The 57,671-nt window shown below is 68.1% G+C and carries 40 protein-coding genes and 2 riboswitches (2 of these 42 running past the window's edge); of the genes, 23 read left to right on the forward strand and 17 right to left on the reverse strand.

Features of this window, described 5'->3' with window-relative positions; genetic code table 11:
- Positions 1–690, forward strand: partial view of a protein-glutamate methylesterase/protein-glutamine glutaminase gene (locus tag V5F61_RS00930; RefSeq protein WP_393987124.1) — the 3' portion only. The gene continues 453 nt to the left of window position 1, outside the view; only the last 690 of its 1,143 coding nucleotides appear in the window; its start codon lies beyond the left edge, outside the window; the stop codon is at positions 688–690.
- Positions 687–1,550 (forward strand): CheR family methyltransferase, encoded by an 864-nt coding sequence (locus tag V5F61_RS00935; RefSeq protein ID WP_393986999.1) that lies wholly within the window; start codon positions 687–689, stop codon positions 1,548–1,550. The genes V5F61_RS00930 and V5F61_RS00935 overlap by 4 nt, the downstream gene beginning before the upstream one ends.
- A gap of 215 nt (positions 1,551–1,765) precedes the next feature.
- Here the strand turns inward: V5F61_RS00935 and V5F61_RS00940 are convergent, their stop codons facing one another.
- Positions 1,766–2,470: a protein phosphatase CheZ gene (locus V5F61_RS00940; protein WP_393987000.1), complete on the reverse strand. Its 705-nt coding sequence runs from the start codon at positions 2,468–2,470 to the stop codon at positions 1,766–1,768.
- Between the two features lie 181 nt (positions 2,471–2,651).
- Between V5F61_RS00940 and V5F61_RS00945 the strand changes: the two genes are divergently transcribed.
- Both V5F61_RS00945 and V5F61_RS00950 read left to right on the forward strand, forming a co-directional pair.
- Positions 2,652–3,038 (forward strand): response regulator, encoded by a 387-nt coding sequence (locus tag V5F61_RS00945; RefSeq protein ID WP_393987001.1) that lies wholly within the window; start codon positions 2,652–2,654, stop codon positions 3,036–3,038.
- Positions 3,039–3,680: 642 nt separating this feature from the next.
- Positions 3,681–4,352, forward strand: a complete 672-nt coding sequence (locus V5F61_RS00950; protein ID WP_393987002.1) for a response regulator transcription factor — start codon at positions 3,681–3,683, stop codon at positions 4,350–4,352.
- Positions 4,353–4,816: 464 nt separating this feature from the next.
- On the opposite strand, the gene V5F61_RS00955 is transcribed toward V5F61_RS00950, so the two are convergent.
- A complete protein-coding gene (locus V5F61_RS00955; RefSeq protein WP_393987003.1) occupies positions 4,817–6,892 on the reverse strand; it encodes an ATP-binding protein in 2,076 nt (691 codons plus the stop codon).
- Between the two features lie 675 nt (positions 6,893–7,567).
- On the opposite strand from V5F61_RS00955, the gene V5F61_RS00960 reads away from it, so the two are divergent.
- The 3 genes from V5F61_RS00960 (at position 7,568) to V5F61_RS00970 (ending at position 13,256) form a co-directional block, all read left to right on the forward strand.
- On the forward strand, positions 7,568–8,356 hold the full coding sequence (locus tag V5F61_RS00960) for a response regulator (RefSeq protein WP_393987004.1): 789 nt from the start codon (positions 7,568–7,570) through the stop codon (positions 8,354–8,356).
- A 156-nt stretch (positions 8,357–8,512) separates the two neighbouring features.
- Complete coding sequence (locus tag V5F61_RS00965; RefSeq protein WP_393987005.1) at positions 8,513–9,325, forward strand: DUF1217 domain-containing protein; 813 nt, start codon at positions 8,513–8,515, stop codon at positions 9,323–9,325.
- Positions 9,326–10,646: 1,321 nt separating this feature from the next.
- Positions 10,647–13,256: an arylsulfatase gene (locus V5F61_RS00970; RefSeq protein WP_393987006.1), complete on the forward strand. Its 2,610-nt coding sequence runs from the start codon at positions 10,647–10,649 to the stop codon at positions 13,254–13,256.
- Positions 13,257–13,514: 258 nt separating this feature from the next.
- On the opposite strand, the gene scpB is transcribed toward V5F61_RS00970, so the two are convergent.
- Together scpB and V5F61_RS00980 are read right to left on the reverse strand one after the other, a co-directional pair.
- Entirely contained in the window at positions 13,515–14,327 is an 813-nt protein-coding gene (gene scpB / locus V5F61_RS00975; protein WP_393987007.1) for a methylmalonyl-CoA decarboxylase, read from the reverse strand.
- 118 nt (positions 14,328–14,445) lie between these two features.
- Positions 14,446–15,618 carry a helix-turn-helix transcriptional regulator gene (locus V5F61_RS00980; protein WP_393987008.1) on the reverse strand — a complete coding sequence of 391 codons (1,173 nt, stop codon included), beginning with the start codon at positions 15,616–15,618 and terminating at the stop codon, positions 14,446–14,448.
- 670 nt (positions 15,619–16,288) lie between these two features.
- On the opposite strand from V5F61_RS00980, the gene V5F61_RS00985 reads away from it, so the two are divergent.
- The 7 genes from V5F61_RS00985 (at position 16,289) to V5F61_RS01015 (ending at position 29,332) form a co-directional block, all read left to right on the forward strand.
- Positions 16,289–18,637: a DUF3141 domain-containing protein gene (locus tag V5F61_RS00985; protein ID WP_393987009.1), complete on the forward strand. Its 2,349-nt coding sequence runs from the start codon at positions 16,289–16,291 to the stop codon at positions 18,635–18,637.
- 200 nt (positions 18,638–18,837) lie between these two features.
- Positions 18,838–20,199 (forward strand): bifunctional enoyl-CoA hydratase/phosphate acetyltransferase, encoded by a 1,362-nt coding sequence (locus tag V5F61_RS00990; RefSeq protein ID WP_393987010.1) that lies wholly within the window; start codon positions 18,838–18,840, stop codon positions 20,197–20,199.
- A 61-nt stretch (positions 20,200–20,260) separates the two neighbouring features.
- Positions 20,261–21,436, forward strand: coding sequence for an acetate/propionate family kinase (locus V5F61_RS00995; protein WP_393987011.1), 1,176 nt, complete (start codon positions 20,261–20,263; stop codon positions 21,434–21,436).
- A gap of 69 nt (positions 21,437–21,505) precedes the next feature.
- A complete protein-coding gene (locus V5F61_RS01000; RefSeq protein ID WP_393987012.1) occupies positions 21,506–24,094 on the forward strand; it encodes a plasma-membrane proton-efflux P-type ATPase in 2,589 nt (862 codons plus the stop codon).
- A gap of 170 nt (positions 24,095–24,264) precedes the next feature.
- A complete protein-coding gene (locus V5F61_RS01005; protein ID WP_393987013.1) occupies positions 24,265–25,110 on the forward strand; it encodes a polyphosphate kinase 2 family protein in 846 nt (281 codons plus the stop codon).
- 182 nt (positions 25,111–25,292) lie between these two features.
- Positions 25,293–26,543, forward strand: a complete 1,251-nt coding sequence (locus V5F61_RS01010; protein WP_393987014.1) for an ArsB/NhaD family transporter — start codon at positions 25,293–25,295, stop codon at positions 26,541–26,543.
- A 182-nt stretch (positions 26,544–26,725) separates the two neighbouring features.
- On the forward strand, positions 26,726–29,332 hold the full coding sequence (locus V5F61_RS01015; protein ID WP_393987015.1) for a plasma-membrane proton-efflux P-type ATPase: 2,607 nt from the start codon (positions 26,726–26,728) through the stop codon (positions 29,330–29,332).
- A gap of 120 nt (positions 29,333–29,452) precedes the next feature.
- Here V5F61_RS01015 and V5F61_RS01020 read toward each other — a convergent pair whose 3' ends face one another.
- A complete protein-coding gene (locus V5F61_RS01020) occupies positions 29,453–31,678 on the reverse strand; it encodes a heavy metal translocating P-type ATPase (RefSeq protein WP_393987016.1) in 2,226 nt (741 codons plus the stop codon).
- Positions 31,679–31,755: 77 nt separating this feature from the next.
- Here V5F61_RS01020 and V5F61_RS01025 point away from each other — a divergent pair, with 77 nt between their 5' ends.
- On the forward strand, positions 31,756–32,241 hold the full coding sequence (locus tag V5F61_RS01025) for a MerR family transcriptional regulator (protein WP_393987017.1): 486 nt from the start codon (positions 31,756–31,758) through the stop codon (positions 32,239–32,241).
- A 129-nt stretch (positions 32,242–32,370) separates the two neighbouring features.
- Positions 32,371–33,579 (forward strand): chromate efflux transporter, encoded by a 1,209-nt coding sequence (gene chrA / locus V5F61_RS01030; RefSeq protein WP_393987018.1) that lies wholly within the window; start codon positions 32,371–32,373, stop codon positions 33,577–33,579.
- Positions 33,580–33,693: 114 nt separating this feature from the next.
- Here chrA and V5F61_RS01035 read toward each other — a convergent pair whose 3' ends face one another.
- From V5F61_RS01035 to V5F61_RS01070, 8 genes are all read right to left on the reverse strand, one after another.
- Positions 33,694–34,398 (reverse strand): nitroreductase, encoded by a 705-nt coding sequence (locus V5F61_RS01035; protein WP_393987019.1) that lies wholly within the window; start codon positions 34,396–34,398, stop codon positions 33,694–33,696.
- A gap of 172 nt (positions 34,399–34,570) precedes the next feature.
- Positions 34,571–35,395 (reverse strand): TrmB family transcriptional regulator, encoded by an 825-nt coding sequence (locus V5F61_RS01040; protein ID WP_393987020.1) that lies wholly within the window; start codon positions 35,393–35,395, stop codon positions 34,571–34,573.
- A gap of 110 nt (positions 35,396–35,505) precedes the next feature.
- Positions 35,506–36,432: a carbon-nitrogen hydrolase family protein gene (locus V5F61_RS01045; protein ID WP_393987021.1), complete on the reverse strand. Its 927-nt coding sequence runs from the start codon at positions 36,430–36,432 to the stop codon at positions 35,506–35,508.
- A 34-nt stretch (positions 36,433–36,466) separates the two neighbouring features.
- Positions 36,467–37,171, reverse strand: coding sequence for an ABC transporter ATP-binding protein (locus tag V5F61_RS01050; RefSeq protein ID WP_393987022.1), 705 nt, complete (start codon positions 37,169–37,171; stop codon positions 36,467–36,469).
- Positions 37,164–37,904, reverse strand: a complete 741-nt coding sequence (locus V5F61_RS01055) for an ABC transporter ATP-binding protein (RefSeq protein ID WP_393987023.1) — start codon at positions 37,902–37,904, stop codon at positions 37,164–37,166. Before V5F61_RS01055 ends, V5F61_RS01050 begins: the two co-directional genes overlap by 8 nt.
- Positions 37,905–37,907: 3 nt before the next feature.
- Entirely contained in the window at positions 37,908–38,888 is a 981-nt protein-coding gene (locus tag V5F61_RS01060) for a branched-chain amino acid ABC transporter permease (protein WP_393987024.1), read from the reverse strand.
- A gap of 2 nt (positions 38,889–38,890) precedes the next feature.
- Positions 38,891–39,742, reverse strand: coding sequence for a branched-chain amino acid ABC transporter permease (locus V5F61_RS01065; RefSeq protein WP_393987025.1), 852 nt, complete (start codon positions 39,740–39,742; stop codon positions 38,891–38,893).
- A 170-nt stretch (positions 39,743–39,912) separates the two neighbouring features.
- On the reverse strand, positions 39,913–41,130 hold the full coding sequence (locus V5F61_RS01070; RefSeq protein WP_393987026.1) for an ABC transporter substrate-binding protein: 1,218 nt from the start codon (positions 41,128–41,130) through the stop codon (positions 39,913–39,915).
- Positions 41,131–41,630: 500 nt separating this feature from the next.
- Here V5F61_RS01070 and zigA point away from each other — a divergent pair, with 500 nt between their 5' ends.
- On the forward strand, positions 41,631–42,851 hold the full coding sequence (gene zigA / locus V5F61_RS01075) for a zinc metallochaperone GTPase ZigA (protein ID WP_393987027.1): 1,221 nt from the start codon (positions 41,631–41,633) through the stop codon (positions 42,849–42,851).
- Between the two features lie 70 nt (positions 42,852–42,921).
- Here zigA and V5F61_RS01080 read toward each other — a convergent pair whose 3' ends face one another.
- The 4 genes from V5F61_RS01080 to V5F61_RS01095 all read right to left on the reverse strand — a co-directional run bounded on the left by V5F61_RS01080 (position 42,922) and on the right by V5F61_RS01095 (position 51,494).
- A complete protein-coding gene (locus V5F61_RS01080) occupies positions 42,922–44,064 on the reverse strand; it encodes a ribonucleotide-diphosphate reductase subunit beta (RefSeq protein ID WP_393987028.1) in 1,143 nt (380 codons plus the stop codon).
- Between the two features lie 20 nt (positions 44,065–44,084).
- A complete protein-coding gene (locus tag V5F61_RS01085) occupies positions 44,085–46,937 on the reverse strand; it encodes a ribonucleoside-diphosphate reductase subunit alpha (protein ID WP_393987029.1) in 2,853 nt (950 codons plus the stop codon).
- Between the two features lie 106 nt (positions 46,938–47,043).
- Positions 47,044–47,238, reverse strand: a riboswitch (cobalamin riboswitch).
- Between the two features lie 120 nt (positions 47,239–47,358).
- Positions 47,359–49,707, reverse strand: a complete 2,349-nt coding sequence (gene metE / locus V5F61_RS01090; RefSeq protein WP_393987030.1) for a 5-methyltetrahydropteroyltriglutamate--homocysteine S-methyltransferase — start codon at positions 49,705–49,707, stop codon at positions 47,359–47,361.
- A gap of 106 nt (positions 49,708–49,813) precedes the next feature.
- Positions 49,814–50,014, reverse strand: a riboswitch (cobalamin riboswitch).
- 70 nt (positions 50,015–50,084) lie between these two features.
- Positions 50,085–51,494, reverse strand: a complete 1,410-nt coding sequence (locus V5F61_RS01095) for a short-chain fatty acyl-CoA regulator family protein (RefSeq protein WP_393987031.1) — start codon at positions 51,492–51,494, stop codon at positions 50,085–50,087.
- A 171-nt stretch (positions 51,495–51,665) separates the two neighbouring features.
- On the opposite strand from V5F61_RS01095, the gene V5F61_RS01100 reads away from it, so the two are divergent.
- The 6 genes from V5F61_RS01100 to prpB form a co-directional block, all read left to right on the forward strand.
- Positions 51,666–53,285 carry an isocitrate lyase gene (locus V5F61_RS01100; protein ID WP_393987032.1) on the forward strand — a complete coding sequence of 540 codons (1,620 nt, stop codon included), beginning with the start codon at positions 51,666–51,668 and terminating at the stop codon, positions 53,283–53,285.
- A gap of 197 nt (positions 53,286–53,482) precedes the next feature.
- On the forward strand, positions 53,483–53,713 hold the full coding sequence (locus V5F61_RS01105; RefSeq protein ID WP_393987033.1) for a hypothetical protein: 231 nt from the start codon (positions 53,483–53,485) through the stop codon (positions 53,711–53,713).
- A gap of 115 nt (positions 53,714–53,828) precedes the next feature.
- Positions 53,829–54,197 (forward strand): acyl-CoA thioesterase, encoded by a 369-nt coding sequence (locus V5F61_RS01110; RefSeq protein ID WP_393987125.1) that lies wholly within the window; start codon positions 53,829–53,831, stop codon positions 54,195–54,197.
- On the forward strand, positions 54,194–55,753 hold the full coding sequence (locus V5F61_RS01115) for an MmgE/PrpD family protein (protein WP_393987034.1): 1,560 nt from the start codon (positions 54,194–54,196) through the stop codon (positions 55,751–55,753). The genes V5F61_RS01110 and V5F61_RS01115 overlap by 4 nt, the downstream gene beginning before the upstream one ends.
- 249 nt (positions 55,754–56,002) lie before the next feature.
- Positions 56,003–57,184 carry a bifunctional 2-methylcitrate synthase/citrate synthase gene (gene prpC, locus V5F61_RS01120; RefSeq protein WP_393987035.1) on the forward strand — a complete coding sequence of 394 codons (1,182 nt, stop codon included), beginning with the start codon at positions 56,003–56,005 and terminating at the stop codon, positions 57,182–57,184.
- Between the two features lie 11 nt (positions 57,185–57,195).
- Positions 57,196–57,671, forward strand: the 5' portion of a protein-coding gene (prpB, locus tag V5F61_RS01125) for a methylisocitrate lyase (protein WP_393987036.1). Its footprint extends 442 nt past the window's final position; 476 of the gene's 918 nt are visible here — the first part of the coding sequence; its start codon is at positions 57,196–57,198; its stop codon lies off the right edge, out of view.

The following is a 57,671-nucleotide window of genomic DNA, read 5'->3' on the forward strand; positions in this document are numbered from 1 at the left end:
GCGCGCCCCGCACGCGCCACGTCCGGTGATGCGCCGGCACCGGCCGTTGCGTCTTCCACCTCTTCGACGGCGGCGCCCACGCGCCTTAGGCCTTATTCCATGGCGCCGGTGACGGTGCTGGCGGTGGGCAGCTCCACTGGGGGGCCGCAGGCGCTCACCCGGCTGTTCACGGAAATCGGTCCCCATCTCAAGCACATTCCGGTGTTCATCACCCAGCACATGCCGCCCACCTTCACGGCGATTCTCGCGGAGCATGTCGGCCGCGCCTCGGGCTTGCCGGCGGCGGAAGGAACGGATGGCGCGCAAGTGCTGCCCGGTCACATCTATGTGGCGCCGGGCGGGCTGCACATGCTGGTCGAGAAAGCGGCAGGCGGGCCGGTTATCCGGCTTTCGGACGCGCCTCCCGTTAATTTCTGTAAGCCGGCGGTGGACCCGATGTTCGGCGCCATTTCGGCAGTCTACCGGCAGAGCGTGCTCGCGGTGGTGCTGACGGGAATGGGGAGCGACGGGGCGAAAGGCTCCGGCGTGGTGGCGGATGCCGGTGGCAGCGTGATCGTTCAGGACGAGGAAACCAGCGTGGTGTGGGGCATGCCCGGCGCCACCGCCGCGGCCGGAAACGCCTGCGAGGTCTTGCCCCTGGATGGCATCGGCCGCAAGGTGATCCGCTTGGTGGAGGGGGGACGGCGGTGATCAGCGCATCGGACTATGAGTTTTTCGCGCGCTTCCTGAAGCAGAAATCGGGCCTGCTGCTCACCGACGACAAGCATTACCTGCTCGAAAGTCGCCTGATGCCGCTGCTGCGGAAGTTCGATCTTCCGGATTTCGCGCGCCTTGCGGCTGTGCTGAAGGATGGCTCCGCTTCCCTCATCGCTTCGGCGGTGGTGGAGGCGATGACCACCAACGAGACCCTTTTCTTCCGAGACAAGGCACCGTTCGAGGATTTTACACGCACCATGCTGCCGACGCTCTGCGCCGCGCGTCCGGCCGGGCACCGCCTGCGAATCTGGTGCGCGGCCGCCTCCAGCGGACAGGAGCCTTATTCCCTCGCCATCCTGCTGTTGGAAAATCCTGGCATTGTCGGTCGTCGCGAGGTGGAGATCATCGGCACCGATCTGTCGAACGACGTGCTCGAACGGGCTCGCGCGGGGCGCTACAACCAGTTCGAGGTGCAGCGCGGCATGAGTGTGCAGATGTTGATGAAGTATTTCACCAAGGCGGGCGACCTGTGGGAGGTAAAAGAAAACGTCCGCAAGATGGTGCAGTACCGCAAGTTCAACCTGCTCGATTCCTACGCCAGCATGGGCACCTTTGACATCGTCTTTTGCCGGAACGTTCTGATCTATTTCGATCCACCGACAAAGGCGGACATTCTCTCGCGCCTTTCGCGCGCACTCGCGCCGGATGGCTATCTCGTGCTCGGCGCGGCAGAGACGGTGATCGGCGTCGGCGATGCCTTTAAGCCTCTGCCGCAGCACCGCTGCACCTATGTGCCGAACGTGTCGACGTCGGAGAAGGCGTCGAAGACACCTTCGTTCGGGGCGCGGATCTGAATTGCGGATTTAGAGATCTTTCCGCCTAAATGGGCTTGCGGAAAGATCTCTAGGCCTCTGAATGAGGGCACTTTTTCGCAGCTTGGGGCCGGTTTTCTGCAACGTGCTTTAGAAGCAGGCCGCAGGGATAGGGGCGCGCCTGTATCAGTGTCTCCGCCGCCTATTACATTCGCAGCCGTGGCGCGCGCCTTAGCCTGCTGGTGGAAAGAGGCGCGTTAACTGAAGAGGCTGTCGATGTCGTCCTGAGAGACGACATTGGTGTCGTGGGAGAGGGCCGGGCCGTTCAGCAGTGCGGTGTCGCCTTCGCGCTGCTCCATCTGCTTGGCGCGCTCCACCAGTTCGGAGCCGCCCCAGATCTCCGTCATGCGTGTCACGCGCTCCTCAATGAAGACGAGGAGCTTGACCACCTTGCGGATGCGCTGGCCGGTGATGTCCTGGAAATTGCAGGCCTCGAACAGGCGCACCACCTCGTTCTGGATATTGCTCGCGAGTTCCAGGTCGCCCGCGGACAGGCGATCCACCAGCTTTTGCGACAGGTTGTCGATGGTTTCAGCAGCGGAAAGGATGGTCTCCGTAGCGCTTTCCGTGTCGTTCACCACGGCTTCAAGCTCGCTCGTCGCGTTGACGAGGCGCTCGCCGCGGGGGCCCTCCGCATGGATCGTCGCGATCTCGTGCCGGGTACTGCGAATGGCGTCCTGGATCGTCTCGATGCCGGACCACAGAACGCTGCGATCGCGCTCGCGGGCGAGGGCAGGATCGCGCTCCTGGAACTTGCGAATCTCTTCCCGGACCTCACCGAGCTGCGTCAGGATGCTATTGATCTGACTGTCGAATGTCGTCAGGGCATTCATCCCGTCGGCGTCGCCGCTGCCGTTACTTGTGGCGGTTTCGATGCGGAATGGACGACGCGCACCCGACATGCGACTCTCCCGGAACGCTGCACTAAGGACCGCCCGCTTCTATAAGGCGAATGCCGTCGCCCCGGAAGCCCCCGGCGCGGTGGACTGCAAGCTTCGTGCAAGCTCCTGATTGCACAAGGACTTTGGAGAGGGCAAAGTCGGCCCCTGGCGAAGAGTTGCCTGTCCGTTTGCGGAGTGTGAGATGGCGATTGATCTTTCGATGCCGGTCCTCGTGGTTGACGATTACAAAACGATGGTACGCATCATCCGCAATCTCCTGAAGCAGATTGGATTCGAGGACGTGGACGAGGCGGCCGACGGCACCGAGGCCCTGACCAAGCTGCGGGAACGCAAGTATGGCCTCGTGATTTCCGACTGGAACATGGAGCCGATGACGGGATACGAGCTGCTCAAGCAGGTGCGCGGCGACGACGCTCTGAGCGAGATCCCCTTCATTATGATCACCGCCGAGGCGAAGTCAGAAAATGTGATCGCGGCCAAGAAGGCCGGCGTGAACAACTATATCGTGAAGCCTTTCAATGCCCAGACCTTGAAGGGCAAGATCGATACGGTGTTCGAGGGCGCCTGATCCTGCGTGGGCTATTCTGGAGGCGGCGCGAAGCGCGCTTTCCCCTGAGGGAATTGCCGCGGCCGCGTCGCATTTTGTCGTGCGGATGCCTTCGATCATGTGCGCGCCGTGCTTCGGCGATGGCGGCTCAGGAATAAGGCGCTCGGGACATGCGGGCAGCAGACGCTAAGGACCCCGGGCCTGTGCCGGCTGGGCGTGGGTAAGCCTGCAAAAGGCGCCGTTTAGCGTCCTTGGAGCGCCATGGCGGAGGAGGCCGTGTCATGCGATGGGTGCCGTGGCGCGTTCAGCTTAGTGGCTGGGCATGTCGTCTGCGAGGGCGCCTGAGATGCGAGCCTTCCAGCACGGAATCGAAGTCTTGTCGAGTTGGTAAATCGGCGGCTTTTAAAGCCACAGATGCGCCACCCCATTGACTCAGATCAACAATATGGCCCTGCTTTTCGGTCGTTCGATCCATTTCCTGAGCAGTTTTGTGCAATGCACTCCAGTATGGATTTATTAATATCAGGTTAACGTATATGTGCGGATTGCCGCTGCGGGAATCGCGAATATGCTACCTTTATCGTTGACGCCTCTGGGGAACCGCCCTCTGCGCACAGCGCCGGGAGCGGGCAGAGCGCGTCGTACGTGAGTATGGAGGGTGGCATGTACGTGGTGGTGGACGAGCGAGCGTCCGTCGTCGAAAGCTATGTTGGGGCGTTTTCGCGCGAGGGGGTTGCTTCTCAGGGGTTTACGCACAACGAGTTTCGTGACTGGATTCTGACGACTTGCGAGGAAGATCTTTGCGCGGTCGAGAGTTTTGTGGTGGGGGATGTGCACGATTGGGTCGGCTATCCGGACCTCATTCGCAGCTATTCCAGCGCGCCCATTATCGCGCTTGAAGATGTCAAGTCGTTGACGCACACCCTGGAGTTGTTCACCGCGGGCATTGATGACGTGGTGCGCAAGCCAGTGCACGTGAAAGAGATCATGGCGCGCGCGGATGCGGTGTGGCGCCGGGTGCGTGCCGGCGAGCCTCAGGCTGTGGAATGCGAGCGGCTGAAGGTGTTCTTCGATGGGCGGGACCCGGAGATCGATGGCGATCCGCTGGCTTTGCCGCGGCGCGAGCGCCACATTCTCGAATACCTCGTCAAGAACAGCAAACGCCGCGTAACGAAGACCCAGATCTTCAACACCATCTATGGCATCTTTAATGACGACGTGGACGAGAGCGTGATCGAAGGCCACATGAGCAAGCTGCGCAAGAAGCTGCGGCTGAAGCTCGGCTATGATGTGATCGACGCGAAGCGCTATCTCGGATACCAGTTCGTCGGCTGAGTTCAGCCCCCTTTCCCTGCCAAGGTTCCCGCGGCCGGCCCTGTGTCTGGCCGCGGGGGAAGCGCGGGCATGCTGTGAAGTAGGTTCCGCAGTCGGCGTTGTCCGGGTGTTCTACTGAGGCGTCGGCCGTTCCTACTTGATGTTTCAGGTATCTCGGTCCAAGCGGCCCAGCTGCTCGCGCCCTTTCTGCTCAGAGTGCCTTCGGCGATGATCCTGCTGCCGCAAGGCACTGCTCCGTAATTTTCAATCAGCTGACATGATCGATCGCGGGTGGGCATCTCGGCCCTTGCGCGCGGCGGCATGCGTCGCGTCGCCGATGGATCGAGGCATGCCCTCGTCGTTTCGGTTCGCGCGCGTGCGCGGTTGGGAGTCAACAGTCGAGAGCGATGGGCGCGCGCAAAGGCGCGGATATCGCTGCAGGCCTGCGAGGCAGCCTGCATGCGCGTTCGCCTTCGCTTGTGTCTTCACGCGCCCGCCGCCCGGCGCTGGTCCGAGGTCTGTGCGCAGGCCGGCAGGCGGATGGAGAAGACGGCGCCCTCATCATCGTTGCGCGCGCTGAGATTGCCGCCGTGGTTGCGGATGATGCCGAAGCTGACGGAGAGCCCGAGCCCGGTGCCCTGGCCCGGCGGCTTCGTGGTGAAGAATGGCTCGAAGATCCGGTCGATGATGGCGGGGGAAATGCCTCCGGCCGCGTCCCGCACGTCGATGCGCACACAGGGCGAGGCGCCGGGGCGGCTCTCGGTGTTGGCGTCGATCCAGATACATCCAGCGTCGTCCTTGTTGGTCCCGGGCGTGGCGGTCACTGCGTCGCGGGCGTTCTGCAGCAAGTTGATGAGCACCTGCTCCAGCTGGTCCTGATGGCACAGCACCTGAGGCAGATCGGGTTCGATGTTGGTGATCACGCGGATGTCGTCGCGGCGGAAGAGAGGGCCCACCACCTCAAGCGCACCTTCAACGGCTTGTGCTGGAGCGCAGGGCTGCAAGTGCGAGTCACTTTTGCGCCCGAACAGCCGCATGTGATCGACAATGCGCCGCATGCGCATTGCCTGCTGGACGATGCGCTCCAGCCGAGCGACGAGCTGTTGGGCGGGTTGCCCGCGCTGGGCCGCATTGAGCGCGTTGGAGGCGGCGAGGCGGATGACGCTGAGGGGCTGATTGATTTCGTGGGCGAGGCCGGTCGCGAGCTCGCCGAGGGAGGCGAGCTTGAGTACTTGGTGGAGTTTGTTTTCCTCCATCCGGCGCGCGGTTTGGTCCACCGCGAAAATGACGAGCTCGCGTCCGCTCCGCTCCGCTGCGGTGGTCCGGAGGGGGGCGATCACCATTTCCACCTCCAGCGCCTCGGCACCCTCGGCCAGCTGCTCGGAGTGAACAACCGGCGTCGTGATCGCGCCGGCAAGGGCCTGAAAGCGCGCGCTGGCGAGGTAGGAGGTCATCATCCGGGCCAGTCGGGCATCTCCCGGTGTGCCGATGGCAACAGGCCCGGCGGCCGTGAGGTGCAGGACGCTCACCCCCGGCACGCGGCTGATGGCGTCCAGCATCTCGGTTTCACGGCGGCGCGCGACCGCTTCCATTTCGCGGGCCTCGAGGCGCTTGCGGATGCGCAGATGCCGGCTGGCGAGGAGCCCAAGCAGCAGCAGGACGATGCCGAGCGCTGCGCCGGTGCCGAGAATCGCCGCCCTGAACTCGCTCGTGTGCGCGCGAACGAACGCGAGGGAATAGGCGACCGTGACGTAGAATGGGTAGCGATCTGACCGGACCATGGAGCCGACGCGCGCGACACCATCAAGCGTGCTGGTGAATTCGTAGGCGGACTGCTTGTTTTCCACGGCCCGCCGGAAGGCAGGGCTGCGGGAGACGTCATCCCCGAAGGAGGTGTGCTTCGCCGCGCGGGCGCGGATGACGCCGTCGAAGCCGACAAGGCTGATCAGCATGTCGTCGTCGGTTCGCAGGCTTTTGTAGAAGTCGACGAAATCCGTGACCGCGTATGAAGCCGCCACCATCCCAAAGAAATGCCCCTCCATATCCGTCAGAGGGCGCGTGATGTGGACGGTCCATTGCTGGGTGCCGCGGTCGAGCACCGGCTTGCTGATGAAGAGCCCGCCGGCGGGCGCGCCGCGCTCGGCGTGGACGCGAATATGCTCACGATCCGTGAGATCCACAACGGGGCCCGCGCCACCGGCATCGCGGGCGATCATGATCCCGTTCCGCCCCACCACGGCGAGCTGCACGATGGAGTGCGGCAGGCTGAAGGTGTTCAGGGAATGCTGGATCTGTTCGGGAGTCCATTCGCTGTCGAAGGCGCTGGCGAAGTTGAGCAGCAGCGCATCCGCCGCGTCCACCGTCTGCTCGAAGTTCTTCAGCAGCAGCTCCGCGACCTTCCTGGCATTGACCTCCTGCTGCTGGGTGATCTGGCGGCTGTACATGGCATACAGGCCGAGTGTCGCCAGGAAGGGCAGGCAGGCCATGACGACCAGGAACGCCGCCAGCAGAAGTGTGACTGGTCCGCTCGTGGTGCGTGTGGGGCGCGGCTCAGCAGCCATGCGCGCCCGCATTCCCGCGCACAACCCGGGCCCAGCGGAGGAGAGTGGGGCACGGCCTTCTCATGCTTGCGCGTCTCGCGCCAGCGGAAGGGGGCGTGAAGCCTGGAGTTCCAGTGCGCGCATCGAGACAGCCCGGCTCGTCTTCAGCAGTCAGCAAGCAGCCCGCTCTCCCACCGATATCGCAAGCGCCCCGCCTTGTTTTTTGGGAATTGGCGGCAATGGCAGTGGAAATGTCAAGAATGCCGCCGCGCTGCAGCCGCGCGGTGCGCCCGCCCCGAGCCTCCGTGGCGCTGGTGCTACCGGATTGGTCGTGCCTCGATCTGCTCTTCGCACATGGTGAAGCATTGATGGACGTCGCGGAAAGAGAAACAGCGCGATTCGCATCGTGCAGGCGTATTTTTCATCGTTTCGCCTTGTGGTTGTTCAATCGCGCGTAGACATCGTGGGCGCTAGCTGCAATTTCGCCGCACTTGCAGCTTCGTGGGCCCGAGTGGATGCCAAGGCGGTTGCGGAGGGCGTCAATGCCGTGGCAGACGTGGGTTTTATCGGGGGCGTTCATTTTCATCGGAAGCATGAGGTCGCGTTCGTTTGCGCTCGCCCGCTCGGGCTCGGGGCGGTGCCCGCCGGACGACGCTTCATGATGGGACGCCCCGGGGGGCGCTTGGGGAGTGCGGAATGGACGGGCAGGGGCAGGGCGGCCCTCGTGTGTTGCTGGTGGATGATGATCCCGATCTCCTGATCGAGCTGCAGGATGGCCTGGAGGTGATCGGCATTCCCGCGCTGACCGCGCGGACGGCTGCGGAGGCGCTGGGGCTGGTGCAGGAGCACGAGAGCATCCAGGTGGTGGTGACCGATCTTCAGCTTCCGCGCATCGACGGCATCGAACTGCTGCAGAAGCTCGCGCTGCGCCGGCGCCGGCGCCGGCGGCGCATCGCCGCCATCGTGGTGACGGGTCACGCTTCTCTCGACCGGGCCGTGGGCGCGCTGCGCCTGCAGGCCGTGGATTTCCTGCAGAAGCCGGTGAGCGCGGAGGAGGTGGCAAGCGCCATCGGCCGTGCCTTCGCCGTGGTGGACGGCGCCCGTGCGCAGGTGGACGCAGAGGCGCCCGGCGCGGTCGATCGGGGAGACTATCTGCGGGCGCTGGTGGCGGCGCGCAGCGACCGCGCGGCGATCTTCGATGCCAACCTGTTTTCCGATCCCGCCTGGGAGATGATGCTGGACCTCGCAGTGGCGGAGGTCAGCAACCGCTCGATCTCAGTCACCAGCCTGTGCATCGCCTCCGGCGCCCCCACCACCACGGCGCTGCGGCGGATCGACGACCTGCGGGAGGCAGGACTGGTGGACAAGATGCCCGACGCGCGCGACAAGCGACGTATCGTCGTGCGGCTGACGCCGCTTGGCCGCGAGCGCATGGACACCTTCGTGCAGCGTCAGGCGGAGCGCATCGGTCTCAAGCTCGATTGAAATCGGCTGCCGGGCCTGCCGCGCCGCGGCGTTCGCCTTGAACCCTTGGTGGTACTGGTCTATGCTCCGCCAACGGTTCGTTCCGTCGTGGCCGATGTCAGATTCTGACGTTTCAGGCGCGAGACGATCGACCTCGAAGCTGGACGGTGTTTCGCCATGGCCATCTATCTCGGATCCACGTTCGCGACCTATAATTACTACGCGAACAACAGCGCCAAGGCCCTGGAGGTCCAGGCCGCCGATGGGCAGACAAAGACCGAGACGGCGTATTACGAAGCCAATATCGGCAATGTGAAGACGGTCGACGATCTCGTCAGCAACTACCGCCTGTTCAACTATGCGATGACGGCTTATGGCCTCAGCGACATGGCCTACGCCAAGGCGTTCATGACCAAGGTGCTGACCAGCGATACCACGGACAAGACCAGCTTCGCCAATAAGCTCGCCGACAACCGTTTTACCAATTTCGCGAAAGCGTTCGCGAATCTGAATGCGGACAGTACCACGACGACCGACACCACGACCGGCAGTGGCACCACGGACACCAGCACCACCACCGGCGCCTCGACTGAGACCGTGGTGAATGCCTACCTGCAGCAGTCGATGGAAACCGAGCTTGGTCAGAGCGACCAGGGCGTGCAGCTGGCGCTCTACTTCAAGCGCAATGCGTCTTCCATTTCGAGCGCCTACGGCCTGCTCGGCGACAGTGCCATGTGGAAGGTGATCTCCACCGTCTATGGCCTGCCGGCGTCGCTCGGCAGCATGGATACCGATACGCAGAAGTCGGTGGTCGAATCGAAGATGGACATCACGGACCTGCAGGACGCCACGAAGGTGGATAAGCTTCTGCAGCGCTTCACGGCCATCTGGGACGCGACGGAGAACGTGGGCACGGATCCCATTCTCACGCTGTTCGGCGGTGGTTCCAGCAACAGCAGTGCGGATGGCACGCTCGCGCTCTTCGTCTAGCGCTTTTGGCGGAGCGAGAGGTGGCGGTGCGCTTCGTGCGCGCTGCCCAAGGGGTTGTTCGCGCCTTCGCTGCGCGCGGGTCGAGCGGTTATTGGCATCGGGCTCAATGCTCCTGCCTCACCTTGCTCCTGTGCCTCGCGTCCACGCTGGCGCCCAATTTGAAATGGCGGTTTGAAGGGAACGCTGGAAAGCGTGATTGAGCACGCCCGCCGTCGTATGGCGCGGCGCCTCGGTATCCGTTTGGCTGACTGGCCTTCAGGCCGAAGGGGCGCTGGCGCCTGTGAAGTGCGCCCATCGTTGATGTGCTCGATGTGGCTCCGCTTGCCGCCGACCGGGATGCGATACATGCCCCCGCATGGCCCTGGGGTTCGCGCCGCGCCAGCTCTTGCTTCGGCGGTAGGCTGGGCGCAGGGGGCTGGCTGGTGCCGCGAGGCTGTCGGTGTCGCTCGCCATCCGCTCCGGCTTCGTACGGCGAGGTGTTGGTGTTCAGCCGCGTTCGCCCTAGGCAGGGGGCGCCGTCATGTCCCGTCCGGGCTCACGCAGCTCTTTCCTGATCGAGGGCCATTTGGCCCCTTGATGGGGGAGAAACGGCGCGCGCGGCCTCGTATGTGGCGGGCGGCGACACAGGGCGCGCCTGCGCCCGCCCGCCGGTGGGGCCGAGCCGTGGACATGCGGCCGTGACCACGACGCGAGGTCGTAGCGCCGGCCGAGGTGCCGGTCATGGGGCCTGTCGTCGAGGGCGTCATCCGAGCCCATGCGTCACAGGCGGAAGGTGGCGCCGCGCGAAAAGCAGGACTGGGTCGCTACATCCTCGCGCGGCGTCGCGCTCAGGGTCGCTGCGCGCCTTTTCGTTGCGCTCGAACGGCGCCGGCCGCGCGGCGGTCATTCCCGTGGCCGAGCCACGGGCCGCGGCGGCGGGTGCTCAAGAAGGCTCCGCGCAGCCCTGTGGCCGGAGCGGCGCGGGCAATGGCGCGCGTGTCTCGAGGCAGGTCTCCACGCCGGAGCCAAGTGCCATCCGGGGGCATCCTTCAAGCTCAGGTCCAGTTGCACAATGATGGCTGGAAGAAGGGCAGGGTACCTATTCTTTGAAATAAATAAATTTCATGAGAATTTGAAGCAAGACCGAAAATTTCAATCTTTCGCCGTCTTGATGCGTTATGTGTGTATAGCTCTGAGCCTGTCTGCCCATTTTGTCCGCGCGTCGCAATTCTGAAGTGCGGCGCGGAACGCGTTCAGGGTATTACCTATATTCCTACCTCTTAAGCCGAGGAGGCGGGTGATGTTCCGCGCGACAGCATTGACGCTGGCCCTTGGAGGAATAATGCTCTCTAGTGGGCCGATACTTGCTCAACAAGTCGATGGAACGCCCGGTGCGCCGGATTCGGCCGTGGTGATCGACGGGCGGCAACTGCCGGCCCCGCCGCAGCCCTTCGGCGGCGTCATACGGGATCTGGCGCAGGATTCGAAGCCGTTCTGGCCGGCACGCATCGTGCCGCCGCAGGGCGCGCCCAACGTGCTGCTCATCATGACCGATGACGTAGGCTTCGGCGCCCCCTCCACCTTCGGCGGCGTCATCCCCACCCCCAGCCTCGACCGCATCGCCAACAGCGGCCTGCGCTACACCAATTTCCACTCCACATCCCTATGCTCGCCAACCCGTGCTGCGCTTCTGACGGGGCGGAACCACCATTCAGCCGGCTTCGGCGTGATCGCGGAGATGGCAACCGGCTTTCCGGGGTATGACAGCGTCATCACCAGGGACAAGGCCACCATCGGCCGCATCCTGCTCGACAATGGCTACCGTACCTCCTGGTTCGGCAAGAACCACAATACGCCCGCGTTCGAGGCGCTCGCCACCGGCCCGTTCGACCAGTGGCCCATGGGCATGGGCTTCGAGTATTTCTATGGCTTCATGGGCGGCGACACCAACCAATGGGAGCCCGGAAACCTCGCCCGCAACACGACCTATATTTATCCGTTCGTGGGTAAGCCGGGGTGGAACCTGACCACGGCCATGGCCGACGAGGCGGTGAGCTACATCAACCAGGTGACCACGCTTCTGCCGGGGCGCCCGTTCCTCCTCTATTACGCGCCGGGCGGCACCCATGCGCCGCACCACCCCACGCCCGATTGGATCGAGAAGGCCTCCAGCCTGCACCTGTTCGACAAAGGCTGGAACGCGCTGCGCGAGCAGATCTTCGAGAACCAGAAGGGGCTGGGCGTGATCCCGGCGAACGCGCGGCTCACGTCCTGGCCCGATGACCTGCTGAAGCGCTGGGAGCAGCTCTCGGACGACGAAAAGAAGATGTTCAAGCGGCAGGTGGAGGTGTACGCGGCCTACCTGATGTACACGGACCATGAGATTGGCCGAGTCATCCAGGCGGTCGAAGACGCCGGCCAGCTCGACAATACGCTCATCATCTACATCAGTGGCGACAACGGTTCCAGCGCCGAAGGCACGCTGATCGGCACGCCGAACGAGGTCGCCATGTTCAATGGCGTGGATGTGCCGGTGGAGGAGCAGCTCAAGTATTTCTATGACGCGTGGGGCTCCGACAGGACCTACAACCACATGGCCGTGGGCTGGACCTGGGCGTTCGATACGCCGTTTGCCTGGACCAAGCAGGTGGCCTCGCACTTCGGTGGCACACGACAGGGCGTGGCCATCTCCTGGCCCAGGGTCATCACCGACAAGGGCGGTATCCGCACCCAGTTCCACCACGTCATCGATATCGTGCCCACGGTGCTGGAAGCGGCCGGCATCGTGGCGCCGGAGGAGGTGGACGGTATTCGCCAGAAGCCTATCGAAGGCGTGAGCATGCTCTACACCTTCGATCCGGCGCATACGAACGCGCCCTCGCGCCATGTCACCCAGTATTTCGAGATGATGGGGGATCACGCGCTCTATCACGATGGCTGGATGCTCTCCACCAAGGTCATGCGGCCGCCGTGGGTGACGCAGGGCGCGCTGTTGTTCGATCCCACCAAGTATCCGTGGGAGCTCTACAACATCACGGACGACTGGACCCAGTATGAGGACGTGGCGGAGCGCAACCCGGAAAAGGTGAAGGAGATGGCCGCCCTGTTCTGGGAGGAGGCGCGCAGATACCAGGTGCTGCCGCTCGACTCGAGCGTCACCACCCGCCTCATCACGCCCCGGCCCAGCGTCACCGCCGGGCGGAGCGTCTTCACATGGACTGCGCCGCTGGTCGGCACGCCCAATGGCGACGCGCCCTCGGTGCTGAACACCTCCTACACCTTCACCGCCGAGGTGGAGCTGCCGGTGGGCGGTGGCGATGGCATGCTCATCACCCAGGGCGGGCGCTTCGCGGGCTATGGCTTTTACCTGCTGAAGGGAAAGCCGACCTTCACCTGGAACCTCGTGGACCTGAAGCGCGTGAAGTGGCAGGGCGTCGAGCCGCTCTCGCCGGGCCGGCACACGCTGGTGTTCGACTTCAGGTATGACGGCCTCGGCGCGGGCACCCTGGCCTACGGCTCCACCAGCGGCCTCGGCCGTGGCGGCACCGGCACGCTGAGCGTTGACGGCAAGGTGGTGGCGACACAGAAGATGGAGCACACCATCCCCCTCATCCTGGCCTGGGACGAGAATCTCGACGTGGGCTCCGACACCGGCACGCCGGTGGACGACGCCGACTATCAGGTGCCCTTCGCCTTCACCGGTCGGATCGGCCGGATCACCCTTGCCATCGACCATCCCGAGCTGACGCCCGCGGATATCGCCCGGCTGCGCGATGCCAAGGCCAAGGCCGCGGATGGGCCGGCGTCGGGAGAGGCCGGCGTGAACGCGGCGGGCGGCATCAGCCCGGTGGCGGGCCGCCTCGAAAAGCTCAAGGCGTGCCGCGAACAGGCACTCGCGAAGAACCTCGAGCTGCTCGACCGGATCAAGTTCATCGAGGGCTGCGCACGCTGATCGGGCTTCGGGCCGGCGCGCGGGCGGCGGACCCGCTCCGGCCGGGGCGGCGGGCGCGGCATCGGCTCCGGTCAGGGCGGATGCCGGTGCCGCGCCTTGCTGTTCCTCGCGGCCGTCTGCCGTAGCGGAAGTCGCGGGCGGCTGGCCGCCGGGAGCGCCTTGACCGCTCCGGCGCTGCCCGCCTCTCCCGGATGATGCCGGACGTTTCAGGGCCGGGGCGTCGGCTCGGTGTGCGTCGGGCGCGCTGAGCCGAGGGGCTCACACCCCCCGGAACAGGGGTTTGCGCTTCTCCAGGAAGGCGCTGATCCCCTCCTTGTAGTCGGCGCTTTCGAACACCTGCCGGCGCATGTCCTGGATGCGCTCGAACACCTGGGCGGGCACCGGCTGGTCGTCGGTGAGCACGCGCAGCTGCTCCTTCACCACGGCGATGGCGAGCGGCGCCTTGGAGGCGATGAGCGCGGCGAGTGCGAAGGTCTGTGCCTCGATTTCTGCGGCGGGAACGAGCCGGTTGATGATGCCCCAGCGCTCGGCCGCATCCGCAGCCAGCGGCTGGGCGGAGAAGAACATCTCCTTGATGAGGTTGACCGGCACCCGGTGGAGGAAGTGCAGCAGGCCGGTGGTGTTGTAGGGCAGGCTGAGGTTGGCTGGGGTGATGGCGAAGGTGGAGCTTTCGTCGGCGATGATCATGTCACAGGAGAGGACGAGGTCGAACGCGCCGCCCCACACCGCCCCCTGCACCATGGCGATCACCGCGCCCGGATAGGTGCGCACCGCGCGCAGCACCCGTTCCAGTGGGTCGCGATAGGAGAGGGGGTCCTCTTGGCCGAGCGGCAGCTCGCGGATGTCGTGCCCGGCGGACCACACCTTCGCGCCGGGTGCGGCGCGCAGCACCACCACCCGCACGCCCTGCGCGCGGAACGTGTCGAGCGCGGCGAGGAGCCCTTCCGTCAGCTCGCGGCTCAGCGCGTTGCATTTGGCGGGGTTGTCGAGGGTGAGGGTGCCCACCTGGCCCTCGCTGCGGCAGCCGACGAGAGGGGCCGGCGTGGTCTTCTGCTGCGGGGAAACGCTCATGCCACCACTCCTGCGGGCCTCCGCTATGGAATGCCCCGCGGGGTGCCTATCATCTTCCCGTTGCGTTCAGGAGACGCGTGCCCGCCGCGCGGCGTTGCGCCGCTGCCCGCGCCGGGGCTCAGGCGGCGTGGCGGGCGAACAGGACGAGCTTGGAGACCAGCTCCGCCTGCCGGCTCACCCCCAGCTTCTGGAACACGCGCTTCAGCACCACGCGCGCCGTGCCCTCGGTGATGCCGAGGGTGGAGGCGGCCTCCTTCAGGCTTTGGCCGGCGCCGAGCAGGGCGCCCAGCCGGGCCTCCCCCAGCGTGAGGTTAAAGGCGTTGCGCAGCACGGCGGGATCGATGACGCGATCCTGCTCCAGCGGCTGTGCCAGCACCAGCACATGGGCCTTGGCGCCGGCCTTTCCGGGCGCCGGGTCCCGGTCTGGGGCGGCGGGCGGGTCCTGGAGGCCGAGATGGTCCGCCGAGGCGCCGACCACGGGCAGGGTCCAAACCACCAGCCGCGAGGAGCCGTCCTGGGCGGAGACCGTGGTGGGCTGGGGGGTGGCGCTGTCGTCCGGCGCGGTGGCGTGGGCGTTCTGCACGGCCGCGCCGAAGGCATCCTGCTCGTGGCGCTGGGCCGGCGCGAGGCGCCCGTCGTCATGGGTGAAGTAGCGCCCGATCAGGTTCTGGGCCGGGCGGTTGATGAGCAGCGGCCGCTGCTCCTGGTCGAGCACGAAGGCGGCGCGGTCCATGCTGTCGAACGCGGCGGTGGTGGAGCCCAACTCCGCCTTGACGCCGGTGAAGCGCGAGGAGATGCGCAGTGATTGCTCCACATGGCGCGAGAGCAGGCGCAGCGTGTCCATCTCGGGAGAGGCGTAGGGCCCCTTCGCCTTGGCGCGCTGTACCACCAGCGCGGTGGGCACGCCGAGATCGGACTGGATGGCCGCTGCCATCTGCCAGCCGAGGCCCACCCGCGGCAGAAACTCGGTGTAGTAGGGGGAGGCGGCCATCTCGCTGTCGGCGATGACATCATGGTCGCAATAGACGTCGCCGACCCGGTAGGCCACCTCAACCGAGCGGTCGAGCCAAGGATTCTGCTGCCACCATTGCTCGCTCCGGGAGATGGCGATGAACTCCGCAAGCCGCGGCGAGTGGGCGTCGACCTCCCATCGGCCGGTGGCGCTCTTCGCGCAGACGAAGGCCCCTTCGGAGCCCGAAAGGGCCGCGACAGCGTCCATCGCCTTCGACCAATGCTCCGGGCTGAGGGTGGCCTCGTAGATGCGGTAGACCACGTCACTGAATTTCAGCAAGACTTACACTCGCTCAATGAGGATCAGCAAAGGAGGCGCAGACGCGCGCATTGCGCATGTCGCCGTGTATAACGGCCTCGAACTGCACAGTTCAAGTGCGTTGACGGTGCAGTCATGCAGTGGAATATCTTGTTTGGGATATGACGCGGCAGCGCTTTCCGTGCGACACAGGAGACGCATTAAGCGGAGAAAGGTGCAGGACGCCCCGTCACTTGCCGCATCGCGGCGATGTCAGGATTGAGATGAAGACGTCATGAAATGTGCGGTAGCATGAATAGTCATCGTGAAGTGCAGCCGCCAGAACAATGCCCCTGTGCACGGGGCGGGCGCGCGCTTCCTGGCGTTTAGTGTCCCAAGTTCTCTCGCTCGCGGATGAGGCGGTGCTCGCGGCTGAGGTTTCGTTGACGGCTTCGTCGTGCGCGAGGATGGCGGGAGTGCGTCGCGCTCTGTGGAGCGCGGGCAGCGGAACTGCCGTTGCCGGAAATCGGGGCGGTGCCTCCGGGGCGAGTGGTGCTCCCTTTCCGAAATCATCGAGCACGTAGAGATACGGGCTTGACCGGCAAGAGTTGTGGTTTCAGTTGTGCTTCTGCGAGAGTGCAACGCATCACGGGTGCTGGCAGTCTGGCTTGCGCGCGTGGGCATCGGCCGGGTCGAGCTGAGCGAGGTATCCATGAGCAGCGAATCCACCACCTCCACCCCGTCGCCGTTCCTTGATCCGCGCGCCTGGGGCGCGGCCCCGTTGCCATGGGCGAAGGTCCTCGGGGCGAGCCCAGCCGCCGCTTCCGCAGCGGGTGCATCCCCCTGGTGGCCCGCCGCGGGTGCGGCAGGTGGCCCGCTCGGCGAGTATCTGCTGGATTCCTGGCAGCGCTCGGTGCTGTTCCTGGACCTCCTGCGCCAGCGCGGCAACGAGCAGGAGGAGATCACCTCCCGTCCGCAGGCGACCGTGCTCACCTTCGGGCATGAGGTGCTGGTGAGCGGGCGCGCCCTGCCGCGGCCCATCAATTACGCGCTGTCGCGCATCGTGCCGCCGGCCGGCGTGGAGGTGGACCCGCGCAAGCGCCCGGTGGTGGTGGTGGACCCGCGGGCCGGGCAGGGGCCCGGCATCGGCGGCTTCAAGACCGAGAGCGAGATCGGCGAGGCGCTGCGCAACGGACACCCGGTCTATTTCATCGGCTTTGCGGCGCAGCCGGAGCCGGGGCAGACCTTCCTCGACGTGGTGGAAGGGCAGGTCTCCTTCTTCGAGCGCATCGTGGAGATGCACCCGGAGGCGCCGCGCCCCTTCGCCATCGGCAACTGCCAGGCCGGCTACCAGACGCTGATGGTGGCCATGCTGCGGCCGGACCTGTTCGGCCCCTGCATGGTGGCGGGCTCGCCCATATCCTACTGGCAGGGCGTGCACGGCAAGAACCCCATGCGCTATTCCGGCGGCCTGCTGGGCGGCTCCTGGCTCACCGCTTTGGTCAGCGACCTCGGCAAGGGCAAGTTCGACGGCACCTGGCTGATCCTGAACTTCGATAACCTGAACCCCGCCAACTGGCTGTGGGGCAAGCAATACGACGTCTATTCCAGCATCGACACCGGCGGCGCGCGCTATCTCGAGTTCGAGAAGTGGTGGGGCGACTTCATCACCCTCAACGGTGACGAGATCCAGTTCCTGGTGGACGAGCTGTTCATCGGCGACAAGCTCACCCGCAACGAGGTGCGCTCCACCGGCGGCGAGGTGTTCGACCTGCGCAACATCGCCTCGCCGGTGATCGTGTTCACCTCCGAGGGCGACAACATCTCCCCCCCGCCGCAGACGCTGGGCTGGATCCTCGATCTCTACAAGGACGTGGACGACATCCGCGCCGAGGGGCGCACCATCGTCTACTGCATGAACCAGAAGGTGGGGCATCTCGCCATCTTCGTGTCCTCCAAGGTGGGCGCGAAGGAAGATGAGGAGATGGTCCGCCTGATGGACCTCATCGACTGCCTGCCGCCCGGCCTCTACGAGCTGGTGATCGAGCCCGCCACCGAGGCCGAGCTGAAGGCCGAGGGTGCGGAGGGCAAGACCCCCTGGCACAGCTGCTTCGAGGCACGCTCGCTCGACGACATCCGCGCCTACGGTCGCAACAGCGTGGAGGATGACCGCGCCTTCGCCGCCGTGCGCCGGCTCTCGGAGATCAACCACTCCCTCTACCGTACCTTCCTTCAGCCCACGGTGCGCGCGCTCGCCACGCCTCAGCTCGCCGAGCTGATGTTCAAGGCGAACCCGCTGCGGACGAGCTACACCGTTTTCGCGGATACCAACCCCTTCATGAAGGGGGTGGCCAAGGCGGCGGAGGAGGTGGCCAAGACGCGCAGGGCGGCGGCGCCCACCAACCCCTTCCTGGTGGCGGAGAAGCTCATCTCCGACCAGATCAACACCAGCCTCGATGCCTTCCGCGACGCGCGCGACCAGTGGGTGGAGAAGGCCTTCTTCGCCATCTACGGCTCGCCGGTGCTGCAGGGCGTGCTGGGCCTCAACATCGACGAGAAGGTGCGCCAGCTCCCCGCCAACAGCCCGCAGAAGGAGGCCTTCCGCGCCCGCAGGATCGAGGAGTTCCGCGCGCGCACGGCCGAAGGCGGCTTCAATGCGGCGCTGGTGCGCGCGGCGCTCTACGTCATCTCTGCGATCCGCACCATGGACGAGAACGTGGCGCGTTCCCTGAACGATGCCAGGAAGCGCCTGACACAGCTCTCCCTGGAGGAGTTCAAAGCCCTCGTCCGCGAGCAGTTCTACATCCTGCTGCTGGAGCGGGAGGCGGCGGTGGAGGCGATCGCCGGCATGGTTAGCGATCCCGCGCAGCGCCAGGAGCTGACCAATGTGGTGGCGGCCATCGCCGCTGCCGATGGCTCCTACACGCTCGCGGAGCGGCAGCGGGTGGAGCGGCTCGCCGCTCTCCTCTCCGTGGCGGTGCCCAAGGCCCCGGCGCTGACCCTCGCGGCCGACAACGCCGCGCCGGACAGCATCCGACAGATCGGCTCCGCCACCCACTGAGGGCGCGGGCGGCGCGCGGGGAAGCCCCTCCGCGCGCCCCGCGCTTGCCGATCCTCCGGCTTCAGTCGGCCCAGGCCTTTCTTCACGCGTGCCGGCACCGGCCCCGCGGGAGGGCGATCCGGGTGCCTCCTCCTCGCCTGCCCGCCGAAGGGTTGGCACCGCATTTCCGTTTCTACCTTCCAGCACGGAGGACGCGTTCGATGCCGATCATCGCGAACCGCCTGTTCGAGGACATCAAGCCGGGCGATGCCGCCTCGGCCGAGCGCACCGTGCGGGCGGGGGATCTTCGCGCCTGGGCCAGCGCTTTCGGCGACGCCGGGCTGGTGGCCGGCGCGGGCGCGGGGCAGGCGGCGGCCGGGGTCGCCGCATCGCTGTTCGCTGCGCTGGTGGGCTCGGCCCTGCCTGGGCCGGGCGCATCTATCCGGTCGAGCACGGTCGATGTCGCCGGCCCCCTGCCCACGGACGTGCCGCTCACCGTTGCCCTCACCGTGCGCGAGACGCGGGCGGGCGAGCGTGCCCTGGTGCTCGACGGCCGCCTCTCCGGACCGGGCGGAAGCCTCGTCGCCACGGCGCAGATCACGGTTTCGACCCCCGCCACGGCGGTGAAGGTGGATGTGCCGGAGCATCGCCTGGAGGGGCTGCTGGAGCGCTGCCGGGGCCTGAAGCCTATGCCCACCGCGGTGGTGCATCCCCTGAGCCTCGACGCCATCGAGGGCGCGCTCGACGCGGCGGCCGCGGGCCTCATCCTGCCGGTCCTGTTCGGGCCGGAGGCGGAGATCCGTCGCATCGCGGCGGTGGGCGGGCTCGACCTCTCGGGCGCGCGCATCGTCTCCACGGCGAACGAGGAGGAATCCGCCGCCAAGGCCGCCGCGGCCGCCGGGGCGGGGGAGGTGGGAGCGCTCATGAAGGGCAGCCTCCACACCGACGTGCTGCTGCATGCGGTAGTGCAGAAGGAGGCGGGCCTGCGCACCGGCCGGCTGCTGAGCCATTGCGCCATGATGTCGGTGCCCACCTATGCCCGCCGGGTGGTGGTGACGGATGTCGCCCTCAACATCGCGCCCGACACCGACCAGAAGCGGGACATCTGCCAGAACGCCATCGGCTTCGCGCGGGCGCTGGGGGTGGAGACGCCCAAGGTGGCGGTGCTGGCGGCGGTGGAGATGGTGCGCACCAGGATGGCCGCCACCCTCGATGGCGCCATCCTCGCCAAGATGGCCGACCGGCGGCAGATCGTGGGCGGCATCGTCGACGGGCCGCTCGACCTCGACGCGGCGGTGGACGCCGAGGCGGCGAAGGTGAAGCACATCGTCTCGCCCGTGGCCGGCGCGGCGGACGTGCTGCTGGTGCCGAACATCGAGGCCGGCAACATGGTCTACAAGAACCTCGCCTTCATGTCGGATGCCCAGACCGCCGGCCTGGTGGTGGGCGCGCGGGTGCCGGTGATGCTGACGAGCCGCGCCGACAGCGCCGCCGCGCGGCGCTTCTCCGCCGCCGCCGCCGTGCTCTACGCCGATGCGCTGAAGCGCGAGCCCGACGCGATCCTTCCCGTCACCGCCGACTGACCCCCGCCCGCGCGCCGGCGGCGCTCAGGGCGCCGAAGCCGAGACAGGAGCAGACAGAGCCATGACCGACGCCATTCTCGTGGTGAACTCCGGGTCCACCAGCCTCAAGTTCGCGGCCTACACTGCCGATGCGTCGGTGACCCTGCTGTGCCGCGGCGTGGTGGACGGCATGGCCACCGATCCGCACTTCGTCGCCAAGCAGCCAGACGGCAAGCCCATCGACGCCCATGAGTGGGGCGAGGGGCAGGTGCTGCACCACAGGGATGCGCTCAACTACATCATCACATGGCTGGAGCAGCACGAAGCGAACATCAAGGTGGTCTCCGCCGGCCACCGCGTGGTGCTGGGCGGCACCCGCTTCGACGGGCCGGCGCGCATCACCCCCGAGGTGCTCGACTATCTGGACGGGCTCGCGGTGATGGAGCCTTCCCACCAAGCCTACAACGTGCGCGGGGCGCGGGCGATCGCGGAGGATTTCCCCGGCCTGCCCCAGGTGGCGGTGTTCGACACCTCCTTCCACCGCACCATGCCCGAGGTGGCGCAGGTCTATGCCTTGCCGAAGGCGGCCCGCGACACCGGCGTGCGCCACTGGGGCTACCATGGCATCTCCTATGACTACATCAGCCGGCAGGTGCCGAAGGTCGCGCCCGGCGCGCGGCGGGTGGTCGCCTGCCACCTCGGTGGCGGGGCCTCGGTCTGCGCCATGCTGGATGGCAGGAGCATCGAAACCTCCATGGCCTTCGCCGGCCTCACCGGCCTGCCCATGGCCACCCGCTCCGGCGACGTGCCGGCGGATGTGATCTTCTACCTGCTGCGCACCAAGGCCTACACCGGGGAGACCCTGGAAAAGGCGCTCTACGGCCAGTCCGGCCTCCTCGGCCTCTCCGGCACCAGCTCCGACATGAAGGTGCTGCAGGAGAGCGGGGATCCACAGGCAAAGCTGGCGGTGGATTATTTCGTCTACGCCCTCGTGAAGTTCATCGGCGCCTATACGGCGCTGCTGGGCGGGCTCGATGCCCTCGTGTTCACCGCCGGCATCGGCGAGAACTCCGCCGTGGTGCGCGCCAGGGTGCTGGAGCGCCTGGAGTGGCTGGGGCTGAAGCTCGACCCCGCCGCCAACGCCGCCAACGGCCCGCGCATCACCACCGCCGACAGCACGGCCGCAGCCTTCGTCATCCCCACGGATGAAGAACTCATGATCGCACGCCACACCCTGGCGCTTGTCCCCCACGTCTGAATGGCAGGCGGCCCGCGCCGGCGGGCCCGCCTCATGTCGCGTCCGCATTGCTGAAAGGAGCAGTCCACCGTGTCCTCTACCTCTTCCACCCCCAGCCAGGACGCCGCCGCCAAGGCCGGCCCCGACCTGGAGAAGATGCCGCTGGACCAGGTCTTCCGCACCCTGGGCGTGAAGACCGACATGGGCCTTTCCGCGCAGGAGGCGCAGAAGCGCCTCGAAACCTACGGGCCCAACGCCATCGTCGCCAAGGAGCGCAGCCTCATCTCGCGGCTGTTCGGCTATTTCTCCGGGCCCATCGCCTACATGATCGAGGCGGCGGCCATAGTCTCCGCCATCCTCGGCCACTGGCAGGATTTCACGGTCATCGCGGCGCTGCTCGTGTTCAATGCGGCGCTCGATTTCTGGCAGGACAGCAAGGCCTCCAACGCGCTGGCGGCGCTGAAGAAGGGCCTCGCGCCCGAGGCCACCGCCCTGCGCGACGGCAAGTGGGCGAACGTGGACGCGGCCAAGCTCGTGCCCGGCGATGTGGTGAAGGTGCGGCTCGGCGCGGTGGTGCCGGCGGACCTGCGCCTGTTTGGCGCCGGCTTCGCGGCCATCGACCAGTCCGCGCTCACCGGTGAATCCCTGCCGGTGGCGAAGAAGGAGGGCGACGGGGCCTATTCGGGCTCGGTGGTGAAGCAGGGCGAGATGGCGGGCGTCGTCATCGGCACCGGCGGCAACACCTTCTTCGGCCGCACCGCCAAGCTGGTGGCCGGCGCGGGCGCCGTGAGCCACGCCCAGAAGGCCATGTTCGACATCGGCAACTTCCTCATCGCGGTCGCGGTGGTGCTGGCGCTCATCCTGGTGGCCGCCGAGGTGTGGCAGAAGGCGGTGGTGGCGCAGGACTGGAAGTGGGACGACGCCCTGGGCATCCTCCAGTTCGTGCTCATCCTGCTGGTGGCCTCCATTCCGGTGGCCATGCCGGCGGTGTTCTCGGTCACCATGGCGCTGGGCGCGCTGGCGCTCTCCAAGCAGAAGGCCATCGTCTCACGCCTCGAATCCATCGAGGAGATGGCCGGCGTGGACGTGCTGTGCTCGGACAAGACGGGCACGCTGACCAAGAACCAGCTCAAGCTGGGCGAGCCCATTCTCATCGCCGCCACCGACGGGCAGGACGTGATCCTCGCCGGCGCCCTCGCCTCGCGGGCGGAGGACCACGACGCCATCGACACCGCCGTCATCGAGGGCCTGAAGGACCCGGCGGTGGTGAAGACCTACACCCAGACCGCCTTCGTGCCCTTCGATCCGGTGACCAAGCGCACTGAGGCGACCGTGAAGGACGCCAAGGGCAACCTCGTCAGCGTCGCCAAGGGCGCGCCGCAGGCCATCGTGGATCTTGCCAAGCCGGCCGCCGACATCGCCGCCAAGGTGAACGACACGGTGGCGGCGCTCGCCGCCAAGGGCAACCGCGCGCTGGCCGTCGCCCGTTCGGAGGACGGCGGCAAGACCTGGTCGCTGCTGGGCATCCTGCCCATGTTCGACCCCCCGCGCGACGACAGCCGCGCCACGCTGGAGGCGGTGGGCGTCAAGGGCGTCCGGGTGAAGATGATCACCGGCGACGACACCGCCATCGCCATCGAGACCGCCCGCCAGCTCGGCATGGGCACCAACATCCTCACCGCGTCCGACGTGTTCCCGAAGGACATGGACCCGGACCATGTGCCGGCCAGCATCTCCGACGCCATCGAGCGCGCGGACGGCTTCGCCCGCGTGTTCCCGGAGCACAAGTACGCCATCGTCAAATCGCTGCAGGCGCGCGGCCACATCGTCGCCATGACCGGCGACGGCGTGAACGACGCCCCCGCCCTGAAGCAGGCCGATTGCGGCACGGCGGTCTCGGGCGCCACCGATGCCGCGCGCGGCGCGGCCGCCCTCATCCTCACGGCGCCGGGCCTCTCGGTCATCAACAGCGCCATCGACGAGGCGCGCCGCATCTTCGGGCGCATCACCACCTACACCATCTACCGCGTGGCGCTGACCATGGACATCATGTTCCTGGTGGTGCTCTCGACCATCCTGCTCGGCTTCCAGCCGCTCACCGCGATCATGATCGTCATCATCTCTCTGCTCGACGACATCCCGATCATGACCATCGCCTACGACAACACGCCGGTGAGCCAGCAACCCATACGCTGGAAGATGCCACGCATCCTCTCGGTTTCGGCGGCGCTGGGCTTCTTCTCGGTGGTGCAGTCGTTCGGGCTGCTGCTGGCCGGCATGTGGGCCATCAACAGCGCCGCGGGGCAGGCCTACGGGCAGATGCTGGGCCTTGCCGACACCACCCACCTGCAGACGGTGATGTTCCTCCAGCTCGTCACCGGCGGCCACCTGCTGCTGTTCGTCACCCGCTCGGAGAAGTGGTTCTTCCTGCCGCCGTTCCCGGCGATGCCGCTGGTGGCGGCGCTGCTCTCCACCCAGGTGCTGGCCATGTTCATGTGCGCCTACGGCTGGTTCGTGCCGGCCATCTCGTGGGAAGCGGTCGGCGTCGTCATCGCCTATTGCGTGGTGTGGACGTTCATCCTGAGCGCGCTGCGCATCGTGGTGGAGCGGCTGGTCAGCCACCGCACCACCTCGCGCCTGCGGGCGATCCACTTCTTCACGCAGCGGCTGCGGGCCTGATGACGACAGCATTGACGTGAAGCCGGGGCGCCTTCCAATCCTCGCCTGAGGGAGAAGGCGTCCCTGAAGTCGTTGGAGCCAAGTCGGCCTCGTCCGGTTTCGCTGGCGGGGCCGTTTCCAGTGTCGCCCTCCGGTGCGGGGGGCGGCGTGTCACACAAAAGGAGAGCAGGATGGGCCTGCGCAAGAAGCTCGTCGTCGAACCCGGCACCCGCATTCGGCTGAAGGACGTGGACGCCGCCTTTCATGGCGACTACGCGTCCTCCGAGCACGCCAAGGAGGACCTTGCCAAGAACGTCGCGCGCCTCGCCGAGCTGCAGCAGAAGCTCTATGGCGAGAAGAAGCACGCGCTGCTGGTGGTGCTGCAGGGCATCGACGCCGCCGGCAAGGACGGCACCTGCTGGCATGTGATGGCCGCCATGAATCCGCAGGGCACCTATGTGCAGGGCTTCAAGCAGCCCACCGAGGAGGAGCGCCTGCACGACTTCCTGTGGCGGGTGCACCCCCACACGCCGGGCCTCGGCCAGGTGGGTGTGTTCAACCGCTCCCATTACGAGGACGTGCTGGTGGTGCGCGTGCACGATCTGGTGCCGCAGGAGGTCTGGTCCAAGCGCTACGACCTCATCAACGTTTTCGAGAAGATGCTGACCGACTCCGGCGTCACCATCCTCAAGTTCTTCCTCTACATTACGCCCGAGGAGCAGCTCGCCCGCTTTGCCCAGCGGTTGGATGATCCCGCGCGCCAGTGGAAGATCTCGGACGCCGACTACAAGGAGCGCGCCTTCTGGGACAAGTACACCGCGGCCTATGAGGACATGCTGGAGAAGTGCTCCACCAAACATGCGCCGTGGTACGTGATTCCTTCCAACCACAAGTGGTTCCGCAATCTCGCGGTCTCCAAGGTCATTGAGGAGACGCTGGACGAGATGAACCTGAAGCTGCCCGCGCCCACCGTGGATCTCGACCAGATCCGGCGGGAGTACCATCAGGCCGTCCAGGCGGAGAAGGGCAAGGCCTGAGGGCGGCGCCCGAGCGGGCGCCCGCTGCCGGAGCCGCATTTCCGGGCTCCGGCGAATCGTGAAACTGTCGGCCCGCCGCGAGCACCCGGCCGGGTGCGCACCCTCGGGTGCGCGCTTCGCCGGGGGCCCGGGCGGGCGTCTTTTGGTGCGGCCCGGAGCCGCCATCACCATTGGCGGGGCCTATGGGCATTACCCTTCTCATCTTCCTCGTGGTCTATGTGGCGATGGGCTTCGGCAAGCTGCCGGGGTTCAAGGTGGACCGCACGGGCGCCGCCATTGTCGGCGCGCTGGCCATGATGGTGGCCGGCAGCATCAGCGCGAAGGCGGCTTGGGATTCCATCGACTACAGCTCGGTGGGCATGCTGTTCGGGTTGATGGTGGTGTCGGCGGCGTTCGTGGTCTCCGGCTTCTATGGCTGGACCGCGCAGAAGGTGGCGATGCTGCCCGTCAGCGCCCCCGTGCTGCTGGCGGTGCTCATCGCGGTGGGCGGCCTGCTCTCGGCGGTGCTCACCAACGACGTGGTGGTGGTGGCCATGACGCCGCTGCTGGTCTCGGTCACGCTGGCGCGGGGGCTGAACCCGGTGCCGTTCCTGCTGGCCTTCTGCTTCGCCGCCAACACCGGCTCCTCCGGCACGCTGATCGGCAGCCCGCAGAACATGATCGCGGCGCAGCAGCTCGGCCTGTCGTTCAACGGCTTCCTGATGGTGGCGGCGGTGCCGGCGCTGCTCTCGCTGCCCCTGGTGTGGCTCGTCGTCGTGTGGCTCTACCGCGGGCGGTGGACGGCCCCGCAGCGGGAGGGGGAGCACCCCGTGGCCGCCACCCTTTCCGCGCCGTCCCTGGACAAGGCCGAGACGCTGAAGGCGGCGGTCGCCACCTTCCTGGTGGTGCTGGCGTTCGTGGTCAGCGACTGGCCGCGCGACCTGATCGCCCTCGGCGCGGCCGGCGTGCTCCTCATCAACCGGCAGATCGCGTCGAGCGACATGCTGAAGCATGTGGACGGCAACCTGCTGCTGCTCATCATGGGCCTGTTCGTGGTCAATGCGGCCATGGCCGCGACGGGCCTGCCGCAGACCCTGCTCGACGGCATGCGCGAGGCCGGCGTCAATCTCAACAATCCGCTCTCGCTGTTCCTCGTATCCGGGGTGCTCAGCAACATTGTGGGCAACAATCCGGCGGTGATGCTGCTGGTGCCGTTCCTGGATGCGGGGGGCAGTGCTGCTCGCGCCGACGCGCTCGGCGCGGCGCTGGCGCTGGGCACCGGCTTCTCCAGCAATCTCATCGTGTTCGGCAGCCTTGCCGGCATCATCGTGGTGGAGCAGGCGGCGGTCTGCGGCATCCGCATCTCGTTCGGCGAGTTCGCCCGCGCCGGCGTGCCGGTGGCTGTGGCGTGCATGGTGCTCGCGGCGGGCTGGATCATGCTCATCGGGATGTGACCCATCGTAATGATCCTGGATGGGATAGACGATGCGGGCTTCGCCGCGCTGGAAAGGCTCCAATTATTCTGTGATCCGCACGTTTGCGGCTGTGACTTTGCTGGATGTCAAATAAACGGTCATGTGCTTGTTTCATCATAGGTTGCATGCGCGGCTGACGACGCGCGACAACGGGGGTGGACATGTCTCAGACGGAAGTGGCCGCGGCGGCGGTCGCGGGAGCGCCGCCGCAGGCGCAATCGGGGGAGAAATCGTCCGGCAGTTCCGGGCCGCTGGACGCCGCGGCCATCGCGGCGAAATTCGCGGAGCTCGGCAGCTCGCCGCAGGGCCTCGCCGTGGACGAGGTGAAGGCGCGCCAGGAGAAATACGGGCCCAACGCCATCGCCGCCCATGAGGAGAGCCGGTGGCAGAAGCTGCTGGGCTATTTCTGGGGCCCCATCCCCTGGATGATCGAGGCCGCCGCGCTGCTCTCGCTGCTGCGGTTCGACTGGCCCGATTTCTCCGTTGTGATGGGCCTGCTGCTCTACAACGCCGTGGTCGGCTTCTGGCAGGACAGCAAGGCGGCGAGCGCCCTGGCCGCCCTCAAGAAGGGCCTCGCGCTCAAGGCCCGCGTGCTGCGCGGCGGCCAGTGGGCGACCGTGGACACCGCCGATCTGGTGCCCGGCGACGTGGTGAGCGTGGCCGGCGGCGACACCCTGCCGGCCGACGTGATCCTGACTGACGGCAAGTATCTCTCCGTGGACCAGGCGGCGCTGACGGGTGAATCCCTGCCCGTCTCCAAGCATGTGGGCGACAGCGGCTATTCCGGGTCGATCGTGCGCCAGGGCTCCATGACAGGCCTCGTCACCGCCACCGGCAACAACACCTTCTTCGGCCGCACCGCCAAGCTGGTGGCTGCCGCCGGCTCCAAGTCGCACGCCGAGAAGGCCGTGCTGCAGATGGGCGATTTCCTCATCGTGCTCTCGGTGATCCTCGCTCTGGTGCTGGTGCTCGCCCAGGTGCACCGCGACGTGGTCGCCGACGGACATTGGGAGTGGCAGCACGCCGGCTCCATCGTGCAGCTGGTGCTGGTGCTGCTGGTGGCCTCGGTGCCGGTGGCGACGCCGGCGGTGATGTCGGTCACCATGGCACTCGGCGCGCTGGCGCTGTCGAAGCGGCAGGCCATCGTCTCGCGCCTGTCGGCCATTGAGGAACTGGCGGGCGTGGACGTGCTGTGCTCGGACAAGACCGGCACGCTCACCATGAACCAGCTCACCCTGCAGGCGCCCATTCCCTGGGCAGGGGCGGCGCCGGACGAGCTGATCCTCGGGGCGGCGCTTGCCTCGCAGAAGCAGAGCGACGACGCCATCGACAAGGCGGTGCTGGCGGCGGTGAAGGACCCCAAGCTTCTCGACCAGTACAAGCCGGTGGACTTCACGCCCTTCGATCCGGTGAACAAGAAGACCGCAGCGACCGTCACCACGCCGGCCGGCGAGACCGTGCACTACGCCAAGGGCGCGCCGCAGGTGATCGCGGCCCTGTGCGGCTTCTCCCCTGAGAGCGCGAAGGATTACTTCGCCGCCGTGGACAATCTCGCCCGCAGCGGCACCCGCGCGCTCGGCGTCGCCCGCTCGCAGGACGGCCAGGCGTGGACGCTGCTCGGCCTCCTGCCCATGCTCGACCCTCCGCGCCCCGACGCGGCCGAGACCATCGCCCGCGCCAAGGCCCTGGGCGTGAGCGTGAAGATGGTGACCGGCGACGACGTGGCCATCGGCAGCGAGATCTCCCGCCAACTCGGCCTCGGTGACCGCCTGCTGGTGGCCAGCGATGTCTTCGGCCAGGATTCGAGCCCCGAGCACATCGCCATCGACGCCGCTCGCGCGGTGGAGGTGGCCGATGGCTTCGGTCGCGTGTTCCCCGAGCACAAGTTCCAGATCGTGAAGGCGCTGCAGGAGCGCGGCCACATCGTCGCCATGACCGGTGACGGCGTGAACGACGCGCCGGCGCTGAAGCAGGCGGACTGCGGCGTTGCGGTCTCCGGCGCCACCGATGCCGCCCGCAGCGCGGCGGCGCTCATCCTCACCGCGCCGGGCCTCTCCACCATCATCCACGCCATCATGGAGGCGCGGGCGATCTTCGAGCGGATCACGAGCTACATCTACTATCGCATCGCGATGACGCTCAACATCATGCTGGTCGTGGTGCTGACGTATCTCGTCTACAACTTCATGCCGCTGACCGCGATCATGATCGTCTTCCAGGCCCTTCTGGACGACATTCCCATCATGACCATCGCCTATGACAACGTGAAGGTGCAGGACAAGCCGGTGCGGTGGAACATGCACCGTATCATTTCCTTCTCCACCGTCATGGGCATCATGGCGCTGGTGCAGAGCTTCGGCATCGTGATGCTGGGCATGTTCTGGATGCACAGCCCCGAGCTGAGGGCCATCCTGCCCATGGACCAGTCCCATGTGCAGACCATGCTGTTCCTGCAGCTGGCGGCGGGCGGGCACCTGCTGTTCTTCGTCTCGCGCGTGCAGGGCACGCTGTTCCTGCCGCCCTATCCGAGCTGGCAGGTGCTGGCGGCGGTGATGGGCACGCAGGTGTTCGCCATCCTCATGTGCGCCTTTGGCTGGTTCATGCCGGCGCTGCCGTGGCTGCTGATCGGCGTGGTCTGGGCCTACTGCCTGGTGTGGATGCTCATCATGGACGTAGTGAAGCTGCTGTATTTCCGCATCGTCAATGCCCGCGACCGCGAGAGCAGCGTCATCGACGCCTCCATCGGCGCCATCGTGCCGGGCCGCTGAGGGCGCGCCGCAGGCAGGCGGCCGGCAGGCTGGAAAACGGAAAGGCCGGCGGGTTTCCCCGCCGGCCTTTCGCTTTTCATCTGCCACTTTCCCTTCGCAGGCGTGCCTCCTGTGCCGCCCTCACTCCGGGCGGAAGGAGAGGAGGCGCAGGGCGTTCAGCGTCACCAGAACGGTCGCGCCGGTGTCGGCCATGATGGCCGGCCACAGGCCGGTGATGCCCGCCACCGTGGTCACCAGGAACACCGCCTTGAGCCCGAGGGCGATGGCGATGTTCTGGTGGATGTTGCCCATGGTGCGGCGGGAAAGCTCGATCATGTCGGGAATGTCCCGCACCCGCGCATGGAGGGCCGCCGCGTCGGCGGTCTCCAGCGCCACATCGGTGCCGCCGCCCATGGCGATGCCGATGTCGGCGGTGGCGAGGGCCGGGGCATCGTTGATGCCGTCGCCCACCTTGGCCACCACCGCGCCGGCGGCCTTCAGCTCGCTGACGATGCGCTGCTTGTCGGCGGGCAGCAGTTCGGCCTTCACGTCGATGCCGAGGCGCGCGCCGACCGCCTCCGCCGTGCGCCGGTTGTCGCCGGTGAGCATGAGGGTGGAGATGTGCCGGTCCTTCAGCATCTGGAGCGCCTGGGCCGCGTCGGGGCGCGGCTCGTCGCGCAGGGCGAGGGCGCCGGCCAGCGCCCCGTCCACCACCAGCAGGGAGACGGTCTTGCCCTCGTCGTTGAGGGTGGCGACGGCGAGGCCCACCGCCTCGTCGGCCGGCGCCAGCTCCGCCGCCGCCGCGGGCGAGCCGAGGAACACGGCGCGGCCTTCCACCCGCGCGCTCACGCCCTTGCCGCCGAGCGCCTTCGCCTCCTCGGCCGGCGGCACGGCGAGGCCGTCCGCCGCCGCGCGCTCCAGGATGGCGCGGGCGAGGGGGTGGCTCGATCCCGTCTCCAGCGCCGCCGCGAGGCGCAGCACCTCTTCCCTCGGCAGGGCGAGCGGCACGATGTCCGTCACCAGCGGCTTGCCGGCGGTGAGGGTTCCCGTCTTGTCGAAGCAGACGGTATTCACCTTGCGGAATGTTTCCAGAACCGCGCCGCCCTTCATGAGCAGGCCGCGCCGGGCGCCCGCCGAGAGGCCGGCGGCGATGGCGGCCGGAGTGGAGATGACCAGGGCGCACGGGCAGCCGATGAGCAGGATGGCGAGGCCCTTGTAGACCCACTCATCCCAGGATGCGCCAAAGGCGAGCGGCGGCACCACCGCTACCAGCGCGCCTATGGCCAGTACGGCCGGGGTGTAGTAGCGCGCGAAGCGGTCGATGAAGCGCTCGGTGGGGGCCTTCTTCTCCTGCGCTTCCTCCACCAGGCGCACCACGCGGGCGATGGTGTTGTCGGCGGCGGCCGCGCTCACCTGCACGCGCAGGGCGGCATCCCCATTGACGGTGCCGGCGAACACCGGGGCGTCCGTGCCCTTGCGCACGGGGGTGCTTTCGCCGGTCACGGGCGCCTCGTCGATGGCGCTCTCGCCGGCCACGATGATGCCGTCGGCGGGAATGCGGTCGCCCGGCCGCACCAGGATGATCTCGCCGATGGCGAGGCTGTCCGCGCCTACCTCGCGGGTGGCGCCGTCGCGCTCCACCAGGGCGGTCTTGGGCACGAGATCGGTGAGGGAGGCGATGGAGGCGCGTGCCCGGCCGGCGGCAACGCCTTCCAGCAGCTCGCCCACCAGGAACAGGAACACCACCGCCGCGGCCTCTTCCGCCGCTCCGATGACCACCGCGCCCACGGCGGCGATGGTCATGAGCATCTCGATGGTGAAGGGCATGCCGTCACGCGCCGCCGCGAACGCGCGCCGGGCGACGGGCGCCAGCCCCACCAGCATGGCGAGGATGAACAGCGGCGTGCCGAGCTGCGGCAGCAGCATGCCGGCTCCGAAGGCGGTGCCGAGCGCGAGCCCGCTCGCCATGGTGAGCCGCGCTTTCGCCGAGCGCCACCACGGGCCGTCGATCACCTCATGGCTGTGGCCGTGGTCCGCCTGCTCGGCCTCGGCCTCGTGGTCGTGGCCCTGGCCATGATCGTGGCCGGAGCAGCAGGCATCACCATGGTCATGGTCGCGCGGCGCGTCCCGGCCGCCGGCGGCGGGCGCGAGCGGCGCGATGGTGTAGCCGAGCGCGCCCAGCTTCTCCTCCAGTCGGGCGAGATCGGCCTCCGGCGCGTGGTGGAGCGTCATGGTGCCGGCTGTGACCGACACCGAAACATCGGTGATGCCCTCGATGCGCCGGGCGGCGCCGTCGATCTTCGCGGCGCACGACGCACAATCCATTCCGGCGACGCGAAACCGGCTCTGCACGATGGGAGCGTTCATGATGCAGCCCTTTCCCTCAGCTCCCGGGCACCCTACATCCTCTAGCGACTAGAGGAGCAAGAGGGGAGGCACCGAAAATGAGCGCGGGCGTATCCATCGGCGCGGCGGCGCAGGCGAGCGGCGTGAAGGTGCCCACCATCCGCTTCTACGAGCAGATCGGCCTCATGCCCCCCACCGCGCGCACCGAGGGCAACCGGCGCCTCTACGGGCCGGCGGAGCTGAAGCGGCTCGCCTTCATCCGCCACGCGCGGGAGCTGGGGTTCGAGATCGAGGCCATCCGCGAGCTTCTGCAGCTCCAGGATCGCCCCGACCACTCCTGCGCTGCGGCGGACGAAATGGCGCGCGGGCGTCTGGACGAAGTGCGCCGGCGCATCGCCGCCCTCAGGGCCTTGGAGGCGGAGCTGGAGCGCATGGTGGGCGAGTGCAGCCATGGCCGGGTGGCCGAATGCCGCGTCATCGAGGTGCTGGCCGACCACGGCGCCTGCCGCTTTCACGCCCATGAGCCCCATCCACAGGCGTTCCACGCTCCGGCGGGGGAAGGCGGCACGGTTCCCGGCGCCTGAGCCGCCCGTCGCGGGGAGGGGCCTGGGCGTGGACAGCATTAACGGACATCGATAACGAGATACGATGAATGTGGCGGGCTGCCGGGCTTCCGTGCGGGAGAAGCTGCCAGCCGCCGGAGTTCCCCGTCGATGACCACAGACAGCGCCATGTCCCGGCCGGCCGGCTCCGCGACGGAAGTGTTCGGCGCCTTCCTGAAGCTGGGCCTGACCTCCTTCGGCGGGCCCATCGCCCACATCGGCTATTTCCGCGACGAGCTGGTCCTCCGGCGCCGCTGGATCGACGAGGCGGGCTTCGCCGATCTCGTGGCCCTGTGCCAGTTCCTGCCGGGGCCGGCGTCGAGCCAGCTCGGCTTCACGCTCGGGCTCCTGCGTGGCGGCGGGCTGCTGGGCGGGCTTGCGGCCTGGTTCGCCTTCACCATGCCCTCGGCGGCGGTGCTGGTGCTCCTCGCCCTCGGCGCCACCGCGCTGGAAGGGCCGCTGGCGGCGGGCGTGCTGCACGGGCTGAAGCTGGTGGCGGTGGCGGTGGTGGCGCAGGCGGTGTGGGGCATGGCCCGCACCCTTGCGCCAGACCGCACCCGCGCCGCCCTCGCCCTCGCCGCCGTCCTGCTGGTGGTGTTCGCGGGGGGCGCGGCGGGGCAGATCGGCGCCATCGCCCTCGGCGCGCTTGCGGGCGGATGGCTGTGCCGGGGCGAGGCTCGGGTGAGCGCCACGGCGCTCGCGGTGCCGGTGTCGCGCCGCCTGGGCGCCGCGCTGCTGGTGGCGTTCGCGCTGCTGCTCGCGGTGCCCCCGCTCCTGGCCGGGGGCGCGCATGCGGTGGCGGTGTTCGAGGCGTTCTACCGCTCCGGCGCGCTGGTGTTCGGCGGCGGCCATGTGGTGCTGCCGCTGCTGCAGGCGGCCGTGGTGGCGCCCGGCTGGGTGGGCTCCGAGGCATTCCTGGCCGGCTACGGGCTGGCCCAGGCGGTGCCGGGGCCCCTCTTCACCTTCGCGGCCTACCTCGGCGCCATCATGGGGCCGGCACCCCACGGCATCGCTGGCGCGGCGTTGGCGCTGGTGGCCGTGTTCCTGCCTGGCCTGCTGCTGGTGACGGGCATGCTGCCCTTCTGGAACGGGCTTCGGGCGCGGCCCGCGGCGCAGGCCGCCATGCGCGGGGCCAATGCGGCGGTGGTGGGCATCCTCGGCGCCGCGCTCTACGATCCCGTGTGGACCGGCGCGGTGCACGCGCCGGCTGATTTCGCCCTCGCCCTCGCGGGCTTCCTGCTGCTCACGCGGTGGCAGGCGCCACCGGTTCTGGTGGTGGCGCTGCTCGCCGGCATCGGCTTCCTGAGCGCGCTGGCGTAAGCGCGAAGGCCCCGTGAGCTTGCCTCATGGGCCTTTCGCCACGTCCGCGCAGCGCTTGGGCGAAACTGAACCGGCGCTGGTCCAAGAGACCGGGGCCGATGGCACGGCGCGCCCTCAGGCCAGCTTTTCCACGAAGCGCGTGAAGCCCTCCACCGGCTCGCGCACGGTGGGGAAGGCGTTCACCGGCGCGTTCGGGTCCGCGTGGCCGAGGGCCATGCCGCACACCAGCATCCGCTCGGGCCCGATGGCCAGCCGCTCCGCGATCACCCGGTGATAGCCGTTGAAGGCCCCCTGCGGGCAGGTGTCGAGCCCGAGGCCGCGGGCGGCGATCATGATGTTCTGCAGGAACATGCCGTAATCGAGCCAGGAGCCGAGCTGCAGGTCGCGGTCGATGGTGAAGAAGAGGCCCACCGGGGCGTCGAAAAAGAGAAAGTTGCGGGCCTGCTGCAGGGCCATCCGCTCCGTCTCGCCGCGGGCGATGCCGAGGGAGCCGTAGAGCGCCCAGCCCAGTTGCCGCCGCCGGCCGATATAGGGCTCGCGCCAGGTGGCGGGATAATAGGGATATTCCTCTTCCCCCGCATCGCCCGAGAGGGCGAGGGCGTGCAATTCCTCCTTGAGCGCCTGCAGCGGCGCGCCGTCGAGCGCCAGCACCTGCCAGGGCTGGATGTTGGACCCGCTGGGCGCGCGGGCTGCCAGCTCCAGGATGCGGGTGACCGTCTCCCGCGGCACCGGCGTGGGCAGGAAGGCGCGCACCGAGCGGCGGGTGCGGATGGCCTCCACGGCCGAGAGCGGGAGGGCAGGCGGAATGGGGGCATTCATCAGGGGCGTTCCTCTGCGGGCGTCTTTCGTGCGTTGCGTGTTGCCGCGCCGCCCACATTGGCAAGTTTGCCGCCCGCGTTGAAGGGCTCCGGCGCGCTTTTCGCGCAGGCCGCTACCCGCCCCCTTGGAGCTTTCCTCACGTGAACAAAGACCCGCTTCGCTTGAAAGTGCTTCAGGCGGTGCTCGCCGCGCGCTTGCCGCGCCGGGCCTTGGGCGCGGGGTCGGCGGGGGGCGGGGCGCCCTCGGCTTCCGCCTCCGGCACGGCCGGGGTGGAGATGGCCCACAGGGTCTCGAACATCACCGATTGCAGGCGGGCAAACTCCTCGCTCTCGATGATGAGGCCGTAATTCTCCTGCTTGGAGGAGATGATGGAGACCTTGTCGTCGTAGATGTACTGGGTGATGCCCAAGGTGATGGGATCGGGCGTGTAGCGCAGCTCGCGCAGTTGCTCGTGGCCGGTGGGCCAGATCTTCTCCACGTCCTTGATGCGCGAACGCAGCACCTTCAGCGTGATGCCCCGCTTCACCCGCTCGGAAATGTAGACGTCCATCTCGCCGAGGCCGGGCGTCTCGATCAGCTCGTTCATGGAAAGGAAGCCGCACAGGGTCTTGCTCTGGCAGGTCAGGGTGTCCCAGAGCACGGTGTTGATGCCCTCCTCGCCCTCGTAGAAGCGGATCTGCGGCTTGCCCTTGGCGCGATTGTAGAGGGAGCGGATCTGCGGCATCACGTCGGAGATGACCTGCCGGCGCAGCTCCAGGCGCTGGAGCATGCCCACCGGGTCCTCCGCCACCACGAAGCGGCGGCCGGCGCGCTCCTCGATGCGGATGAGCTCCTCCTGCTCCAGGCGCTGGAGCACGTCATAGGCGGTGGTGCGGGCGAGGCCGGCGCGGGCCGCCACCTCCTGCACCGGGGCCTCCCCCAGCTCCACGGCGGCGAGGTAGAGCTTGAAGAGCTTTCCGGTGATGCCGATTTTTGCGAGCTTGTCTTCCATGTCCATGATGCGCGTCTCTCGCGGCCCGGCCCCGCAGGACCGAACCGCGAGAATGGTGGGATTCCGTCCCTGGCGCACTCCCTGATTGCGCGGCGGATGAGCCCAGGAGCCCGGGTTCAGCCCTTGATGCTCACCGCCTTCTGCGGCGCCTCGTTCACGGTGAGGGTGAACACGTCCGGCCGGGCATAGTGGCCGGCGACATCGAAATCGAACTTGGCGCGGGCCAGCTCGTCCATGTCCAGCTCGGCGGTGAGCAGGCATTCCTCGTCGAACACCGGCCCCGCCACCACCTTGCCCAGGGGATCGATAATGGCCGCCCCGCCACGCATGAGCGTGGTCTCGGGATCGTTGGAGACCGTGCAGCGATAATCCTCGGGGAAGGCCGCGCGCGAGACCACCTGGCAGGTGGTGAGCACGAAGCAGCGGCCTTCCATCGCGATATGGCGCATGGTGGGCAGCCAGGTCTCGCGGTCGTCGGCGGTGGGGGCGCAATAGAGCGAGATGCCCTTGGCGTACATGGCCATGCGCAGCATGGGCATGTAGTTCTCCCAGCAGATCACGGCGCCGATCTTGCCGATGGGCGTGTCGAACACCGGCAGGGTGGAGCCGTCGCCAAAGCCCCAGGCGAGGCGCTCGCCGGCGGTGGGCATGAGCTTGCGGTGCTTGCCCAGCAGCGTGCCGTCCGGCCCGAAGAACAGGGCCGTGCAATACATGGTGCCGAGGTCGCGCTCCATCACGCCGATCACCAGATAGGTGCCGGCCGCCGCCGCCGCCGCGCCGAGGCGCTCGGTTTCTGGGCCGGGCACGGTGATGGAGGCGTCGAAATAGCGGCGGAACTCCTCGCGCCCGCGCATGGTGCGCACGCCGATGGAGATGTCGAAGTCGGACCCCTTGGGGTAGACGGAGAGGAAGGCCTCCGGGAACACCACGATCTCGCAGCCTTCGGCGCCCGCCTTGGCGATCCAGGCCTCCGCCTTGGCGAGGGAGGCTTCCACGTCGAACGGCACCGCGCCCACCTGGGCCACGCCGGCTTTCACTTTCATGTCTGTCTCCTTGGAGCTTGGGGGCGGCGCGCCGTCACACGCCGAGATAGGCGCGCTTCACGCCGGGGTCGGCGGCGAGCGCCTGCGCGGTGCCGGAGAGCACCACGCGGCCCGCCTCCAGCACGTAGCCGCGGTGGGCGACCGAGAGCGCCAGCACCGCGTTCTGCTCCACCAGCAGCACTGCCACCCCCTGGCGGTTGATCTCGCCGATGGCGGCGTGCAATTCGTCCACCACGATGGGCGCGAGGCCGTGGCTCGGCTCGTCGAGCAGCAGCAGGCGCGGGTTGCCCATGAGCGCGCGGCCGATGGAGACCATCTGCTGCTCGCCGCCGGACATGGAGCCCGCCATCTGCGCCTGGCGCTCGCGCAGGCGGGGAAACAGGGTGAACACCCGCTCCATGCGCGCGGCGATGTCCCTGGCGCCGCGATGGAAGAAGGCGCCCATCTTGAGGTTGTCCAGCGTGGTCATGCGCGGGAACACGTGGCGCCCCTCCGGCACGTGGCCGATGCCCAGCACCGGGATGGTGTGGGCGGGGCGGCCGATGAGCGCCGTGCCCTCGAAGGCGATGTGCCCGCGCGCCTTGGCCACGAGGCCGGAGACGGTGCGCAGCAGCGTGGTCTTGCCGGCGGTGTTGGCGCCGAGCACAGCCACCGTCTCGCCCGCCTTCACGTCGAGGCTGACGGCGTGCAGCACGTCCGGCCCGCCATAGGCGGCGGAAAGCTCGCGGACCTCAAGCATGGGCGGCCTCCTTGCCGGCGGCGCCGTGGCCGAGATAGGCCTCGATCACCTGGGGGTGGGCGGCGACCTCGGCCGGCGCGCCGTCGCAGATGAGGCGGCCGAAGTTCACCGCCAGCAGCCGGTCGCACAGGGCCATGATGGCCCGCATGTGGTGCTCCACCACCAGGAAGCTCAGGCCCTCGGCCTTCAGCGCGCGGATCACGTCCATCACCTCGTCCATCTCGGTGGGGGTCAGCGCCGCCATCACCTCGTCGAGCAGCAGCACGCGGGGCTCGGTGGCGAGCGCGCGCGCCATCTCCACCAGCGCCTTCTGGGGGAAGGTGAGGTCCGAGACGTCGGCATCGGCGATGGGCGTCAGGTCGAGCTTGGCGAGCACGGCGTCCGCCTTGGCGCGCGCACCCTTCAGGTCGTGGCGCAGCAAGGCGGCGGTGGTCACGTTCTCCTTGACGCTCATGTCCGGGAACAGGGCGGCGTTCTGGAAGGTCTTGGTCATGCCCAGGCGCGCCACCTTGTGGGGCTTGAGGCCGGAGACGGTCTCGCCGCCCAGCCGCACGGCGCCGGAGGTGAGGGGCTGGAGCCCCACCAAAGCGTTGAACAGCGTGGTCTTGCCCGCGCCGTTGGGGCCGATGAGGCCCACGATCTCGCCGGTGCCGAGGGTGAAGGAGACGCCATCCACCGCCTTGAGGCCGCCGAAGGTGACGCAGATGGCGTCGGCTTGGAGCAGGGGCTGCATGGTTCAGGCTCCCGTCGCGGCGGCGCGGCGCGCCTTCGGCCGCAGGGCCATCAGCCCGCGCGGCTCGATGAGGATGGCGGCGATGAGGATGACGCCGAACGCGAACTGCGACAGGCCCGCCGCTTCGGAGGACAGGACCGCGTTCGCCACTTCCTCCAGCGGGATCAGGAACAGCGCGCCCACCAGCGGCCCGCCCAGGGTGCCGAGCCCGCCGACGATGGCGATCATGGCCATGCGCACCGAGATGCCCGACAGGGAGAAGATGGAATCGGGATCGAAGAAGAAGGTGAACTGCGCGAACACCGTGCCGCACATGGCGGTGAGCGCCGCCGAGATGATGCTGGCCGTGAGCTTCACGCGGAAGGTGTCCACCCCCGCCACCTCGGCCGCCGCCTCATTCTCCCGCACCGCGCGCAGGCGGTAACCGATGGCGCCGGAGGCGAGCAGGTGGAACACCAGGCACACCACCGCGAGCAGCACCAGGATGACCCAGTAATAGGACGCCACCGAGCGGAAGGCGAACAGCGCCGGCTGGCTGCCCATGAAGGGGATGGACAGGCCCACGGGCCCGCCGGTGAGATCCGCCCAGCTGTTGGCGATCACGCGCATCACCTCGGCGAAGGCGAGGGTGGCGAGGGCGAAATAGTGCCCCTTCAGCCGGAAGGTGGGGATGGAGAGCGCCGCCGCCGCTACGCCCGCCACCACGGCGCCCGCGAGCATGCCGATCCAGGGCGAGACGCCGAGCTTCAGGAACAGCAGCGTGGAGGTGTAGGCGCCGAGGCCGAAGAAGGCGGCGTGGCCGAGCGAGATCTGGTTGGCGAGCCCGCCCACGATGTTCCAGGACTGCGCCATGGCCGCGAACAGCAGCACCATGGCCGCCACCCGCAGGATGTGGCCGCGCGGGTCGAGCACCAGCGGCAGCAGGGCCGCGGCGAGGAAGAACAGCACCAGCGCCGCGCGGGAGGGGGAAAGAAGGTTCCGCATGCTCAGGCGCCCTTGATGAGGCCCTGCGGGCGCAGGGCGAGAACGGCGATGAAGATCACGAACAGGCACAGGTTCTGGAGCTGGATGGGGAATACGAGAGCCGACAGCGACTGCACCACGCCCACCATGATGCCGCCCGCCAGTGCCCCCGCCACGGAGCCGAGCCCGCCCAGCACCACCACCGTGAACATGAGCACCACGAACTGCCCGCCCACCGTGGGGCTCACCGTGATGTAGGGCAGGATGACCGCGCCGCCGAAGGCGGTGAGCGCCACGCCGAGGCCGAAGGCCATCGCGTAGGTGCGCTTCGTGTCCACGCCCACCAGGGTTGCGGCCATGGGGTCCTGCGCCACGGCGCGGATGGCGCGGCCGGTCCAGGAGCGCTCCAGGAACAGCCACAGCGCGGCGGCCAGCACCACGGCGGCGGCGAAGGCATAGAGATAGGGCGCGCCCACGAAGATGTCGCCGAGCCGGAAGCCCTCCACCTGGTAGGGCACGCTCACCGAGCGGTAATCGGAGCCGAACACCATCAGCGCCGCGTTCTCGATGACGATCATGAGGCCGACGGTGAGGAACACCTGCGCCGCCGGCGGCGCCTTCAGCACCCGCTGCACCAGCGTGCGCTGGACCAGGTAGCCCACCGCGAACACGATGGCGAAGGAGACCACCGACCCGATCATGGGATCGAGGCCGAGGTAGCGCCATGCGAACCAGGCCACGTACATGCCGAGCATGAGGAATTCGGCATGGGCGAAATTGACGACGCCAAGGACGCCGAAGACGAGCGACAGCCCCGTCGAGATGACGCCATAGACGCCGCCGAGCAGGATGCCGTCCACGAGAGCCTGGAACATGCGTGCCCTTGCTGCTGGAGAAAGGACCCCCGCGGCGCGGGGGGGCGGTTCGGGGGCGGGGAGGGGCTGGGGGAGCCTCTCCCCGCCCTTTGCGCCCGGGGCAGGCCCGGGCGATTGGCGGAGCGGCAGGATGTCGCCGTCAGTGGTCGCCGGTCAGGTGCGCGACGGCGTCACTCCACCGTCTTGCCCCGCCAGATGGGCTTTTCCTTCGCCGCCTGGGGCGGATAGACGGTGACCGGCTGGTCGCCGCGCCACTGCACCATGACGGGGAAGGAGGAGGTGTTGAGGCCGGTCTTGTCGAACTTGATGCAGCCGCCCGGCACGCCGGCGGCGAGGTCGCCGCAATAATCGAGCGTGGCGAGGGCGTCGCGCACCTTCTGCGGGTCGGAGGACTTGGCCTTCTCCATGGCCTTGGCCACCGCATCGAGCGCCGCCGCGTGGATGAGCGCCTCGTGGGTGATGAAGGTGCCGTACTTCTCCTTGTACTTCTTGGCGAGGTCGGGGATCAGGTCGCCCGAGGCCGCCGCCACCGAGAGCACGCCTTCCGCATACTCGCCGAGGCCCTTCTTGAAGTCCGGGATGATGTAGCCGGCCGCGCCGCCGATCACGGGGATGTCGATGTTCTGCTGGCGCAGGGCACGGATGATGAGCAGGCTGTCGTTGAGGTAGGAAACCGGGAAGGCCATCTGGGCGCCGGAGGCGCGCAGCTTGTTCACCAGCGGTGATACGTCAGTGATGCCGAGCGGATAGGCCTCGTCCAGCACGATCTCGACGCCGGCCTTCTTGGCCGCCTCGCGCAGGCCCTTGGCCTGGGCTGTGCCATAGGCGGTGTCCTCGTAGAGGATGGCGATCTTGTCGATCTTCTCGCCCGCCGCCTTGGCGATGGCGGTGGCATAGTCGAACTGCGCCTCGCCGAACACGGTGCCCTTGGGCGAGACCTGGAACACGTAATCATAGCCGCGGCCGGTGATCTGGTCGGCGAAGGCGAAGGTGACGAGCGGGATCTGCGCGCGCTCGGTGACCTCGGAGGCGGCAAGCGTGGTGGAGGAGACGAAGGCCCCCACCACGGCGCTCACGCCGTTCTGGGAGATGAGGCGCTGGGTGGCCGCGGCGGCGGTGTTGGGGGTGGGCACGTCGGCCGCCACCAGCTTGATCTTGGCCCCGCCCAGGGCCTTGATGCCGCCCGCAGCGTTGATGATCTCGGCGGCAAGCTCGGTGCCGCGCTGGGAACCGATGCCGAACTGGGCATTCGGGCCGGAAAGCGGCTGGATCACGCCCACCAGCACGTCGTCCGCGGCGCGGGCGGGGGAGGCGAGAAAGGCGAACGCGGCGGCCCCCGCGGCGAGCATCATGCCCGCCGCGCGGCGCCGGTCGAGAGGTGCGGACATCTGGAAGTCCCCTTCGGCTCTGGCTGCGATGGGGTGACGCTAAGGCTTGTCGGACTTTTCCGTCAACAGTCGGCAAACACAAATTTTGTGCATGTCGCGCACGGTGCAGTGCGAAATGCAATATGATATTGAAAATATGTATTTTTCTCTGCACAAAATTCGCTCATGCAGCATGATTTCAATGCGTTGCTGTGCGATTTTTGTGTGTCGGTTTTTTCGACGATTGGAAATTTGCGGGGCAGGCTTTGGCGCTGGCGGCCTGTCGGAGTTTTCCGACAAGCTCATTCCTTCCGGTGGCGGTAAGGGGAGGCGCCGGGCCCGCGCGCCCAGGCCCGGCGCCTCCCTGAGCGCCATGCTGAAATCGCAGGGGGCGCCCCGGCACTTCTCGGGCGCGCGCCCTGCGGCCGTCGCGGAATGGTCCTTGCGGGCGGCGCTCATCCTGTTAATGATATAATATATCACATTGAGGCGGGGCGCTCCCCCGCCGGATAACAGGGAGAATGGGTGTGCCTGAGAACCGCCTTCCGGTCACGGTCCTGTCGGGTTTCCTGGGTTCCGGAAAGACGACGCTGTTGAACCATATCCTCGCCAACCGCGAGGGGCTTAAGGTGGCGGTGATCGTCAACGACATGAGCGAGGTGAACATCGACGCCGAGCTGGTGCGCTCGGGTGGCGCCAATCTCTCCCACACCCAGGAGAGGCTGGTGGAGATGACCAACGGCTGCATCTGCTGCACGCTCCGCGACGACCTGTTGACCGAGGTTCGCCGTCTTTCCGCTGAGGGCCGCTTCGATTACCTGCTCATCGAATCCACCGGCATCGCGGAGCCCCTGCCCATCGCCGCCACATTCGACTTCCGCGACGAGCAGGGCCTCTCCCTTTCCGACATCGCCCGGCTCGACACCATGGTGACGGTGGTGGACGCGGCCAATCTGCTCGCGGATTTCGGCTCCCGCGACTTCCTGCGCGATCGGGGCGAAACCGCGGGGGAGGAGGACAGCCGGACCCTGGTCGACCTTCTCACCGACCAGATCGAGTTCGCCGACGTGATCGTGCTCAACAAGATTTCGGCGGTGGACGCGCAGAAGCTTGGTGCCGTGCGCGCGGTGGTGAAGTCGCTCAATCCCGATGCCCGCCTCATCGAGACGGATTATTCCAAGGTTCCGCTTTCCGAGGTGCTCGGCACCGGGCGTTTCGACTTCGCGAAGGCGAGCGCGCATCCGGTCTGGTTCAAGGAGCTGAACGGCTTCAAGGACCATGTGCCCGAAACGGAGGAATACGGCGTCTCGAGCTTCGTTTATCGCGCCCGCCGGCCGTTTCATCCGGAGCGGTTCCATGATTTCCTGTGTGAGACATGGCCGGGACTGGTGCGGGCCAAGGGCCTGTTCTGGCTGGCAACCCGGCCGAGCCGCGTCGGCGAGATGAGCCTTGCGGGCGCCATTTGCCAGACCGGCAACATCGGCCGCTGGTGGGCGAGCGTGCCGAAGGGCTATTGGCCGACCCAGCCCGACTGGCGCTCCTGGCTCCGCTCCCATTGGGTGCCCGGCTACGGCGACCGTCGGCAGGAACTGGTCTTCATCGGCATGAATCTGGACGAGGGCGCCATGCGCGCGGCGCTCGATGCCTGCCTCGTGGGGCCGGCCGACCCCAAGCACTTCGATCCGGAAAAGCTGAAGCACCTGCCGGATCCGTTCCCGGTATGGGAGGTGGCGCCGGCCTGATCCGCCGGCGCCCTGGCGTCGCGGGGGCCGCATCGAAGCCCGTGAGCCAAGCTCACGGGCTGCCGTTGGCTCAATCCCAGGCCAGCGCCCCGCCGTTCTGGTATTCGATGACGCGGGTCTCGAAGAAGTTCTTCTCCTTCTTCAGGTCCATGGCCTCGCTCATCCAGGGAAAGGGGTTCTCCGTCTCGCCGAACACCGGGGCGAGGCCGAGCTGGGCGCAGCGGCGGTCGGCGATGAAGCGCATGTACTGCGCGCAGGAGGCCGCGTTCAGCCCCAGGAGGCCGTGGGGCATGGTGTCCCGCCCGTAGGCCGCCTCCAGCTCCGCCGCCTCCTTCAGCATGGCGCGCACCTCCTCCTGGAAGGCGGGCGTCCACAAATGCGGATTCTCTGCCTTGATCTGGTTGATGACGTCGATGCCGAAGTTGAGGTGGATGCTCTCGTCGCGCAGGATGTATTGATACTGCTCGGCGATGCCCACCATCTTGTTGCGCCGGCCCAGCGAGAGGATCTGCGCGAAGCCGGTGTAGAACCACATGCCCTCGAACACCACGTAGAAGGCCACGAGATCCCGCAGGAAGGCACGGTCCGCCTCCGGCGTGCCCGTGGCGAAGGCGGGGTCTGCGAGGTTCTGCGTGTAGGCGAGCGCCCAGGCCGCCTTGTCGGTGATGGAGGGCACCTCCCGGTACATGTTGAACAATTCGCCCTCGTCGAGGCCGAGGCTCTCCACGATGTACTGGAAGGTGTGGGTGTGCACGGCCTCCTCGAATGCCTGCCGCAGCAGGTATTGCCGGCACTCGGGATTGGCGAGGTGGCGGTAGATGGCGAGCACGATGTTGTTCGCCACCAGGCTTTCCGAGGCGGCGAAGAAGCCGAGGTTGCGCTTCACCATGCGCCGCTCGTCTTCTGTGAGCCCCTCGCGCGACTTCCACAGGGCGATGTCGGCCTGCATGGACACTTCAGTCGGCATCCAGTGGTTGTTGCAGGCGGCGAGGTATTTCTCCCAGGCCCAGCCGTATTTCATGGGCAGGATCTGGTTCACGTCGGCGCGGGCGTTGAGCATGCGCTTCTCGTCCACGCTCACCCGGCCGGCACCGCGCGCGATGGCGCCGAGGCCGGTGGTGTCGGCGCCGTCCCCGCCCATGGGCGACCGGGCGATGGCGGGGAGGGGCGGCGCGGCGCGTGGTGCCGGGGCGGGTTCGGACCAGTCGAGCATGGTTCTGCCTTCTCCCGCGTTCACTGGCAGGCCTCGCAGGTGGGATCTGCGATGGAGCAGGCGCTCGGCCCCTCCGCCAGGATGGGGGCGACGGCGTTGAGCTTGCCGTCGGTGCCGCGCAGCGTGGATTTCTCCACATGGGTGGCCGAGCGGGCGCGCAGGTAATAGGTGGTCTTCAGCCCCAGCCGCCACGCGAGGCGATAGGCCTCGTCCAGCTTCCGGCCCGAGGGCTCGGCCATGTAGAGGTTCAGCGACTGGGCCTGATCGATCCACTTCTGGCGTCGCGCGGCGGCGCGGATGAGCCATTCCGGCGCGATCTCGAACGCGGTGGCGTAGAGCGCCTTCAGGTCTTCCGGCACGCGGTCGATGGCGCTCACCATGCCGTCGTAATACTTGAGATCGGAGATCATCACCTCGTCCCACAGGCCGCGGGCCTTCAGGTCCCGCACGAGATTGGCGTTCACCACCGTGAAGTCGCCGGACATGTTGGCCTTTACATAAAGCTGGCTGTAGGCCGGCTCGATGGACTGGGAGACGCCGACGATATTGGAGATGGTGGCGGTGGGGGCGATGGCCATGACATTGGAGTTGCGCATGCCGGTGGTCACCACGCGGGCGCGCAGGGCCTCCCAGTCGAGGGTGGAGGAACGGTCGAGGACGATGTTCCCCTCCCGCGCGTCCTCCAGCAGGCCGAGGCTGTCGATGGGCAGGATGCCCCGCGACCACAGCGAGCCCTCGAACGAGGCATAGCGCCCGCGCTCGGCGGCGAGGTCCACCGAGGCGGAAATGGCGAAATGGCTCAGCGCCTCCATGGAGGTGTCCGCGAACGCCACCGCCGCTTCCGACGCGGTGGGCAGGCTCAGCGCCTCCAGCGCGTCCTGGAAGCCCATCAGCCCCAGGCCCACCGGCCGGTGCCGCAGGTTGGAGCGGCGCGCTTCCGGGACGGTGTAGAAGTTGATGTCCACCACATTGTCCAGCATCCGCATGGCCGTGGAGACGGTGCGCCGCAGACGGTCGAGGTCGAGGCCCGCCGCGCTCACATGGGCCGCGAGGTTGACCGAGCCGAGGTTGCACACCGCCACCTCGTCGGCGCTGGTGTTCAGCGTGATCTCGGTGCACAGGTTCGAGGAGTGCACCACCCCGGCGTGCTGCTGGGGCGAGCGCAGGTTGCAGGGGTCCTTGAAGGTGATCCAGGGGTGCCCCGTCTCGAACAGCATGGTCAGCATGCGCCGCCACAGGTCCACCGCCTTCACCCGGCGCCACACCCGCATCTCCCCCCGATCCGCCTTGGCCTCACAGGCCTCGTAGGCGGCCTTGAAGGGCCTTCCGTAGAGGTCGTGCAGCTCGGGCACCTCGTCGGGCGAGAAGAGGGTCCATTCGGCGCCCGCCTCGACCCGCTCCATGAAGAGGTCCGGCACCCAGTTGGCGGTGTTCATGTCGTGGGTGCGGCGGCGGTCGTCGCCTGTGTTCTTGCGAAGATCGAGGAATTCCTCGATGTCGATATGCCATGTCTCCAGGTAAGCGCACACCGCGCCCTTGCGCTTTCCGCCCTGGTTGACGGCAATGGCGGTGTCGTTCGCCACCTTCAGGAAGGGAACGACACCCTGGCTCTCGCCATTCGTGCCCTTGATGTGCGCGCCGAGACCGCGCACCTGTGTCCAGTCATTGCCAAGTCCGCCGGAATACTTGGCGAGAAGGGCATTGTCCTTGATGGCTTTGAAGATGCCTTCGAGATCGTCGGCAACGGTGGTGAGGAAGCAGGAGGAAAGCTGCGGGCGCAGGGTGCCGGCGTTGAACAGGGTGGGCGTCGAGGCCATGAAATCGAAGGAGGACAGGAGATCGTAGAATTCGATCGCCCGCCCCTCCCGGTCGATCTCGCGCAGGGCAAGGCCCATGGCCACCCGCATGAAGAAGGCCTGCGGCAGCTCGAACCGCTTTCCGCCCGCATGCAGGAAGTAACGGTCGTAGAGAGTCTGGAGGCCGAGGTAGTCGAACTGAAGGTCTCGCTCCGGCTTGAGCGCGGCGGCAAGGCGCGCGAGGTCGAAGCGGCCGAGCTCCGGGTCGAGCAGATCGGCGGAGATGCCGGCTTCCACATAGGCGGAAAAGTATTCGGCGTAGCGCTCCGCCATCTCCGCCTGGGTCGCCTCGTCGGGCCGGCCATGCACGAAGGAGAGCGCCTCGCGCCGCAGGCTGTCGGTGAGCAGGCGGGCCGAGACCTTGGCATAGCCGGGCTCGGTCTCGATCAGCGTGCGGGCGGCGAGGATGGGCGCCTGGGCCAGCTCTTCCCGTGAGATGCCGTCATAGAGATTGCGCTGCGTTTCCGCGAGGATCGGCTCTGCCGCCACCCCTTCGAGCCCGGCGCAGGCCTCGCGGATCAGGGCTTCGAGCCGGGCCGCGTCGAGCGGCGCGAGCGTGCCGTCGGCGGCCCGCATCCGCAGCGCGGGTGCGGTTCCCGCCTGCGCCTTCGCGACCTGCGCGGCGGCGCGCTCCTTCGCCCGCTCCTCGCGATAGAGCACATAGGCGCGGGCCACCTTGTGGTGCTCGCCGCGCATCAGGGCCAGCTCCACCTGGTCCTGGACGTCCTCGATATGGAAGGTGCGGCCGGCATCGGCCCGGCGGGTGAGGCCTGCCATCACCTGCTCGGTCAGGGCGGAGACGATCTCGTGCACCCGGCGGGAGGCGGCGGCCCGCCCGCCTTCCACCGCCAGGAACGCCTTGGTGAGCGCCACCGCTATCTTGGCGGCGTCGAACGGTGTCACCGCGCCGTTGCGGCGGATCACCTGGTAGCCCGGCTCGGCCGCGCGCGGGGCCGGGGGAAGGCTCGCCGGCAGGGCCGCGGCGACGGGCTGGCCGGTCTGGATGGAAAGGGACATGCGCCTTGAACCCCAATGCGTTGGAAGCAAAGGCCAAGCGGTCGCAAACGGGCGCGCGCGATGCCGCCGCGCCGAAGATGCGATCCACCGGGACACCCCGCCCGAGGACGATAGCGGTGTCACGGCAGGTCTCCTGGCTCGCGGGTCGTCGCCAGCGGTCCGCCTTCCCGGGCTTGCGCCCAGTGACATGCGTGGACCTCGGCTCGCCGCTTACAGTTGCGGGGGCAGCACCGGCATCGCACCGGTTTCCCTCTTGGCTCTCGCTCTTTCGAGTCGAGAGACCGTGACCACAACATGTAGCGCCACTTAGTCGACTGCTGTCAATATTTGGCGGGGGCTATCCCCTGCTCGCCACGTCTTGTGGAAAAGGCGCCACCGCCGGCAGGGCTTGCTGGCGGTGGCTTCGGGCTGGAGCGGAGGGTCAGCCCGCGGCGCGCAGGGCCTGGGCTGCGGCCACCATGTTGGCGAGGGCAGGGCGCACCTCCTCCCACCTGCGGGTCTTCAGGCCGCAGTCCGGGTTGATCCAGATCTGCGTGTCGTCGAGCCGGCGGCGGGCGAGGGCGAGCAGCTCCGTCATCTCCGCCACCGAGGGCACGCGCGGGGAGTGGATGTCATAGACGCCGGGGCCGATCTCGTTGGGATACTTGTAGGTCTTGAAGGCATCGAGCAGCTCCATCTTCGAGCGCGAGGTCTCGATGGAGATGACGTCCGCGTCCATGGCGGCGATGGCGTCGATGATGTCGTTGAACTCCGAGTAGCACATGTGGGTGTGGATCTGCGTCTCGTCGGCGACGCCCGAGGCGCACAGGCGGAAGCACTCCACCGCCCAGGCGAGATACGCGCCCCACTGCCCGCGGCGCAGCGGCAGCCCCTCGCGCAGGGCGGCCTCGTCGATCTGGATCATGGCAGCGCCCGCCCGCTCCAGGTCCTCGACCTCGTCGCGGATGGCGAGGGCGATCTGCCGGCAGGCGGCGGCACGGGGGATGTCGTCACGCACGAACGACCAGTTGAGGATGGTCACCGGGCCGGTGAGCATGCCCTTGAGGGGCCTCCGCGTGAGCGACTGGGCGTAGCGCCACCACGCCACCGTCATGGGCGCGGGGCGGGAGACATCGCCGAACAGGATCGGCGGGCGCACATAGCGCGAGCCGTAGCTCTGCACCCAGCCGTGCCTGGTGAAGGCGAAGCCGGAAAGCTGCTCGCCGAAATACTGCACCATGTCGTTGCGCTCGAACTCGCCATGGACCAGCACGTCGAGGCCGATCTCCTCCTGCCAGCGCACCGCCCGCGCCGTCTCCTCGCGCAGGAAGGCGGCGTAGGCGCCGTCGTCGAGCGCGCCCTTGGCATGGGCGGCGCGGGCCTTGCGCACCTCCTCCGTCTGCGGGAAGGAGCCGATGGTGGTGGTGGGAAAAGCCGGCAGGCCGAAGCGCCGCCGCTGCAGCTCGGCGCGCGCGGCGAAGGAATTCTTCCGGCGCGCCATTTCGTCCGTGACCATGGCGATGCGGGAGGCGACGGCGGCATTGTGCACCTTGGGCGAGGCGCGTCGCGTCGCGGCGGCCGCGGCGGAAGCCTCGAGCGCGACCTTCACCTCGTCGCGCGCGCCGGAGAGCGCGGCGGCGAGCACGCGCAGCTCGTCCATCTTCTGCAGCGAGAAGGACAGCCAGGACTTGAGCTCCGGGTCGAGATCGGTCTCCTGGTCCAGATCGATGGGGACATGGAGGAGCGAGCAGGAGGGCGCGATCTGGACATGATCGGTGCCGCGCCGCGCCACCACATCCTTCAGGCGCTCCACCAGGGCCGGCAGATCCGCCCGCCAGATGTTGCGCCCGTCGACGGCGCCGAGCGAGAGCACGAGGCCCTTCGGCGCCCGCGCCGCCACCGTTTCGAGCTGTTCCGGTGCGCGGGAGAGATCGAGGTGCAGGCCCGCCACCGGCAGGGAAAGAGCCGTGTCCAGATTGTCGTCGAGCGCGCCGAAATAGGTGGCGAGCATGATCTTGAGGCTGGGCAGCGCGCGGGCGAAGGCGCCGTAGGCGCGGCGCAGGGCGTCACGGGTGGCCTCGTCGAGGTCGAGCACCAGGCAGGGCTCGTCCACCTGCACCCATTCCGCGCCGTTGGCGACGAGGCGGCGCAGCATGTCCGTGTAGACCGGCAGCAGGTTTCCGAGCAGGGAGAGGGGATCGAAGTCCGCCGCCTTGGACTTGGCGAGCTTCAGGAAGGTGACGGGGCCGAGCAGCACAGGGCGTGTCTCATAGCCCAGGGCCCTGGCCTCGCGATATTCCTCCACGGCCTTGAGGGAGGCGAGCTCGAAGCGCTGGCCGGGCGCGAGCTCGGGCACCATGTAATGGTAGTTGGTGTCGAACCACTTCGTCATTTCCTGGGCCGGGGCACCCGCGCCGGCGTGGTGGACGTGGCCGCAGGCGCCTGTTGCCGCGCCGCCGCTGCCGCGCGCCATGGCGAAATAGGTGGAGAGCGGCACCTTGCCGCCGCTCCAGCCGTAGGCCTCGGGAATGGCGCCCACCATCACGCTGGTGTCCAGCACCTGATCGTAGAGCGAGAAGTCGTTGGAGGGGATGACGGTGATGCCCCGCGCCTTCTGCCGCGCCCAGTTCTGCGCGCGCAGGGCGGCGGCGGCGGCGAGCAGCTCCGCTTCGGAGGTCTTGCCGGCCCAGTGGCTTTCGAGCGCGGCCTTCAGCTCGCGGCGCGGGCCGATGCGGGGCGTGCCCAGGGTGGCGACGGGGATGGTGGAGCGGAAATTGGCGGAGGCGGTCACGGCATGAAGCCCTTGTGCTGTGGGCGGGCCGTGAGGGCAGGCGTCGAGCCTCCGCGCGGCGGGAGCCGGCGGAGCCTGAGCGCACCACCGGGACACCCCGCCCGAGGACGTTTCTGTTGCCGGGGCAGGTCTCCTGGCTCACGGGTCACGGCCTTGCGTCCGCCTTCCCGGGCTTGCGCCCAGTGGCATGGATGGAGCTTGGCTCGCCGCTGACAGTTGCGGGGGCAGCGCCGGCTTCGCACCGGCTTCCCTCTTAGCCGCGGCGCCGGAAAAACCGGTCCGCGGAACCTCGACGCCGGGCAGTCTGTTCGGGGAAGATGACGCTGTCAAGCGCCATATAAGGACATGCTTATGTCGTAATTTCATTTGCAGGCGCTTCAGCCCGCCGCATAGGGCGTGAAGGCGCTGCGGTTCTCGTCCACCGCCAGCGGGCGGCCGATGAGAGGAAAGGCGCGCTGGGGGCAGGCGGGGCGCTCGCACACCTTGCAACCGGCTCCGATGGGGGTCGCCGCAGCCGGGTCCGCGAGGGCGAGGCCGCGCGAGTAGACGAGCCGCCCGGCATGGCGGATGTCGCAGCCGAGGCCGATGGCGAAGGTCTTGCCGGGATCGCCGTAGCCCCCGGCGGCGTGGTGCACGGTGCGCGCGATCCACAGATAGGTGCGCCCGTCCGGCATCTGTGCCTGCTGGGTGAGGATGCGGCCGGGCTGGGCGAACGCCTCGTAGACGTTCCACAGCGGGCAGGTGCCGCCCACGCGCGAGAAGTGGAAATCGGTGGCCGACTGGCGCTTGGAGATGTTGCCCGCCCGGTCCACCCGGATGAAGAAGAACGGCACCCCCAGCGCCCCCGGCCGCTGCAGCGATGAGAGGCGGTGGCAGATGGTCTCAAAGCCGACCCCGAAGCGCGCGCCGAGCCGCTCGATGTCGTAGCGCTCCGCCTCCGCGGCCTTGAGGAAGGCGCCGTAGGGCATCAGCAGCGCGCCGGCGAAATAGTTGGCGAGGCCGATGCGGGCGAGGGCGTGGGTTTCCGGCGCGCCCTGGGCCGCCGCGCGGGCGAGGCGGGTGATGGCCTCGCCCGCCTCCAGGAAGGCGAGCTGGGTGGCGATCTGGAATGCGCGCTGGCCGTCGTCGAGCCGGCGGGAGAGGCGCAATACACGCTCGCCGGGCAGGAACCGGCGCTGGCTCTCGCCTTCGGCACGCGCCACGCGCACGCCATGGCGCGCTTCCAGATGGCGGGCAAGGCCCTCGGCCATGTCGCCGGCGCTGAGATCCGCGTTCTGCGCCAGCTTTTCGGCGGCCTCGTCCAGCTCCGCGAAGTAGTTGTGGTGGGCATAGAAGAAATCGCGCACCTGCTCGTAGGGCATGGGCGCGGCGTGGGTTGCGATGCCGCCGGTGCCGAGGCCGAGCTCGCCCGCCATGGCATCCGCCCGCTCCAGCGCGTGGCGCCAGCGCCGGTGCAGGGCCACCACGGCGCGGCCGAGCGCGGGCATGGCGGAGGCGACCTCCTTCAGCTCGGCGAGGCTCACCTGCTCGCCGTTGAGCGGATCGGCGAACACCTCGCGCAGGTCCGCCACCAGCCGCCCCTCGTCCCCCTCCGAGAACAGCTGCACGTCCACGCCGAAGATTTCGTTTATCTTCAGCAGCACCGGCACGGTGAGGGGGCGCTGGTTCTTCTCCAATTGGTTGAGATAGCTGGCGGAGAGGCCGAGCGCCTGGGCCAGCGCCGCCTGGGTGAGGCCCCGTTCCTCCCGCAGCCGCTTCAGGCGCACGCCGACGAAGGTCTTCTTCATGCCCGGCTCCGGGATTCGCAACATTTGCAAATCAGCGGTCTATGCCTCGCAAATCCACGCATTTTCAGTCATTCCGCGCTGTCTCGTTGGCAAATATTGTGAGGAAACGATCCGGCTGCAAGACAAATCGCAGCCGGTGCGCAGCAGCCGAAACGCGAAGAGGAAGACCCCATGGGCCAGCGCAAGAGCTACGCCGAACTCGCCGCCGAACTGAAGGCGCGGTTCCCCGAAGGCGTGGCGGCCGGCGGCGTGAGCGTGGACGACATCATCCAGCTCCGCCTCCAGAACACATTCGACACCCATCTCGACATCGCCCGCGCCATGGCCAGGGTGATGCGTGCCGACATGGCGGCCTATGACGCCGACTCCTCCCGCTTCACCCAGTCGCTGGGCTGCTGGTCGGGCTTCCACGCGCAGCAGATGATCAAGTCCGTGAAGCGCCTGAAGGGCACGGCGAAGGGCGCCTACGTCTACCTTTCCGGCTGGATGGTGGCGGGCCTGCGCAACCGCTTCGGCCACCTGCCGGACCAGTCCATGCATGAGAAGACCTCGGTGGCGGACCTGATCGAGGAGATCTACGTCTCCCTGCGCCAGGCGGACGAGGTGGCCATCAACGACCTGTTCAAGGCGCTCAAGGCCGCGCGCGCCAAGGGCGACCGGGCCGCCGAGGCCGAGGCCATCGCCGCCATCGACAGTTTCGAGACCCATGTGGTGCCGATCATCGCCGACATCGACGCGGGCTTCGGCAACGAGCATGCCACCTACCTGCTCGCCAAGGAGATGATCAAGGCCGGCGCCTGCTGCCTCCAGATCGAGAACCAGGTGTCCGACGCCAAGCAGTGCGGCCACCAGGACGGCAAGGTGACGGTGCCGCGCGAGGACTTCATCGAGAAGCTGCGCGCCTGCCGCCTCGCCTTCGAGGAGCTGGGGGTGGAGGATGGCGTCATCGTCGCCCGCACCGACAGCCTCGGTGCCGGCCTGACCCAGAAGATCCCCGTGAGCCGGGAACCCGGCGACCTCGCCAGCCAGTACAACAAGTGGCTGAAGACCTCGCCGGTCACGCTCTCCGACCCGCTGAGGGAAGGCGAGCTCGCCATCGTGCTCGACGGCGCGCTGGTACGCCCGGAGCGGCTCGCCAACGGCCTGTTCGCGTTCAAGGCGGGCACCGGCCGCGCCCGCGTGATCGAGGATTGCATCGCCTCCCTCACCCAGGGCGGGGCCGATCTCCTGTGGATCGAGACCGACACGCCCAACGTGAAGGAGATCGCGGGCATGGTGGCGGAGATCCGCGCCGTGGTCCCGGGCGCCAAGCTCACCTACAACAACTCGCCCTCCTTCAACTGGACCCTCAACCTGCGCAAGCAGGTGCGCGCCGAATGGATCGCGCAGGGCCGCGCGGGGGCGGAGAGCTATCCGGATGGGCTCCAGCTCATGTCCGCGAAGCTCGACGGCGACGAGCTGGGGCAGGAGGCGGACCGGCGCCTCGCGCAGTTCCAGGCGGATATTTCGGCGCAGGCCGGCGTGTTCCACAATCTCATCACGCTGCCGACCTTCCACCTCACGGCCAAGAGCATGGACGAGCTGAGCCACGGCTACTTCGGCGCCGACCGCATGAAGGCTTACGTGAATACGGTTCAGCGCGAGGAGATCCGGCGCGGCGTTTCGGCTGTGAAGCACCAGCACGAGGTGGGCTCCGATCTCGGTGACACCTTCAAGGAGATGGTGGGCGGCGAGCGGGCGCTGAAGGCCGGCGGACACGCCAACACCATGAACCAGTTCGCGGCGGAGTGACCTCCCGCCCCGTTCCCTCTCTCGGCGTGGAAGGCGGCACCTCCCCCGCGTGCCGGCCGGCGGGCCGTGGCAGCCCGCCTGCCGGATGAGAGAGGGCAAGGGTGAGGGGCCGCCCGCCCGCGGTTCAGGGCTTCGCCGGAAGGCAGGGCCCCTCACCCGTCTTTTCCTTGCCGTTCCCAGTTCGAGGAGGATCGAGGATGAATGCCGAATTCAAGGCCGTCGTGGCGCAGGAGCGTCCGGAGCAGGAGAAGGCCATCAACCGTGTTGCCGATGCGGTGCACCGGGTGAACGAGGCCATTCAGCGCGCGGTCGCCGCCGGCGTTTCGGTGGAGCTGGTGCGCGTCTCCCGCCACCATGACGGCGCTGGCGCCTGGGGAGACCAGATGATCCCCCTGGTGCGCGCGCCCTCCGCCCCTGGAGCGGCCTGAGATGGCCGCGCCCGCGGCCGTCCTCCCGCGCGCGGCCGGCGCGGGCACGCTGGCTCCCCTCACGGACGAGAGCGGCGCGACCGCGCCCGGTCCGGCCGAGACCTCTTTCGTGGAGATGGTGTTTCCGGAGCAGGCCAACCATTACGGCACCCTGTTCGGCGGCAACGCCCTCTCCCTCATGGGCAAGGCGGCCTTCGTGGCCGCCACCCGCCGCGCCCGCGCGCCGGTCGTCATGGCGCGCGCGGAGAAGACCGATTTCCACGAGCCGGTGCGGGTGGGCGAGATCGTGGAGGTCAATGCCCGCGTCACCCGCGTGGGGCGCGCCTCCATGACGGTGGAGGTGGAGATGACGGCCGAGGCCCTCGTCTCCGGCGCCCGCCGGCTGGCCGTGCGCGGCGCCTTCGAGATGGTGGCGGTGGATGCCGCCGGCCGCCCGGTGCCCGTGCCTTCCCCCATTCATCAAGACGAGGATCAACGCCCGTGAAGCAGCACCACGTCCACACCTACAAGTCCGCTGAGCCCCTGGCGCGCACAGACCAGCTCGCCTGGAAGATCGCGGAGGTGGCGACCGACCCGGTGGAGGTGGAGGCCGATGTGGCCGAGATGATCGGCAACCGCATCATCGACAATGCGGCGGTGGCGGCGGCCTCCCTCACGCGGCGCCCGGTGGCGAGCGCGCGGGCCCAGGCCCAGGCCCACCCCTACCAGCCCGGCGCCACCGTGTTCGGCCTCTCGCCGCACCGGCGCGTCTCGCCCGAATGGGCGGCGTGGGCCAACGGCGTCGCCGTGCGCGAGCTCGACTTCCACGATACCTTCCTCGCCGCCGAATATTCCCACCCCGGCGACAACATTCCCCCGGTGCTGGCCGTGGCCCAGCATTGCGGGCTCGACGGCGCGGCGCTGGTGCGCGGCCTCGCGGCGGCCTACGAGATCCAGGTGGACCTCGTGAAGGGCATCTGCCTGCATGAGCACAAGATCGACCACATCGCCCATCTCGGCCCCTCGGCCGCCGCCGGCATCGGCGCCGCGCTGGGGCTCGGCACCGAGACGGTCTACCAGGCGGTGCAGCAGGCGCTGCACGTCACCACCACCACCCGCCAGTCGCGCAAGGGCGAGATCTCCTCGTGGAAGGCCTATGCCCCCGCCTTCGCCGGCAAGATGGCCGTGGAGGCCGTGGATCGCGTGATGCGCGGGGAGGGCGCGCCCTCCCCGGCCTGGGAGGGCGAGGACGGCTTCATCGCCTGGATGCTGGGCGGGCCGAAGGCGGAATACCTCGTGCCGCTGCCGGAGAAGGGGGAGGCCAAGCGCGCCATCCTCGACACCTACACCAAGGAGCATTCGGCCGAATACCAGAGCCAGGCGCTCATCGACCTCGCCCGCCGGCTGGGGCCGAAGATCCGGGAGGCGGCGGGCGATCTCTCGCAGGTGGCATCCATCGTCATCCACACCAGCCACCACACCCATTACGTGATCGGCACCGGTGCCAACGACCCGCAGAAGATGGACCCGAAGGCGAGCCGAGAGACCCTCGACCATTCCATCATGTACATCTTCGCGGTGGCGCTGGAGGACGGCGCCTGGCACCACGCGCGCTCCTATGCGCCGGAGCGCGCGGGCCGGCCGTCCACGGTCGCGCTGTGGCACAAGGTCTCCACGGTGGAAGACCCCGAGTGGACGCGCCGCTACCACAGCCGCGACCCGAAGGAGAAAGCCTTCGGCGGCCGCGTGGTGGTGACGCTCAGGGATGGCCGGGTGATCGAGGACGAGCTCGCCATCGCCGACGCGCACCCCCTCGGCGCGCGCCCGTTCGGGCGGCGAGAGTACATCTCGAAGTTCCGCGAGCTGGCGCAGGGCGTGGTAGCGCCCGCGGAGCAGGAGCGCTTCCTGGGCACCGTGGAGCGGCTCCCCAAGCTGAAGGCGGATGACCTCGCCGGCCTCACCTTCCAAGTGGACCCCGCGCTGCTCGGTTCCGTCCGCGCCGCCGGCATCTTCGACTGGCGCGGCAACGCGGCGCCCGAGCTCGCCGTGCTCTCCGGCTGATCGGCCTCCCGCAACCCCGTCGAACCTTCTCCCGCTCGCGGGGGAGGGCAGGGAGGGGGAGGCGCGGTTTTCCGTGCCGGCCGGCGTCCGCTCGCGTCCCGTCCCCTCGCCGCGGACGTCGGCTCCCTTTCCGGTCCTCCCCCGCGGGCGGGAGAGGGCCCCGCCCCGGCGCGGCGTCGGGGCGGAAAAGCCAATCGCATTTCATCCGTGGCCGCACGCCACGCCCAACCGGTCTTCGTGGAGGATCAGATGTCCGAGCATCAGCCGAGCGCGGTGAAGAGCGCGCCGAAGAAGTCCGTGTCCCTTTCCGGCGTCGTGGCCGGCAACACCGCTCTGTGCACCGTCGGCCGTTCCGGCAACGACCTGCACTATCGCGGCTACGACATTCTCGATGTGGCCGAGAGCTGCACCTTCGAGGAGATCGCCCACCTGCTGGTGCACGGCACCCTGCCCACCACCGCCGAGCTTGCCGCTTACCACGCCAAGCTGAAGAGCCTGCGCGGCCTGCCCGCCGCCGTGCGTCGCACGCTGGAGGAGCTGCCCGCCGCCGCCCACCCCATGGACGTGATGCGCTCCGGTGTGTCGGCCCTCGGCTGCGTGCTGCCGGAAGCCGCCGACCACAACCATGCCGGCGCCCGCGACATCGCCGACCGGCTGCTCGCCTCGCTCGGCTCCATGCTGCTCTACTGGCATCATTTCTCGCAGAACGGGCGGCGCATCGAGGTGGAGACGGATGACGAATCCATCGGCGGGCACTTCCTGCACCTGCTCCATGGCCGCGCGCCCCTGGAGAGCCACGTGCGGGCCATGCACACCTCGCTGATCCTCTATGCGGAGCACGAGTTCAACGCCTCCACCTTCACCGCCCGCTCCATCGCCGGCACGGGGGCGGATTTCTACTCGGCCATCACCGGGGCCATCGGCGCCCTGCGCGGGCCCAAGCACGGCGGCGCCAACGAGGTGGCCTTCGAGATCCAGAAGCGCTACGCCGACCCCGACGAGGCCGAGGCGGACATCCGCCGCCGGGTCGCCGCCAAGGAGGTGGTGATCGGCTTCGGCCACCCCGTCTACACGGTGGCGGACCCGCGCAACGCGGTCATCAGGGACGTGGCGCGGCGCCTCTCGCTGGAGGCGGGCTCCACCCGCATGTTCGACATCGCCGGCCGTATCGAGGCCGTGATGGGCGAGACCAAGAAGATGTTCGCCAACCTCGACTGGTTCAGCGCCGTCTCCTACCACATGATGGGCGTGCCCACGGCCTTGTTCACGCCGCTGTTCGTCATCGCCCGCACCTCCGGGTGGAGCGCGCACATCATCGAGCAGCGGATGGACAACAAGATCATCCGCCCCTCGGCCAATTACGTGGGACCGGAAAACCAGCCGTTCGTGCCGCTGGAGGCGCGGGGCCGCGCCGCCATCCGCGCCGCGTGAAGGAGAGAACGATGCCCTATCTCGTCGCATCCGACCTGCCGCAAGAGCCCGCCGGCGCCCGTTTCCGGGCGCTGGTGGAGCAGGGCGGCATCCTCAAGCTTCCCGGTGCCCACAACGGCATGGCCGCGCTGCAGGCGCGCGCCGCCGGCTTTCCCGCGCTCTACCTCTCCGGCGCCGCCATGACCGCCTCCATGGGGCTGCCGGACCTCGGCATCATCACCGTGGACGAGGTGGCCTTCTTCATCCGCCAGATCACGCGCGCCAGCGGCCTGCCGCTGCTGGTGGACGGTGATACCGGCTATGGCGAGGCCCTGAACGTGATGCACATGGTGCGCACCTTCGAGGATGCGGGGGCGGGGGCGGTCCACATCGAGGACCAGCTGCTGCCGAAGAAATGCGGCCACCTCAATGACAAGAAGCTGGCCGACGCGCGCGACATGGCGGCCAAGGTGGCCGCCGCCGCCAGGGCGCGGCGCCACCTCTACCT

The organism is Xanthobacter sediminis (genome assembly GCF_043195015.1).
GTDB lineage: Bacteria > Pseudomonadota > Alphaproteobacteria > Rhizobiales > Xanthobacteraceae > Xanthobacter.

Bases quoted from the DNA above. Each gene is read 5' to 3' on its own strand.
- V5F61_RS00940 (WP_393987000.1), bottom strand. From the start codon at position 2,470: ATGTCGGGTGCGCGTCGTCCATTCCGCATCGAAACCGCCACAAGTAAC.
- V5F61_RS00945 (WP_393987001.1), top strand. From the start codon at position 2,652: ATGGCGATTGATCTTTCGATGCCGGTCCTCGTGGTTGACGATTACAAA.
- V5F61_RS00950 (WP_393987002.1), top strand. From the start codon at position 3,681: ATGTACGTGGTGGTGGACGAGCGAGCGTCCGTCGTCGAAAGCTATGTT.
- V5F61_RS00955 (WP_393987003.1), bottom strand. From the start codon at position 6,892: ATGGCTGCTGAGCCGCGCCCCACACGCACCACGAGCGGACCAGTCACA.
- V5F61_RS00960 (WP_393987004.1), top strand. From the start codon at position 7,568: ATGGACGGGCAGGGGCAGGGCGGCCCTCGTGTGTTGCTGGTGGATGAT.
- V5F61_RS00965 (WP_393987005.1), top strand. From the start codon at position 8,513: ATGGCCATCTATCTCGGATCCACGTTCGCGACCTATAATTACTACGCG.
- V5F61_RS00970 (WP_393987006.1), top strand. From the start codon at position 10,647: ATGCTCTCTAGTGGGCCGATACTTGCTCAACAAGTCGATGGAACGCCC.
- scpB (WP_393987007.1), bottom strand. From the start codon at position 14,327: ATGAGCGTTTCCCCGCAGCAGAAGACCACGCCGGCCCCTCTCGTCGGC.
- V5F61_RS00985 (WP_393987009.1), top strand. From the start codon at position 16,289: ATGAGCAGCGAATCCACCACCTCCACCCCGTCGCCGTTCCTTGATCCG.
- V5F61_RS00990 (WP_393987010.1), top strand. From the start codon at position 18,838: ATGCCGATCATCGCGAACCGCCTGTTCGAGGACATCAAGCCGGGCGAT.
- V5F61_RS00995 (WP_393987011.1), top strand. From the start codon at position 20,261: ATGACCGACGCCATTCTCGTGGTGAACTCCGGGTCCACCAGCCTCAAG.
- V5F61_RS01005 (WP_393987013.1), top strand. From the start codon at position 24,265: ATGGGCCTGCGCAAGAAGCTCGTCGTCGAACCCGGCACCCGCATTCGG.
- V5F61_RS01010 (WP_393987014.1), top strand. From the start codon at position 25,293: ATGGGCATTACCCTTCTCATCTTCCTCGTGGTCTATGTGGCGATGGGC.
- V5F61_RS01015 (WP_393987015.1), top strand. From the start codon at position 26,726: ATGTCTCAGACGGAAGTGGCCGCGGCGGCGGTCGCGGGAGCGCCGCCG.
- V5F61_RS01020 (WP_393987016.1), bottom strand. From the start codon at position 31,678: ATGAACGCTCCCATCGTGCAGAGCCGGTTTCGCGTCGCCGGAATGGAT.
- V5F61_RS01025 (WP_393987017.1), top strand. From the start codon at position 31,756: ATGAGCGCGGGCGTATCCATCGGCGCGGCGGCGCAGGCGAGCGGCGTG.
- chrA (WP_393987018.1), top strand. From the start codon at position 32,371: ATGACCACAGACAGCGCCATGTCCCGGCCGGCCGGCTCCGCGACGGAA.
- V5F61_RS01035 (WP_393987019.1), bottom strand. From the start codon at position 34,398: ATGAATGCCCCCATTCCGCCTGCCCTCCCGCTCTCGGCCGTGGAGGCC.
- V5F61_RS01040 (WP_393987020.1), bottom strand. From the start codon at position 35,395: ATGGACATGGAAGACAAGCTCGCAAAAATCGGCATCACCGGAAAGCTC.
- V5F61_RS01045 (WP_393987021.1), bottom strand. From the start codon at position 36,432: ATGAAAGTGAAAGCCGGCGTGGCCCAGGTGGGCGCGGTGCCGTTCGAC.
- V5F61_RS01050 (WP_393987022.1), bottom strand. From the start codon at position 37,171: ATGCTTGAGGTCCGCGAGCTTTCCGCCGCCTATGGCGGGCCGGACGTG.
- V5F61_RS01055 (WP_393987023.1), bottom strand. From the start codon at position 37,904: ATGCAGCCCCTGCTCCAAGCCGACGCCATCTGCGTCACCTTCGGCGGC.
- V5F61_RS01060 (WP_393987024.1), bottom strand. From the start codon at position 38,888: ATGCGGAACCTTCTTTCCCCCTCCCGCGCGGCGCTGGTGCTGTTCTTC.
- V5F61_RS01065 (WP_393987025.1), bottom strand. From the start codon at position 39,742: ATGTTCCAGGCTCTCGTGGACGGCATCCTGCTCGGCGGCGTCTATGGC.
- V5F61_RS01070 (WP_393987026.1), bottom strand. From the start codon at position 41,130: ATGTCCGCACCTCTCGACCGGCGCCGCGCGGCGGGCATGATGCTCGCC.
- zigA (WP_393987027.1), top strand. From the start codon at position 41,631: ATGGGTGTGCCTGAGAACCGCCTTCCGGTCACGGTCCTGTCGGGTTTC.
- V5F61_RS01080 (WP_393987028.1), bottom strand. From the start codon at position 44,064: ATGCTCGACTGGTCCGAACCCGCCCCGGCACCACGCGCCGCGCCGCCC.
- V5F61_RS01085 (WP_393987029.1), bottom strand. From the start codon at position 46,937: ATGTCCCTTTCCATCCAGACCGGCCAGCCCGTCGCCGCGGCCCTGCCG.
- V5F61_RS01095 (WP_393987031.1), bottom strand. From the start codon at position 51,494: ATGAAGAAGACCTTCGTCGGCGTGCGCCTGAAGCGGCTGCGGGAGGAA.
- V5F61_RS01100 (WP_393987032.1), top strand. From the start codon at position 51,666: ATGGGCCAGCGCAAGAGCTACGCCGAACTCGCCGCCGAACTGAAGGCG.
- V5F61_RS01105 (WP_393987033.1), top strand. From the start codon at position 53,483: ATGAATGCCGAATTCAAGGCCGTCGTGGCGCAGGAGCGTCCGGAGCAG.
- V5F61_RS01110 (WP_393987125.1), top strand. From the start codon at position 53,829: ATGGTGTTTCCGGAGCAGGCCAACCATTACGGCACCCTGTTCGGCGGC.
- prpC (WP_393987035.1), top strand. From the start codon at position 56,003: ATGTCCGAGCATCAGCCGAGCGCGGTGAAGAGCGCGCCGAAGAAGTCC.